Raw genomic sequence first — 57,671 nt, 5'->3', positions numbered from 1 at the left:
CTGGCCGACCAAGGCGCGGAAGTGATCAAGGTGGAACCGCCGGTTGGCGACAACCTGCGCAAGTACCCGTCCACGCTGGAGGCCGAGAGCCGCGCCTTCCTCGGTGTGAACCGCTCCAAGCGCGGCGTGGTGCTGGACCTGAAGGAAGCCGACCAGCGTGCGGTACTGATGCGCCTGGTGCGCGAGGCCGACGTACTGGTGCACAACTTCCGTCCCAGCGTTCCGGCCCGACTGGGCATCGATTTCGACAGCCTGAACAAGATCAACCCGCGCCTGGTGTACTGCGCGGTCACCGGTTACGGCGAGGACGGTCCGCTCAAGGACAAGGCCGGCTACGACCAGGTGCTGCAGACCATGACCGGCATGTGCGCGATGCAGGGCAAGCCCGGCGGCGCGCCGGAAATCCTGTACGGCTCGGTGGTCGACTACTACGCAGCCGCGCTGGTTGCGGCGGGTGTGTCCTCGGCATTGTTCGAACGTGAACGCAGCGGCGAAGGCCAGTACGTCGGCGTGTCGCTGCTGCGCAGTGCGCTGACCATGCAGTCGGCACGGATGATCTGGGCCGAAGGCGAGCCGGAAGGCGTGGGCCGCGACATGCGCTCGGGCGGTGTCACCGGCATCCATCCGACCGCGCAGGGCCATCTCTACATCTCGGCCAATACGCCGCGTTTCTGGCAAGCGCTGTGCGACAAGATCGGCCTGCCGGCAATGGGCAGCGAGCCGCGTTACGACACCGTGCGCAAGCGCGCCGAGCATTCCGACGAATTGCTGGCAAAGCTGCATGCAGCGCTGGCTGCACGCAGCGCGCTGGAGTGGGAAGCGCTGTTCGGCGAAGAAGTACCGTGCGCCGCTGCGCGCAAGGTCGAGGACATGTTCGAGCACCCGCAGGTGCTGGCCGAAGAGATGATCACCACGCTGCAGCATCCCTTGCTGGGCAGCTACCGCGGCATCACCCGTCCCATCGTGTTTGGTCGCACCCCCGGCCCGCAGCCATTCGCCGCGCCGACCTTCGACCAGGACACCACCGCAGTCATCGCCGCCGTCGATGCTGGCGACACCCCCGCCTGATCCGGAGCACATCATGAGCACTGCATCCAAGCTCGCGCAGCTGCGCGAACTGTCCGTCGTCGTCGCCGACACCGGTGACTACGACGCCATCAAGCGCCTGCGTCCGGTCGACTGCACCACCAACCCGACGCTGGTGAAGAAAGCCCTCGACCTGCCGGTCTACGCCGGCCTGATTGAGCGCGAGCTGCAGTGGGGCCGCGCCCAATCCGGCGACAAGCAGGCCGTTGCCAATGCCGTGGTCGATCGTTTGACCGTCGGCGTCGGCACGATGCTCGCCGAACTTGTGCCGGGCCGCGTTTCCACCGAAGTGGATGCCGACCAGGCGCACAACACCGAGGCCACGATTGCCAAGGCGCGCGAGTTCATCGCCATGTACGAAGCGGCCGGCGTGCCGCGCAGCAAGGTGCTGATCAAGATCGCCGCCACCTGGGCCGGCGTGCAGGCCGCACGCGTACTGCAGGCCGAAGGCATCGACTGCAACCTGACCCTGATCTTCAATCCGACCCAGGCCCTGGCCTGCTCGGAAGCCGCCTCCTTCCTGATTTCGCCGTTCGTCGGCCGCATCCTGGATTGGTACGTGGCCAACGGCCAGACCCCGGCCAGCATTGATGAAGACCCGGGCGTGGTGTTCGTGCGCGGCGTGTTTGCCGAGTTCAAGCGTCGCGGTTCCAGCACGGTAGTGATGGGCGCCTCGTTCCGCTCGACCGCGCAGATTGAAGCGCTGGCAGGCTGTGATCGTCTGACCATCTCGCCGGACCTGCTGGAAAAGCTGGATGCTGACTTCGGCGAGCTGCCGCGCAAGCTGGTGGCTGGTGCTGCTGAAGCGGTGAACGTCGCTGCGATTGATGAGGCGACGTTCGATGCGGATATGGCGGCTGATCCGATGGCGACCGAGAAGCTGGCTACTGGTATTGAGGCGTTTGCCAAGGATCTGCAGACACTGCGGCAGCGGATTGCGGATGAGTTGGGCGGCTGATAGCCAAAGCAGTGCCTGACCACTCCCTTCTCCCACCGGGAGAAGGTGGCCGAAGGCCGGATGAGGGTAAGTGCGAAGCCTGGCAATATCAGCCCACAAGAGGCTTCGCCCCTTACCCTCACCCCAGCCCCTCTCCCAGAGGGAGAGGGGCTTTCAGATCGCATGCTTTTTGCAGCTTTCAAAAGTTTTTCGACACCCGGCTCCCTCTCCCTCGTGCCGGGGTCACCGCAGCCGGCCCCCTGTGCCTGGTTGCGGCTTTTCTCCCTCAGCGCGAAATCATCTCGATGAAACGCGCGACCCGTGTGTACGGCGGCCGCAGCAGATCACTGCCGGCCCGGCGGGTCTGCCACAGCACCGGCAGACGCTTGCTCATCGCATCGAAGCCGGCCTTGCCGTGGTACGCACCCATGCCGCTTGCCCCAACACCGCCAAACGGCAGGCCGTTGATCGCGAAGTGCAGCAAGGTGTCGTTGACGGTGACACCACCGGCAATGGTCTGGCCAACGATCTTCTCCACCGTGGCCTTGTCATGGCTGAAGGGATACAAGGCCAGCGGCCGATCGCGACCATTGATGGTGGCGATGGCCTCGTCCAATGAGCGGTAGCTGCGGATTGGCAGGATAGGCCCGAAGATCTCGTCCTGCATCACCGTCGCGTCATCGCCCGGCTGCAGGATCAGGGTCGGTGGGAACAAACGCTCGCGCCGCGAACGCTCGGCATCGATATCGGCCAGCGGCAATACCTGCAGGCCACGCGCGCGCGCGTCATCCACATAGCCCTGCAAGCGTTGATACTGCGCCTCGTTGATGATGCGGCTGTAATCGGCAGCATCACTGAAGTCGCCGTAACGCAGCCGCACCTGCGCACGCAGCGCGGCAACCAAGGCATCAACCCGTGCTTCGTCGATCAACACATAATCCGGCGCGATGCAGGTCTGCCCGGCGTTGAACCACTTGCCGGTGGCCAAGCGTGCGGCTGCACCTCCCAACGGATAATCCGCTGCCACCAGCGCTGGTGATTTACCGCCAAGCTCCAGCGTCAGCGGGGTCAGATGCTGCGCAGCGGCCGCCATTACCTTGCGGCCAATCGCGGTGGAACCGGTGAATACCAGATGGTCGAACGGCAGGCCCGAGAATGCCGAGGCCACACTGGCATCACCCTGCAGCACCGCTACCCGATCGGCGGGGAATACCTCGGTCAACAAGGACTGCAGGAAGGCCGAACTGTTCGGCGTGTGCTCGGACGGTTTGAGCATGACGTGGTTGCCAGCAGCAATCGCGGTCGCCAATGGCACCAACGCAAGATTGACCGGGTAGTTCCATGGCGAGATCACCCCGACCACGCCCACCGGCACCGGTCGCACCTGCGCCCGCGCCGGCCAGAAGCGCCAACCGACACCAATCCGCTCCGGCTTCATCCAGCCGCGCAGGTGCGAAAGCAGATGGTCGATTTCGCCGGTGACGGTCATGCCGTCGGCGATCACCGATTCGTGTCTGGAGCGATGGCCGAAGTCAGCGGCAATCGCCTCGGTCATCTCCGGAATGCGCGCCTTGAACGCGGCGCGCAGGCGGCGCAGATCGTCGCGGCGCTGCGCGTAGTCTGGCTTGTGCTGCTGCCAGGCTGCACGCAGTTGCGTCAGCTGCTGCTGCAGATTATTTGAACCATCGGTCTGTGGATCCATGGTGCCTCCCCTAGATCAGCGGCCACTGTAAACCTGTGTGTGTTGAGGAGTGAAGGCTTGTTTGCGAAGCGGGCGTGATGTGCTGCGCAAAGCCGGAACGAAGGCGATGAAGCTCTACCCCTCCCCGGCCCTCCCCTGCGCGTTGCGCAAGGGAGGGAGCGAAGCACGTGACCTGTCAGCCCCCCGTGCACGCCGCTTTTGCCCCCTCCCTTTCGCGCAGCGAAGGGGGGTGAAGAAGGCCTGCTTGCGCGCCACTGGCGCGCGGCCTGATGAACGACCGAAGGCAGTGCCTTCGGGCCGGGCGGGCTGGGGAGGGGTGCTCTTCGCGGCTAGTTGCTCAGCGGGCATCATCCGGAAACCACCCCTGCGCTTGCCTGCCCCGCGCAGTGGGTGCTAGAAGAGATCATGCAGGTTCGGCCGGTCATAGCGCCGCAGATGAGCGCTGCGATCCACCAAGAGGGCATGCCGCACCATGCTGGGACGCGAACACGACATAGCAGTGAACCCCGACGCCTGCCCTGTGCAGGCCAAGCGTGGACTGCTGCAGGCACTGGACCTGCATTCGCTGTGGCGCGCCTGCGTGGATCTGATCAACCAACACCTGCCTTGCCACTCGTGCACCTTGATGTACGACATCAACGGCAGCTACCAACCACAGCGCAGCCTGCATTTCCTCGGGGCCAGTGCCGCCGACGATGCAAGGCCGCTACGTAGTCTCGACGTTGCCGCGCCCTATCTGCAGCGCAACCCGCGCGTCGACTGGTACACGCTGTCGCAGATCGCTTCCACCGACACGCAGGCCCGGCTGCGGCTACGCGCGCAGAATCCCGCGCCCGGCTGGAACGAATTCATCCACATGGCGTTCTGGCGCGGTGAAGGCCTGGAGGCGGTGTTGAGCATCCGCATGCAGGCCGGCCAGGAGCAGATCACCGACGCCCACCAGCAGTTCCTCGGTGAACTGCATCAGCTGATGGCCGCTGGCCTGCAGCGCGTGCGCTCGATGCGGCATGAACGTCGCAGCATCTATCAGGCGCTGCTCGACCGACAAAGCCAGGCCGACATCATCCTCGACCATGAGTTGCACCTGATCAGCCTGTCGCCTGCGGCGCAGCAGTTGTGCGCGGGTTGGCTGGACGAAACCGGCAAGCGCCTGCGCTTCCCCGACAGCGTGGCTTCGGCATTGCGCGGCTGGCTGCGCCAGGCGAACCAGGTCGGCGACGCTGAGCTTCCACGGGAAGCGCTGGACCTGCCCGCTGCACAGTTACGCATCAGTCTGCAGAATCGGCTGCAGGCAGACGGTCTCTATCCGATGTATCTGCTGCGACTGACGCCGCTGCAATCGACTACCGCAGCGATGCCGGTGATCACCCGGCCGATGTGGGCCAGGCTCTCGCCCACCGAAACCCGCGTCGCCGAGCTGGTCCTGGATGGCATGCGCAATGACGAGATCGCCAATCACCTGCGGCGCTCGCGCAAGACCATCGAGAGCCAGATCAGCGCGATCTACCGCAAGCTCGACGTTGGCCATCGTGCGCAGCTGGTGCGCCTGCTCAGCGTCGCCGGCTGAGCAGGCACAACAGCTCAAGGCACGAACAGGAAGTAGTCGTGCGCGGCACGCGCCAGCTGCGCGATGGCTGCATCGCGTTCCTCGTTGCTGGCGCGTGACTGCACGAATACAGTGACGATGGCATGGCCACGTCCACCCGGCAGCGTGATCACGCCAACATCGTTGATCACGTCACCCACCGTGCCGGTCTTGTGCGCCACCGGGGTGTCCTTCGGCAACATGCCACGCAGGCGTGCGCTGCCGGTGCGGGTGTCGAGCATGATGTCCTGCAGCAGCTTGGTCGAGCCTGGCTGCAGCACCTCGCCACGCCAGACCTTCTGCAGCAGGGTCGCCATCGCACGGGCGCTGCTGGTGTCGCGCGGATCCTCATTCCAGGCATTGGTGTGGCCGCGACGCAGTTCTTCGCTGCGTTCTTTTCGCGACAGCTCGGCGTAGGCCGCAGGACCCATCGGGTTGGCCTGCGAAGCAGCGTTGCTGCGGTAATTGGCCAGCAGCTCCCAGATGTAGCGGTCCACCCGCATGCCACTGATGCCCAGTGCCTGCATGCGCGCATTTACCGCGTTGGTGCCACCACCAAGACGGATCAGGATATCGGTGGCGTTGTTGTCGCTGACCGTGATCATCATGTGCAGCAGATCGCGCACGGTGATGGCCGAACCGGCGCTCAGGTGCAGGTCCATCGGTCCGCCCATTTCCGGGTAGACATCGCCTGCGCCCAGCGTCACTTGTTGCTGCAACGAGAGCTTGCCCTCGTCGACCAGTTTGAGGATGTGCACGGCGACCGGCACTTTCATCGTACTGGCCATCGGGAAGGCACGGTCGGCATCGAGATAGACAGTACGGCCGCTTTCCAGATGGACGATGGCTGCACCCAGTTGGCCGGGCAGTTGTGCGGCAAGTCGTTGTGCCTCGACCTGCAGACCTTGGCTGTTTGCAGGTTTGGTGGCTGCCGCTGCCGGCAGCAGCATGCATGCCAGCAGCGGTACCACGAACAGCGCGCGCAGGCGTGGGCGCGGTGGAGAACGACGGAGGTGGTGCTGGTACATATGGAGTCCTCTGCAAACGGAACACTGCCGCCCATCACTGAGCGGCAGTCATCATCCCTAGAAGCGCATGCGCGCGCCAAGCGTGAAGTAACGGCCCACCACATCGTAATAAGGCGAGCCGACCGCACCCAAGGGGGACTTCTTGTCGAACAGGTTGCTGATGTCGGCGTAGACCTCGACCTCGTTGTCGCCGGCCAGCGCGAAGCGCGCCTTGCCACCCAGGTCCCAGTACACATAGGACGGGATGTTGCCGTTGGTCAGCACCAGCTGGTTGTTGTAGACGCCACTGGAAATGTAGCGTGCGCGCGCCTGCGCACCGTAGCGGTCACCGCGCCAGCCGAAGGTCGCGTTCGCACGCCAGCGTGGCACACCGGAGCCGCCGGTCAGGCCCTGCGAGGTCACGTACTCGAAGGTGTTCTTGCCGTCGTAGGTGCTGAGGTTGTCGGTCCAGGTCGCCAGCACACGGGTGTGGAAATTGCCCGACATCGCCGGGAACAACTTTGCCGCCGGCAGGTTGTAGAGCAGGTCCAGGTCAACACCATTGGTGCGGTACTCGGCCAGGTTGACGTAGTTGGAGTTGATACGCTCGATTTCGCCTGTGCCATCACGCTGGATGCGCCCACACATGGCCTGGTTGCCGGCGATACAGCGCAGCACGGTTTCCTGTGCCGACACCTGGGTGATCACGTCCTTGATCTCGATGTCGAAGTAATCCAACGACATGATCAACCCCGGCACGCTGGCCGGCGCCCAGGTGAAGCCGGCGGTCAGGGTGTCGGCCTTCTCCGGGTCCAGCAACGGATTGCCACCACCAATCACCAGCGCGCTGATCGAGGTGCCGGTCAGCGGATCGCTGATGGTCGACCAGCCGGTGGTGCTGGTGGTGTACATCTCCGACAGATTGGCCGAGCGGATATCGCGCGAGCGGGTGAAGCGGCCGCGGAAGCCATCGAAGAATTCGTTGGTCATGCCGTACTTCCACGACCAGATCGCACCGGAGCTGTTGTAGTCGCTGAAGCGCGCCGCTGCATTGACCTGCAGGTCGCGCAGCACCGGCACATCACGCAGCAGCGGTGCGGCCACTTCGGCAAAGGCCTCACGGACCTGGAAGCTGCCGGCCATCGGCGAGGAGCTCCAGGTGCTGAACGACTTGGTCAGGTCCTGCGCACCCACTTTCTGATCGATCTGTTCCTTGCGCGCCTCCAGTCCTACTGCAACCGACACCTCACCCGCCGGCAACGAGAACGGTTCGCCGCGCAGGTCCAGCCCAGCTGCGTCGAGCTTGGTATTGGTCATGCGCTTGGGTGTGCCGGTGACATAGGCCGCCGCTTCCGCCGATGGCGCGCCATGGCCGATCAGGTTGATCGGCACGCAACCGGAGTTGGGATTGGTCAGGGTCACCCGGCATACCGGCTTGCCGCTGACCGGATCGATCACCGCATCCACCGCATCGCGGTAGTTGCTGGTCAGCAGGAAGCCCGGCGCGGCCAGATCGGACTGGTTGTCGCCGTGGCTGTAGTAGCCACTCCAGCGCCAGTTGTCACCGACCACGCCATCCAGCGCCACGGTGAACTGGGTGGTGCGGCGGTCGTAGTCGATATCGGGAAAGGCAAAGTCACTGTTGAAGCGCCCCAGGCCGAAGCTGGTTTCGCCCGCGGCCAGCAAGGCATCGCGCACCGCTGTGGGCAGGAAGGCGTTGTCGACGCTGATCTTCAGGCCGGTGCCACGGTTGTGGTCGCCGAACCAGGGGAAGCGGTTCCAACTGCGTGAGTGGCGCACGTCCATGGTCAGGCTGGTGTTGTCGGTGAGGTTCCACGACAGCCGGCCCAGCACGTTGTAGCGGCGCTGTGGCGTCATCAGTGAGCTGATGTCGTCATTGCTGGGGCTCTCGCCACCCTGGATCAGCGACGCACCGGTATAGCCCGGGAACGGACGCAGGCTGCCATCCGGATTGAAGGCCTGCCCGGCCAACACGCCGGTGGTGATCAAGCCGCCGATCGCAGCATTGCCGTAACCCACGTTGTCTTTCATCGTGAACGTGCCGTCGCCGTTGGACAGCTGCGCGGTGCGGCCCAGCCATGGACGCGATGACTTGGGAATGATGCCGTCGTTGTTCAATGCCTCACCGCCAATCACGATATGGCCCCGGCCTTGTGCGATCTCGAAGCCGGTAGCGGCCGAGACGTATTGCTTCTGGTTGTCCGAGCGCGAGGACACGCCGCCCTGCACATCGATCTTGGTGCCCACCAGCTGGCTGTCCAGCTGCACGTTGACCACACCGGCGACCGCGCCTGAACCCCAGGCAGCAGAAGCACCGCCGGTAACCACGTCCACCCCACTGATCAGGATCGAGGGAATGCTGGCCAGATCGTTGTCGCTGGAGAAGCGCCGCCCATCCAGCAGCACCAAGGTGCGGCTGACGCCAAGTCCGCGCAGGTCGACCGGCGCCCGCGCCGCATCCACGCCGGTGGTATGGGTCTGCGGTGACACCGTGCCACGGAACTGCGGCAGGTCGTTGAGCGCGGCAGCGATATTGGTGTGGGTGGAGAGCTGCAGGTCCTCCGGCGTCACCTTCACCGTCGGCGTCGGCGCGTTGAAGCCAGGCCGATCGATGCGCGAGCCGGATGCGGTGACGTTGACGCTACCGATATCCACCACCTTGTCGGTGGTCTGCTCAGGTTTGGCATCGGTCGATTGGGCGAAGGCGCTGGGCAGGCTGCCGGCGATGATCAGGGCGATGCCCGTGGACAACGTGGTTCTGGCGATACGGCACGGCATACGGTTCCTCGCAGAAGGCTGGAAGTGGAACTGCTGACCTGGCAATGCGGACTCTCCCCTCTCCGCATCTTAGGAAGCCACCTTCCCGCCCCGCATCAGGGAAAACCCCGATACCAACCGCTCAAACGACAACGGCCAGCACAGGGCTGGCCGTTGTTTCAAACGTTACCAATGCTTAGTGCGACGAAGCCTTGCTCGCACCAATGCCGGTCTCGGCACGGACTTCCTGTGCCGGGTAGGCAGCACGTTCGGCCTGTGCGTTCTTGCTCTTGTCGGTGATCGAGAAGAACCAGATGCTGACGAAGGCAATCGTCATCGAGAACAGTGCCGGGCTGGTGTACGGGAACGGCGCACTGCCGGCCGCATTGCCCAGCGTGTCCACCCATACCGACGGCGACAGCAGGGTCAGGATCAGCGACGAGGCCAGGCCCAGCGAACCACCAATCACCGCACCGCGGGTGGTGCAGTCCTTCCACAACAGCGACAGGATCAGCACCGGGAAGTTGGCCGATGCGGCGATGGCGAAGGCCAGCGACACCATGAAGGCCACGTTCTGCTTCTCGAACACGATACCCAGCAGCACCGCGATCACGCCCAATGCCAAGGTGGTGATACGCGAGACACGCAGCTCCGAGCCCGGCTCCGGGTTGCCCTTCTTGAACACCGTGGCGTACAGGTCATGCGACACCGCCGATGCACCGGACAGCGTCAGGCCGGCAACCACGGCCAGGATGGTGGCAAAGGCTACGGCCGAGATGAAGCCCATGAACATATTGCCGCCGACGGCCTTGCCGACCAGCACGGCCGCCATGTTCGGACCACCCTGGATGGTGCCGGTGACCGGGTCCGCATACTCTGGATTGGTCAACACCAGTGCGATCGCACCGAAGCCGATGATGAAGATCAGGATGTAGAAGTAGCCGATCCAGGTGGTTGCCCACAGCACCGACTTGCGTGCCTGCTTTGCATCGGGAACGGTGAAGAAGCGCATCAGGATGTGCGGCAGGCCGGCGGTACCGAACATCAGTGCCATGCCGAACGAGATTGCCGAGATCGGATCCTTGACGAAGCCACCAGGCCCCATTATCGCCAGGCCGGTGCTGGCCGCTTCCTCCGCACTCTTGCCGCCATTGGCCGCGATCTGGGTCTTGACCCGCACCGCCTCGGTGAACAGCGCCTCGAAGCTGAAGTTGAAGTGCCACATCACCATCACGGCCATGAAGGTCACGCCCGACAGCAACAGGCAGGCCTTGATGATCTGCACCCAGGTGGTTGCAGTCATGCCGCCGAACAGCACATAGACCATCATCAGTACGCCGACCAACGCCACTGCGATCCAGTAGTCCAGGCCGAACAGCAGCTTGATCAACGCACCGGCGCCAACCATCTGCGCGATCAGGTAGAACAGCACCACCACCAGCGTGCCCGATGCCGCGAACATGCGGATGGGCTTGGCCTGGAAGCGGTAGCCGGCGACGTCGGCGAAGGTGAAGCGACCGAGGTTACGCAGGCGCTCCGCCATCAGGAAGGTCAGGATCGGCCAACCAACGAGGAAGCCCAGCGCGTAGATCAGGCCGTCGTAACCATTGGTCATTACCGCAGCGGTGATGCCGAGGAAGGATGCCGCCGACATGTAGTCACCAGCGATGGCCAGGCCATTCTGGAAACCGGTGATGCCGCCACCGGCGGTGTAGAAGTCGGACGCCGACTTGGTGCGGCCAGCGGCCCACTTGGTGATGCCAAGCGTGAACACCACGAAGGTCGCGAACATGATGATCGCGGTCCAGTTGGTGGGCTGGCGCACGGTCTGGCCGATGTCGCCACCGGCGGCCATGGCCGCACCGCTGGCGATCAGCAGACCGAGCAAGGCGCCGGTTCGCAGGAAGGAGTGGTTCATTGCGCTTCCTCCACGATCTCATCGGTCAACTTGTCGAATTCCTTGTTGGCACGGCGCACGTAGAAGCCGGTGATCAGGATGGTGAACACCATCAATCCCAAGGCGATCGGAATGCCGACGGTGGTGATCTTGCCGGGGCCGATCGGCGTGGCCAGGAAGGCCTTGTCGAAGGCGATCAGGCCGATATAGCCGTAATACCCCAGCAGCATCAGGATGGTCAGGAACCAACCCAGCTTGTTGCGCGTGCTGCGCAGCCGTTGGTATTTCGGGTTGGAGGCGATCCGCTCTACACGGGGATCGACGGAAGCATTCATCGGAATTCTCCAGGCGTTGGGAATACGAACGCCACGGCATGCGGAGATGCCTTGACGGTCACATGAGTGCTCCCCGTGGGGGTAGGGAGATGGGGCGTACTACTTTTTCAGACGCGGTAGCGGCAGCACTGCGCCGCCGCTACCGGATGGGTCAGAAGCTGTACTTGGTGGTGAACTGCACGCGGCTGATATCGCCCTTCTTGCCGTTCTCGATCTCGCGCACGCCGTACATCAACTCGGCACCGACATCGACCTTGGGCATCGGCGTGTAGAAGATGTTGCCGCGGATCGACTGCACGCTCTTGGTCACCAGATCGCCAGTGATGGAGGCGTTGTTGTCGTAGTCGCTGCGTGCGTAGATCAGGTTGGTGCGCAGCTTCGGGGTGAAGGCATGGCGCCAGCCGACATACCCGGCAACCACGCCGGTCGGGTCGATCTCGTCGCGGATGGCGTCATAGCCGCCGTCGGCGGTGATGCCCAGGCCGATATAGCGCGAAATGCCTTCGCCGCCGGTCAGCTGGTAATGCAGGGTATCGGCATCGCCCATCAGCCACTTGCCGCCGAGGGTGACGCCGCCGCCGACCTTGCTGGCATCGGCACCGGTGGTCTGGTTGTCGAGCTTGAGTTGGCGCACCAGACCGGCCACGCCGAAGGTGCCCCAATCGCCCTTCCAACCGTAACGCACGGTCAGGTCGGGCATCGAGCCACGATCGGAGTTGGCAACCGCCGGCACGTTCCACTTGTTGGTGACCGGGTTGTAGGTGCCGGTAAGCGTGGTGGTTTCCGGGTTTTCCAGGGCAACACTCAGGCCGCCATTGGTGTAACGGATCTGCGCCTGGCGCACGAACACCACACCATCGGTGGGGCCAACGAAGTCAGCCGCTTCCGGGATCGAGGCGGCGTCCATGAAGTTGGACCAGGTCTGGCCGGCCAACCACTTGTTCCAATACATGTAGGCGTGACGCAGGGTGACGCCGTAGGTGTTGGTCGCGGTCTGGTTGCCCAGCGAATTGCCGAAGAAATCCATCTCGACCATCGCGCCGGCCTTGTCGCCGTTGTCGGCCACATGGTCCACGCCCAGGTTGAAGCGCGAGAACTTGGCATGGGCGTTGTAATCCACGTCCGATGCCTTGCCCGAACCACCGGCACCATGCACCGGGGTCTGGCCCGGCAGATACAGCGCGCGGCCGGTGGCATCGTCGGCCAGCTGGCCGTCACCGGTACGCGTGGCGAGGAAATCGGCCTTGATGAAGCCACCGACCTTGAAGGTGGTGCCCGGCGCGGCGCCCGGGGTGATGGTGGTCAGCTGAATTGGCTGCTTGCCTGCCGGCACCGCCGGCGCGGCAGCGCGCTCGGCCTGCGCAGTACGGACCTGCACCACTTCACTCTGGGTCTGGGCGATGGCGCCCTGCTGTTGCTGCTGGGTGGACAGCAGCAGCTGCACTTGGCGCTCAAGATCAGCAACGCGCGCTTCCAGTGCCTTCTCTTTTGCGGTCTCGGCGAAGGCCATGCCCGGCGCGACCAGCGCGACGAACAGGGCAGCGGCAAGTGGCCGGCGGGCCGTTTTCAACATGTTTCGATTCATCGGGACTGCCTCTCTCCAGGCTGGCGAACGGTCCGCGTCGATTGCACGGTCGCAGCCAGCGTGCGCGGCGATGGCAGCGGCCGGCTATTCGCCATTAGTCGTAAGCAGGCGTCTGTTCGACCATCGTCTAACAAAGGGGGCAGCGCGATGGGGGGCGGATGCGGCACACTTGGGGTGTCCCGGCCCTGTCCCACGACAGGGCTCATTCATTGGTTACAAGTGCAAAGGTGAGGGTTGCCATGACTGATGTATATCCCGTTGATTCCGCGTTCGCCGAGAAGGCACGGATCGACAAGAACACGTACCAACAGCTGTACCGCGAATCGATCGAAAACCCCGATGCGTTCTGGGCCAAGGCCGCCGAACGCCTGGACTGGTACAAGAAGCCGACCAAGATCAAGAACGTCAGCTACCAGCTCGACGATTTCCGCATCAAGTGGTTCGAGGACGGCGAACTCAACGTCAGCGTCAACTGCCTGGACCGGCAGCTGGCCACGCGCGGCGACAAGACCGCCATCCTGTTCGAGGCCGATGGCCCGGACAGCCCGGCGCAGAAAGTCACCTACCGCGAACTGCACCAGCGCGTCTGCCGCCTGGGCAATGCGCTGCGCAACCTCGGCATCAAGAAGGGTGACCGCGTCACCATCTACCTGCCGATGATCGTCGACGCCGCGGTGGCGATGCTGGCCTGCGCCCGCGTCGGTGCGATCCACTCGGTGGTGTTCGGTGGCTTTGCCGCCAACTCCATCGCCGACCGCGTCGGCGACTGCGCCAGCAAGCTGATCATCACCGCCGACGAAGGCCTGCGTGGTGGCAAGAAGGTGCCGCTGAAGGCCAACGTCGATGCCGCGCTGAAGCTGCCCGGCACCAATACCGTGGAAACCGTGCTGGTCGTGCGCCACACCGGCGGTGCGGTCGACATGCAGGCGCCGCGTGATCGCTGGTTCCACGATGTGGTGGACACCCAGCCGGCCGAGTGCGAACCCGAGCGCATGAACGCGGAAGATCCGCTGTTCATCCTCTACACCTCCGGCTCCACCGGCAAGCCCAAGGGCGTGCTGCACACCACCGGCGGTTACCTGCTGTACGCGGCCTACACCCATGAAGCGGTGTTCGACCTGCGCGAAGACGACATCTACTGGTGCACCGCCGATGTCGGCTGGGTCACCGGCCACAGCTACATCGTCTACGGCCCGCTGGCCAACGGCGCCACCTCGGTGATGTTCGAAGGTGTGCCGAACTACCCGAATACCTCGCGTTTCTGGGAAGTGATCGACAAGCACCAGGTCACCATCTTCTACACCGCGCCCACCGCCATCCGTGCGCTGATGCGCGACGGCGAAGAGCCGGTGAAGCGCACCTCACGCAAGAGCCTGCGCCTGCTCGGCAGCGTTGGTGAACCGATCAATCCGGAAGCCTGGCGCTGGTATTACGACGTGGTCGGCGATGCCCGTTGCCCGATCGTCGATACCTGGTGGCAGACCGAAACCGGCGGCATCCTGATCTCGCCGCTGCCGGGTGCAACCGACCTCAAGCCGGGCTCGGCAACGCTGCCGTTCTTCGGCGTGCAGCCGGCGCTGGTCAGTGCCGACGGCGAGCCGCTGGAAGGCGCCACCGAAGGCAACCTGATCATCCGCGATTCGTGGCCGGGCCAGATGCGTACCGTCTACGGTGACCACCAGCGTTTCATCGATACCTATTTCCGCACCTACCCGGGCAGCTACTTCACCGGTGACGGCTGCCGTCGTGATGAAGACGGCTATTACTGGATCACCGGTCGCGTCGATGACGTGATGAACGTGTCCGGTCACCGCATCGGCACGGCCGAGGTGGAAAGCGCACTGGTCTCGCACCCGAAGGTGGCCGAGGCCGCTGTGGTCGGCTTCCCGCACGACATCAAGGGCCAGGGCATCTATGCCTATGTCACCCTGATCGCCGGCGAAGCGCAGACCGACGAGCTGCTCAAGGAACTGATTACCTGGGTGCGCAAGGAGATCGGCCCAATCGCCGCGCCTGATCACCTGCAGTGGGCGCCGGGCCTGCCCAAGACCCGCTCGGGCAAGATCATGCGCCGCATCCTGCGCAAGATCGCCGAGAACGCGCCGGACCAGCTCGGTGACACCTCCACGCTGGCCGATCCGTCGGTGGTTGCATCGCTGGTGGAAGAGCGCAAGGTTCGCTAAGCGTTACAAACCCGGGGCACCACGGTGCCCCGGTTGTCGGTCCATGTGGAGGGCGTGGATCAGCGTCGCAGCCGGTATCCTGTTTCACCGGAAGGGCGTCACGCCCCTTACTTCAGCATTGGATCGCATATGCCTACCCTCCTCATTGCCGATGACCATCCGCTGTTCCGCGAAGCCCTCAAGGGCGCGGTGCAACGCGTCATTCCCGGCGTGCAGCTGATGGAGGCCGACAGCGTCGAAGCACTGTACGCACTGGCCGAACAACACCCCGATGCCGACCTGGTGCTGATGGACCTCAACATGCCCGGCGCGCAAGGCTTCAACGCGCTGGTGCACCTGCGTTCGCTGCATCCGCAGTTGCCCATCGTGGTCGTGTCCGCACGCGAAGAAGCCACGGTGATGCGCCGCGCCCTGGACCATGGCGCATTTGGCTTCATTCCCAAATCCGCCGATTCGGACACCATCGGCCATGCGCTGGGCACCATCCTCGATGGCGAGCGCTGGGCACCGGCCGAGGCGCACAACGTGCCGCCGACCCCGAATGAAGAACGCGAAGTCGGCCAGCGCCTGCGCGAGCTGACCCCGCAGCAGTTCCGCGTGCTGCAGATGCTGGGCGTGGGCCGGCTGAACAAGCAGATCGCCTATGACCTGGGCGTATCCGAGGCCACCATCAAGGCCCACGTCACCGCCATCCTGCGCAAACTCGGCGTCACCAACCGCACCCAGGCGGTGCTGATGGCCGGCAAACTGGCCATCGACGACGACGCCATCGTGCTACCGCCCGAAGAAGACTGAGCGGTAGCGGCAAAGCCGGTTTTTGTTTGTGGGAGCGGCGTAAGCCGCGAAGCCACTGAACCTGCAGATAGCGGGTGTGTGACTCTGCAAGCATTAGCCGAAAAGCCAGATTCCTGAATGGCGTTGTGTCCGCTAGCCCGGAACCCACCGGCTTCGCGGCTTACGCCGCTCCTACAAACGTCCCACAAACGACGCCGCCGGCTTGCTGCTACAATCCGCGCTCCTTTGGGGAGTAGCCTGCTTCCAGTAGTGGAAGCGCCCACATCAACATACTCGGCCAGTGCGCCGTGGTGTGGGCAGCCAGACCCGGTTGGCGAGACCAGCGGCATGCGTGCGCAACTACGGTTGGGCGCGGCGCATGCCGTTTGTGTCCGCCCGACCCGGTAATCCTGATGTCTCCCATTTCCATTGTTCTGATCGGCTTCGCCATGTCCACCGACGCCTTCGCTGCAGCGGTCGGCAAGGGGGCTGCCATGCGCAAGCCACGCCTGCTCGACGCCCTACGCGCGGGTTTGATCTTCGGCGTGATCGAGGCCATCACTCCCATCATCGGCTGGCTGCTGGGCCGCGCTGCTTCGCAGTACGTGCAGGCCTTCGATCATTGGATCGCGTTTGGTCTGCTTGGTCTGCTGGGTGCGCACATGATCATTGCCGGCCTGAAGCCAGACGATGAGAGCGCAGCCGACAACGACGGCGACGACTCAGGCGAACAGCACAAGAGTTTCTGGACCCTGGCTGCAACGGGTTTCGCGACCAGCATCGATGCGATGGCCATAGGCGTTGGCTTGGCGTTTCTTGATGTGCATATCGGCGTGGTCGCGCTGGTGATCGGCCTGTGCACCATGACCATGGTGACCATCGGCATCATGCTTGGCCGTGCCCTTGGTGCCCTGGTTGGCAAGCGCGCGGAGATCATCGGTGGCGTGATCCTGATCATCATCGGCTGCGCGATTCTGTATGAGCATCTGAGTGCGGCGAGCGCTGTTGTAGGAACGGTGTAAGCCGACACCGCCTGTAGAGCGCAGCCATGCTGCGCTGGGGGGGGCATAGCCGATAAGGCCTCAGCCGAGCATGGCTCGGCACTGCAGATCTAGCCCCTCTCCCGTTCACGGGAGAGGGGTTGGGGTGAGGGTAGCTTTTGACCTTGGCCGGTAAGGCCCCTGCCGAGCATGGCTCGGCACCACCCGTTGCCTGCTAGCGCCTGCGCGGGTCGTTCAATGCGGTCAGGAAGGCGCGCAGCGAGGCCGGCTTCACCGGTTTGGTCAGCACGCGGTAACCGCGTTCGCGGGCCATGCGCTTCAACTCATCACGGCCATCGGCGGTCAGCAACGCCCCCGGTAAGGGCCGACCAGCCGCTTCACGTAAGGCGAGCAAGGTATCCAATCCATCGAGCCTGTCATGCAGGTGGTAATCCACCAGCATCACATCGGGCTGCTCGCTCAACTTCTCCAGCGCCATGTCCACTGTGCTGGCGGCGATGACCTCCACCTTCCAGCGGCCCAGCAAGGCGCGCATGCCGTCGAGGATTTCCTGGTCGTTGTCCACGCACAACACGCGCAAGCCGGCCAGAGAGTCATCACCACCGAAGGCAGTCGGCTGACGCGGCGCCGGCAGCGGTACTGCCGGTGTTTCCACCCGCGGCAAGGTGATCGAGAACATGCTGCCGTGGCCGGGTTGGCTGCGCGCGTTCAAACCGTGGTCAAGCAGGCGCGAGATGCGCTGGCAGATCGACAAGCCCAGACCCAGACCCTGCTCGCCCCAGTCGAACGGCTGCTGGTAGCGATGGAACTCGTTGAAGATCTGCTGCATGTGGTGCTCGGGAATGCCCGGGCCGGTATCCCAGACCTGCAGCTCAACCTCTTCACCGCGCACGCGCAGCGCCAGCACGATACGGCCGCTGCGGGTATAGCGCAGGGCGTTGGCCATGAAATTCTGCAGCACGCGACGCAGCAGGCGTCGATCACTGCGCACCCAGGCAGTGCGTGCAAACACATGCAGGCGCAGGCCTCGCCCTGCCGCTACCGGCGTGTACTGTGCAGCGAGCTCGCGTACCAGCACGCTGGCATCGAACTCGCTGATGGTCGGGCGCAGGCCGCCTGCATCCAGTCGCGACACGTCCAACAGGCCATCCAGCAACTCTTCGGCCGCGCGCAGGGAAGCATCCACACGCTCGGCCAGATGCCGCTGCTCGTCGGTCTCATGCAGGCTATCGCGCAGTGCGGACGCAAACAGGCGCGCCGCATTCAAGGGCTGCAGCACGTCATGGCTGATCGCCGCAAGAAAGCGCGTCTTTGATTGTTGTGCAGCTTCGGCCGCCTGCGAGCGTTCGGTTACACGCTGTTCCAGTGTCTCGTTGGCTTCCAGCAGCGCCTGCTCGGCGTTCTTGAAGTCGGTGATGTCGTTGTAGCTGGTGACATAGCCGCCCCCGGGCAAGGCCTGGCCACGCAGCTCGATCACCTTGCCATCGGCGCCGGTGCGTTCGAACACGTGCGGTGAACCCGCGCGCATATAGCCGATACGACGATTGATCTGCACTTCGGTATCGCCCGAACCCAGCTCGCCGCGTTCTGCGTTGTAGCGGATCAGATCGGCAACCGGGCGGCCAACATAAAGCATCCCATCCGGATAACCGAACATCTGCTGGTAGCGCCGGTTCCATGCGGTCAAGCGCATCTCAGGATCAACCACACTGACGCCGGCGCTGATGTTCTCCAATGTGGTGGACAGAATCTCGCGGTTGAAGCGCAGCTCCTGCCCCGCTTCGTCCAGCACCGCCACCACTTCGCCCAGGTCCATGCCCGAGCCGCGCAGCAGGCTGGTCAGCAGCAGACGTGCCGAAGCAGCGCCGATGGAAGCTGCGAGCAGGCGCTCGGTGAACTGCACCCAGACACGGTCGGCAGCAGCGGCAGGCTGGAATTCACGCTCAAGCAATTGCGCCTGTTCACCAAACGAGCGCCGCGCGCGGTTGTCACCGATGACGCGTGTGGCCAAAGCCAGCAGGTCACGCACCTTGACGTGCGCCGGCCAATCACCGGCTACCACCGGACGCTTGGCGTAAGGATCCAGAAACGGCGCAGCGCGCAGGCGTTCGGCAACATCGGGACGCCAGCGCATCGACACCAACAACATGGTCACGGTATTGATCAGCAGCGACCAGAAGGTGCCGTGGGTCAGCGGGTCCCAACCGGTCAGGCCAAACAGCTGCTGCGGCCGCAGCCAGCCGATGCCGAACGGCCCCTGAGTCAGCAGGCTCGCATCCAGCCAGCCGCCATGGCTCAGCGCCGGCACCAGCAAGGTGTAGGCCCAGACCACAAAGCCAGCCAACATGCCGGTTTCCACACCGCGGCGGCTGGCGCCACGCCAATACAGGCCACCGAGCAGGCCCGGCGCGAACTGTGCCACTGCCGCGAACGCCATCAAACCGTAAGCGGCCAGCATGGTGTCGTCGTTGCTGCCGCGGTAATAGCCGTACGCGACCAAGGCCAGCAGCACGATCGCCATGCGCCGTATCCAAAGCACGCGCGAGGCGACATTGGCGGCCTCACGGTGATCGCCACTGCGACGCAGCAGCAGTGGCATCACCAGGTCGTTGCTGATCATCGTCGCCAGCGCGATCGAGGACACGATGACCATGCCGGTGGCCGCCGAGAAGCCGCCGATATAGGCGATCAAAGCCAGCGTGGTGTTGCCGGCAAACATCGGCAAAGCCAATACCAGGGTGTCGTCCGAGGCCAGGCCCGTGCCGAACATCGCCGCGCCGGCGGTGGCGATCGGTACGATCATCAGCGAGATCAACACCAGATAGCCGCCGAACATCCAGCGTGCGCTGCGCACATCGGCCGCATTGCCGCATTCAACCACCGCCACGTGGAACTGCCGTGGCAGGCAGATCAGCGCAAGAAAACTGAGCAGCGTCTGCGAGACGAAGCCCACCGGCGGCATGCCTTCAAACAAGGTGCGCGCTGACTGCACCACCGACTCGCCGCGGTCGGTCAGCCACACGTAGGCGAATACACCGATGGCGACCATGGCCAGCAGCTTGATCAGTGATTCGACGGCGATGGCCAGCATCATGCCGTAGTGGTGCTCGGTGGCATCAACCTGGCGGGTGCCGAACAGGATGGCGAACAAGGCCATCAACAGCGCCACATACAGCGCCGGATCGGTCAGCAAGCCCTTGCCGGCAGCGTCGCCGGTGAGCACCTGCAGGCTCATCGCCACGGCCTTGTACTGCAGCGCCAGATACGGCACCACGCCGATCAGCGCGATCAGTGCAACCAACGCCGCCAACCGCCGTGAGCGGCCAAAGCGCGAGGAAATGAAGTCGGCGATGGAAACCACGTTCTCGCTGCGGGCGATCAGCGCCAGCCGCTCGATGATCCGCCAGCCGAACATCAGCATCAGCAGCGGACCAAGATAAATAGGCAGGTAGCCGATGCCGTAGCGCACCGCCGAGCCAACTGCACCGTAGAAGGTCCAGGACGAGCAATAGACCGCCAGCGCCAGGCTGTAGACCACCGGCCGCAGCCAGGGGCGGTCCGGATACAGCGGGCGACGATCACCCCACCACGCCACGCCAAACAGCAGCGCGGCATAGCAGAGTGAGACCAGGAGCAGGATCCAGCTGGAGACCAAGGGTAGTTCCCATGCGACTTAGCCGGGCCAGTGTAGCCATTCCGTTGGGCTGGGGGTTCTGAGGCCACGTGCTGCGCTTTGCTCCCTCCCTTGTGCAAAGCACAGGGGAGGGTTGGGGAGGGGTGCCGTTCGCGGTAACGGTAGCTGCGCTCGCCGCTCGCCATGCCGAGTATGTTCTGAAGCGCAAAGCTTCGAGCTGTGCTCGCCTACCCCTCCCCAGCCCTCCCCTGCGCCTTGCGCAAGGGAGGGGGCCAACGGCAACAGCCCTCGGCGGCCCCGTCACTCGCCACCCCCAAACAAACAACGCCCCGGCATTGCCGGGGCGTTGTCGATCAACTCATCACGCTGAACTTACTGCGCCACCTCAAACCGCACTTCCACGCGGCGGTTCGGCAACAGGCATTCCAGCAAGGCGGCACGCGGCTTGACGCCGTCGCACTGCTGCACCTGCTGGGTGTCACCGCGGTACTCGTAGCGGATCTTGTCCGCCGGCACGCCACGACCAACCAGCAACTCACGCACAGTCTTGGCACGACGCTCGGACAGGGCCTGGTTGTAGTCGAAGCCATTGCCCTGCATGCGGTCGGCGTGGCCAACCAGGGTCACCCCGGCCAGTTCGCGCTTCTCGTTGCCGATGGTGGCCAGGGCACGGTCCACGCTCTCCAGCGAGTAGGTGCGGATGTCCTTGTAGCCGTCGCGGTCAAACTCGAACAGCACGTTGGCGATCAACGGGCCTGCCACCACCGGTGCGACCACCGGGCCGGCCGGGTCGACGCCGCACAGGCGCGCTGCGGTTTCGGCTTCGTTGACCAGGTCTTCGGCGATCTGGATGTAGGGCTTTGAGTGGCGCCACTGCTGCTGGTTGAACTCGTTGCCGGCGTGCACCAGCTCCACTTCACCACAGGCCACCTTCTGCGAGGCGCAGGCAAAACCCGGCGTGCCGTGGATGACCTTCAGCCGCTGCCACAGGTCGGCACGCAGGCACTTGGCGTCGTTGACCAGGGCGGTGTCGGTGGGGATCGGCGAGACGCCGTTCTCCATGTCCACGATCAGCTTCTCCGACTCGGTCAGCGCTTCCTGCGGGAAGGCGCTGCGGTCGTTGCGGGTGTATTCGTGGAAGGACACGTCCAGCCAGCACTGTGCCTTGGACAGGTGGTAGTCGCGGATCGGGCGACCACCATCGTTCAATGCCTGGATGCGGCCCTGGGTCGCTTCGTAGGACTGCAGGTCGGCATGGATGGCTTCATCGCTGATGCGCTTGGCCTGCGGGTTGAGCTGGGTCTGCTGGGCGCCGGCGGTGCCGGCTACAGCGAAGACGGCAACAGCCAGCAAGCTGCGCAGCGGACGGTACTTGGTTTGCATAACGGTCATGGTGTCGTCCTCAGCGGGCCGGGTCGCGGTAGCGAACCGGGTCCCGACGGAATAGGTCTTCGTCGAACTTGAAGCGCAGGCGCAGGAAGAAGCCCTGCTGCGTGTACTCGTAGCCATTGAGATCACTGTCGCCCTCAAAGCCGGTCCAGTTGTAACCGGCCGACAGCCACAGGTTCTGCCGCAGCAGGCGGCCCACTTCCGCGCCGTAGGCGAACTGATTGGCACCGTACTGGCCACGGAAGGTGGAGCCGAGCACGCCGATGTCCCAGTTCTCGGTGATGTCGTACACGACACGACCGGACACCAGCACCGCGTTGAAGCTGCTGTTGACGCGGCTGCCATCGCCATAGGCGAACTGGTCGCGCTGCCACTTGCCGGCAATACGACCGGTCAGCCACCACGGCCGCGACGGATGCCAGTCGGCGTGGGTGGAGACGATGTGCGCACGCGTGCGTACATCCTGGCTGGTGCCACTCACCACGTCGCCGTTGAGCAGGGTCAGGCCGCTTTCGTCACGCTCGAGCTTGTACTCGTAGCGCATCAAGGCGTTGATCCGGTTGCGGTCGGTGTCGCGGTAGGCCAGGCCGATCTGGAAGCGGTCCTGCAGCACGTCGCCACGTTCTTCGTAGTTGGTGGCCAACAGGTAGTTGCGGCCCAGCAGCGTCCAGTCACGGCTCAGCTTGCGTGCAACCATGAACTGCAGCAGCGAAGTCTTGAAGGCCTCGTTGCTGTCGGTGGTGCCCGGCACGTCCTCGGAGATGCGGTGCTCGGCACGGATGGCGCCGCGCCACAGCGGGTTGGCACTGTAATCCAGGGCCAATGCCAGACCGGTACTGTCACCTGTATCGCCAGCGACCACGTTGACGCGTTCGATCGAGCTGCTCAGGCGCAGGCCCTTGGCGATATCCCAGTTATTGCGGATACCCGAGGCGGCCTGCACATCACGGCCACTGATCGCATCACGCAGGCGGTATTCGGAGAACGCCTGGGTGTCGCGGATGTAGCTGCTGTCGATACCGAACACCAGCGCATCGGCCTCGCGGTCGGTGGTGGTGATGCCGTAGGCACTGGTCAGACCGGTCTGCTTTTCGTAGCGGCCGTAGATACGGCTGCGCTCGAACAACTGGTAGTCCATGCCGGCGGCAACACGGTTGCGGTCTTCGCCGCTGACGCTTTGTTCGTACTCGGCACCACCGCTGAACTTGTCGTTGAAGCGATAGCCCACGCCGACGCGGGCGCTGTCCGATTCCAGCTTGGTGCCTACCGGCAGGTCGCTGTTCATCGTGTCGCCATTGCTGCCGCTGTTGATCACCATCAGGCCGGTGGCCGGGTCCAGCGCCTGCTGGCCGTAGCCCAGTGCGCCGCCGCCCGAACCGGTGGCAAAGCCGCCGGTCAGGCCGGACAACTGGCCATAGCCGGTGCTCGACCACGGCGAGGTGATGCCGATGGTTTCGCGGATGCTGCGCAGGCCGAAGTCCAGGGTCAGGCGTTCGGTGGCGGCCACGCGCACGCCGGCACCGCCAGCATCGCGCTTGCCGCCATCCGGGTTGCGGTCTTCGCTGCGCAGGGCTTCAACGTACAACTCCAGGCGCGGGCCAACGGCATAGGACATGCGGCCGCTGTATTCACCACGGCCGCCGTACAGCGGCGAGGCCTGGTTGTTGAACTCCGGATCGGTACGCGCACCGAACAGGCGCGCGTCGAACTTGTCACCGTCGTGGGCGAACTCGACGCGCCATGCATCGCCTTCGACCTGGCCGGTAACGTCCTTCAAGCCCTGCGAGGTCACCTGGTTCAACGAGTTGGTGTTGACCTCGCTCTGGGTGCGGGCGAACTCGGCCACCAGCATGGTGTTCTGGCCGAAACGATAGCCCGCGTTGACGCTGCCCATCTTGAACTCGGCATACGGGTTCTGGTCTTCGACCGCCGACGCGCCAACTTCCAGCTTGTCGGTCAGCTTGTACTGGCCATCGGCGCCCACTACCCAGAACTTCTCGGTCTGCTGATCGAGTTCATAGGTGATGCGCAGCGAGACCGGATTCAGGTCGCTGTCGAACGAAGGCAGGAACTGGTTGAGCAGGATGCGTCCGGAGAAAGGCTCGAAGCTGTAATCCACCAGACGTGCAAGCGGTTTGACCGAAACAATGCGCGAAGGCTGGTTGCGGTCACGCACAATCATCTCGACGCGCTCGCTGCCTTCCAGCACCGCATTGTTGCGCAGTGCGTATGGGCCACTGCCCTGGCTGCGGAACTCCTCGATGATCTGCCGCAGCGAGTCTTCGATGGCGAACACATTGGTACGCACGCGCTCACTTTCGAAGTGCCAGCCCAGGCCGGTCGCGGTGCGGTTGTAGGTGCTCAGGCTGCGCTGCGGGATCGGACCGCTGCCGCCAACGCCGCTGCTGGTTGCCAGGGTGTCGCCAGTCTGGAAATCACCGTACAGCAGGTAGCTGCGTTTGTTGTCCACGCGCACATACAGGCGCTCGGCCGAGCGTGCATCAAAGCCACGCAGCGAGGAGTCGCCGTAGACCGGATAGAACTCTTCCGGCTGGATGTCGCGTAGCAGGCGGCCACGCACATCCTTGTCCGAGTCATAGGCGGCGGTGAGCAGGTACTCACCCTTGATCCGGCCCTTGACGAAGAACGCGGTGCGCGCCGAGGCACTGGCTTTGCCGTTGTTGAACTGCTTCTCCCAGCGACGGATATCGCGGTCGAACGCATCGTTGTGCTGCACCGGCGAGATCAGGCTGGCGTTGGACTTGTTGCGGAAATTCAACACGCCTTCGATCAGGCCGGTGGCGAGCATGTCGCGCATTTCCGGCAGGAAGCCGATCGTACCTTCGGCGGTTTCGCCGCCGGCAGTAATCCGCAGCAACACATCCTGCGGGTCATGCGGGGCGATCAGGTCGAACTCGGCAACGCCGTTTTCCACTTCCACCTGCACACCCGGCATCACCTTGTCGGCGTCGCTGGCACCCGGACCAAGCTCGTCGGTACGCGAGCCAGGCAGGCGGATGCGGCCGCCGCTGTTCTCGATGGTGACGAAGGATTTGCCGGCCAGCGGCTTGCCGTCGGCGCCGAGCAGATGCACGGTGATGTGCACCGGCGTCTGCCCATCGGCCGGTACGCCGTCACGGTCGACTTCCACCGACACGCGATCAACACCGGCGTTACGGCTGTAGTCGACTTCACCCGAACGCGCAGCCACGACTTCCGGCGGCGTATCGGTGGTGGTCAGCGAACGCGGATACAGCGTGCTGCTGTCACCGATCACTGGGGTGAAGCGGGTGCTGCTGCCCACGTTCTGGGCCATCAACGGCAGTGAAGCCGTTGCCAGCGCGCAGGCCAGCAGGCTCACGCGCGGCATCTTGCGCAGGGCGGCGCGGCTCATGGCTGCACCTCCTGCTGGGCCGCCGCGGACGGCGGGTTGGGTCGCGGTTGCACGATCGGCCTCTGGTTGGACGAATCCGTGGCCTGCTGCGGCGCACGGGCGGGCTTGCTGTCAAAACGCAGCTGCGACTGCCCGGTTTCGGTTTCCGGTGCGCGCACCTCTCCTTGGGTACGACGCGCCTTCACCTGCTCCAACAGCGGGTTGGCGCAGCTGCCCTCGACGAAGTCGGCGCGGTGCAACTCGCCGTTCTTCAGGTCCAGGAACAGGCTGTCGGCATCACCCAGGTTGCGGTTGCTGCTGGTGGTCAGACGTGCACCCACCGGCAAGGTGGACGGGTCCACCTTCAAGGTGTGGCTCTGCGGGGTCAGGCCACAGTAGCTGTACTTGCCCTCGGAATCGGAAATCATCCAGGTGCCGTTGGAGAAGTACATGCGTACGCCCGGAATACCCAGCTCTTCCTTGTCCTGCACGTGGTTGTTGTTGCAGTCCACGAAGATCTTGCCCAGCACACAGGCTTCCTCGGTGAACACGCCACCGGTGACGCGCACGCGGTATTCGGCACGGTTGGACGGAATCGAGCCCGGCACCGGCGTCATCGAGCCCGGATCGATACAGCCACCGCTGATCGAACAGCCATGTGCCTGCGCACGGTTGATGCCATCGCCCTGCTGCGCACCAACGCCAACACGCACGCGGTAGGTGAGCACCAATTGCTGGCCAACATTGATCGGGCCAAGGTTGAAGCCCAGACGCGGGCCCGGCTTGCCGAACGGATCTTCAACAGCGCGTCCACCCACACGGCCAGTGCCGTCGATGTAGGTGAAGCCACGCGGCAGCGTATCGACCACGTTCAAGGTGGCCATCGCACTGCCGGCGGTCTGCCGCACGGTGATGGTGTACTGCACGGTGTCACCGATCTCAGCGGTCTGGCGATCACCGGTCTTGGTGATGACCAGGCCGGTAGCCTCGGCCGTGTCCAGCGGGATGTGGTTGTGCACGATGCCGGCAGTTGCCGAACCTGCGAACAGGGTCAGCCAGTACTGGGTCGGCGTGCCCACTGCGCCGGTCGGTGCACCGGTCTGCGGCTGCACCAGGTGGCTGCTGCCCGCTGCACCCAGCGGCGACAGCGAACCCGTCTCCGCCGGGATCAGCGACGACACGAACTGGTAACCACCCGGCGGCGTGACCGTCAGCTGGAACTCGCAACGTGCCGGCGCGGCCGGACCAAACATGAACTGGTAATAGCCGTTGTTGCCAACTGTCATCGACACCGCATTGCCTTCCACGCGGTAACCACCGGCAACGGCATTGAGGATGGCGGTCTTCGGGTCATAGCCGGTGCACACGCCAACCGGCGCGAGGGTGACGATGGAACCCGGCACCGGATCACGGGTGACGGCGTCATAAACGACACCGGACGGATCCACCGGCAGACTCTGCTGCGGCAGATGCTGGCCGGCTTCAAGCACGACCTGCAGCTGGCTGGTGCCATTCTCACTGACACGGCAGGCGCTGACGCCGTCGTTGCCAATTGCACGCGGGCCGTCGCAGGCCACGCCCATGCCACCAGCGGTTTCCTGGTTCACCGGCCACGCCCACAACACGCCCGAACTCGGGTCGCGGAACTGGAGGTTCCACTTCACGCCCGGGATCACGTCAGCGAAGCGATAGCTGCCGTCCACCGCGGTGATGGTGGACTGCGAGATCACGCCGGTTACCGAATCCAGCAGCTCCACTATCCACGACTGAAGGCGGTGGTCGCCGCCATCGAGGAAGGTGTCCTCGCTACCGACATCGAACCACACGGTGCCGCCAACCGAGGACGAGAGCTGCACCTGGTTGGGCACGCGGCAGGCATTCTGACTGATGGCGGTATCGCACACCGGCAGCGTGCTGACGTCACCTTCAAAGGTGCTGCGCTCGGTGGTGGTCGGGGTACGGAACTCGTTTTCGCCGCCGCCTTCGATCAGCACCGCGTTGTTGACGGTGCCCGCCTTGGCCGCTTCAGCCGAGACATTGGCCTTGACGGTGATATCCGACAATGAGGTAGCACCAGCATTGACCACTTCCGAGCTACGGCACTCAAAGCGGGTATCGCCGACCGCGCCGGAACAGATCCAGCCGTTGCCAACCGGAACATCGGCCAGGCTCAGGCCCACCGGCAGACGATCCTTGACGATGTACTCGCCGAAGGACGGCTTCTGCCCGCCATTGCGCACGCGGATGGTGTAGGTCGCCACGTTGTTGACGGTGAACTTCACCGTGTTGGACGACTTGCTGACCAGCATGTCCGGCGAATCGCCGATCTCGCCGAAGTTGTTGTTGACGGAGACGCTGCCCGGCTTCAGCACGATGCCATCAATCACTGAAGGCACGGTTTCCTTGCCGGTCACCCTGGCCGTGGATTTCACCCCGTCAATCGTGCCCGCAGTGGTCCAGCCATTGAGCGTCTCGGCCGGCTGCGTGGGCTCGGTCACCACATAGGTGCCAGGACGCAGGTTCTCGAACACATAGTGACCGTTGGCATCGGTTGTGCCGGAGACATTGATCGCTTCACCAAGGTCATTGGTACCGCTCAGCACGACGGAGATGGCAACAAAGCCGCCTTCATCATTCTGCTTGATGCCGTCATCGTTGCTGTCGTTGTAGACGTAGCCGGCAATGCTGCCCGCCGGGATTTCACCGAAGTTGTTTTCGGTGGATATCTCGCTTACGCCCAACACGATGTCCTCGATGGACGACGGCAGATCGCGCACGCCAGTCGCCGCGCCACCCTTGCTGCCTTCCACGGTCTTGCCATTGAGCGTCTTCGCCGGCTGGTCAGGCTCGATCACCTTATAGGTGCCTGGCGGCAGGTCCAGGAATGCGTAGCTGCCATCGGATGCCGTCGTAACCGGCAACACCGTAATCGCCTGGCCGCTATTGTCCACGCCTTCCAACTGCACGCGCACGCCTGCCAGCCCATTCTCACCGGCTTCCTTGACGCCGCTGTCGTCCGTATCCAACCAGACCACGCCGGTGATACCGGAATTGCGCGGCAGTTCGCCAAACAGGTTGTTAACGGAAGCAGTACCCGGCATTGGCAGGGCGATGGCTGCAATCTTGCTCGGCAGCTCGGTCACCTGGCTCGCCGTGCCAAGGGTGGTACCGGCACCCTGCAACACACCTGCAGTGGTTTTGCCGTTGGCAGTGCCCGCCGGCTGGTTCGGCTCGGTAAGCACATAGGTGCCCGGACGCAGACCAGCAAACGCAAACGTGCCGCCGTTGACGGTGCTCACCGGCACCACATCGGTCACGGTGACGTTGTCACCCAGATCATTGACGCCGGTCAACTGGATGGTCACCCCGTCCAGGCCGGTTTCCGCAGCGCCGGCCATCGCGCCGTCGTCGTTGACGTCCAGATAGACAACACCGGATACCGATACCGGCAATATTTCGCCGAAGTTGTTCTCGATGGAACGTCCACCTGCCAGCAGCGTGATGTTGTTGATCGCCGACGGCACCGTCTTCTTGCCCGACGCAGTGCCCGCGGTGCTACCCGAGCTGACGGTGCCCGCGTTGGTGGCGTTGTTCAACGTGGCAACGCCGAGGTGCTGCGGCTGCTGCGGCTGGGTCACGCTGTAAACACCGGCGGGCAGATCGCGGAACATATAGGTTCCACCTGCAGTCAGCTGCGCCTGCACCAGCGCACCAAAGACATCGGTCGCGGCACCGTCGTTCAGCACGAGGCTGACGTTGTCCAGATTCGTATCCGAAGCGTCATAGATATCGTTGTTGGCGACATCCAGATACACCCGACCGCTGACATAGGCCGCAATCTCGCCGAAGTTCAGTTTTGTCAGGCCAGCAACCGGCACTGCCTGTGTAGTGATCGTGTTGGAACCCGCTTCAAGGCCGTTCTCCAGACCGGCAGGCTGCAGCGGCTGACGAATCTCATAAACCTCGCCTACCAGCACCTTGTCGGTGGTATCCGGGGTGAGGTTGTAATCGCGGAAATCGTAGTTGCCAGCGCTATCGGTTGTTGCTTCGGCGACCTTCGTACCCTTGTGGTAAAGCTCCAACTTGATGCCGGCCAAGCCACGATCGTCACCGTCGAAGATGCCGTTGCCAGTCTGCGCACCCGCAGTGGTCGGCAGGTTGCGGTCCAGGTACACCATGCCAGACAGCGCCGTGGCGCGGCCTTCACCGAAGTTGAACTGCGTGCCGTTGCCGTTCTTCAGCTGGATGCCTGCAATCTGCGATTGCTCCATGACGCCGCTGCCGTTTGCCACGGTGCTGGTCACGCATGTGGCGCAAGCCACACCGTTGATCAGCCCAGGGTTGATCGCGCTGGGCAGATCCTCATGGCCCGCTGGGCGCGGCTCACGCAACCCGTAAACAACACCCGGATGCAGCTCGGTGAACTGGTAGAAACCACCCGGACCGGTCTTGGTATCGGTAATCACGGCACCGGCCGCATCAAGCAGCTCCACCACCGCGTTCACGATGGCCTCATCACGTGCATCCATCTTGTCGTCGCGGAACAGATCGGCATAGACATAGCCGGACAAACTGACCGAACGTACCTTCGGGAAGTTGTAGTTGACCGCAATGGCACCCTTGCTACCAATGGTGCCACCGGCAACCGTCACACCAAGGCCCAGCTTCGCCACATAGAGCGAGTCGATCCCCGCCGAATAGGTATCCGGGTTGAACGTCGCCGCCTCATTGCCACCAGTTGGCGGTGCGACCAGGCCATTGGAATACCCGGTCACCTTCTTCTGGGTCACGGTGTAGCCGGCAGCATCCGAGGCCGGCAGGTTATCGAACTTGTACGCGCCCGAGCTGTTGGTCTGCGTGGTTTCGCTTACCGACTGACCCAAGTGGTTATTACCGGTCAGGGTCACCTGCACACTGCCGATGCCGGTTTCGCTGCTTTGGCGGATGCCATCGCTGCTGCCGCCCGCACCACCGTCATCGACAAACACATAGCCGGACAGCATGACCGCGGTGACGTCCAGCGGCACTTCGATGGTGTCGTTGCCCGGATTCCGGTCAATCTGCTCGGTGCTGATGGTTGCGCGGTTCTTCGACGGTGCAATCGGACCATTCGTGCCCTTGGGCAAGCTATCCCAACGCGCGGGCACCAGGATGCGAACCTGGCCCTTGGTGCCGGTCTCGTACGTCAGGTCGCCCACATCGCAGGTAATCTTCAGGCTGACCCGCGTGCAGTTGCCGCTGCCATTGGGCGTGGTGGTCATGCCGGTGACAGCCGGGCCGATCTTCTGCCAGGTGATAGGACCGGTAACCGTCACATCCTCCGGCAGGTCATCCACGATCCGCGTACCAGAGCCAGCGGCGGCCTTGCTACGGTCGAGCGACAGGCTCTGGCCGGAACCGTGGTTGGTGCCCGTCAGTACATACCAGAAGCTTTCCTTCAGGCCGACCACCGAGATTACATCCTGCAGCGCAACCGCCGGGTTGCTGTCTGGCAGGGTTTTGACCATGGTCTTGCTGATACCGACATCGGCCGCCATCAGGATGGTGGTGGTTTGCGGCTCTGCCAAGCCGTTGTTGCCTGGCTGTGGATCCGTCTCGGCGCCCTGCACCGACACCATGTTGCTTACCGAGTCACCACTGGCGTCGGGATTGGTGTCGTAGCGATAGCGCATGTAGATATACGAGCTGCTGCCGTTCTTGATGACACCGAGCTGATTGCTACCGGGGAAACCAGCGCCCGGCACGTCGCATTCCACGTCTATCGTGTTGGTGCCGGCGGTGTTACCCGTAACCGTCGCGCCACTGCTGCCAACGGTGCACAGCGTGCCGTTGTAGGGACCGAGATAATCCGACGAAGAGCCGATGAAGGTCACCGTCTTGTTGGCGGCAGGCTTGAACGCATCGGAAATGCGGACCTTGGTTGCCACCGACGGGCCACCGTTGGTGATGCTGATCTTGTAGGTGATCAGATTGCTGGCGAGGTTGTCGCCGTCATAGGCGATCGGATCACCCTTGTGGCTGTCAAAAACGTCCAGCTTGGTGACCGAGAGATCCGCCACGCCAGTATCCAATGGCAGCACCGCATCCTTGGTGTCGTTGCTCAGATCGGAGTTGTGGACGTAGCCGGTACCGCTATTGCCGCCGACAATGCCGAAGCCTGCGATATTGGAGATGCTGCGCGGCAGGCCGCTAGGCAAACCACCGTAGTTGGGACGGATCACGACCGTGAGGTCCTGCACCCGGCCAGCGTCCAGATCGATCGCCGGGCAGGTGATCGTTACCGTCAGGTCTCCGCCGGTCGGGTTGGAGTAGGACTGACCGCCTGCGCTGGGAACACTGGTCAGCCCGCTCTGAGCTACCACGTTGCCCAGGCAGCTGGATCCGTTGGCCAGTGCCGCAGATACCAGCACGAAGCCCGGCTCATTCCCAACCAGGGTAAAGGTATCGGTGAGGCTGATGCCCTCAACCCTGGAAGGACCATTGTTGCGGTACTGGATGTTGTATTCGGAATTGACGCCGACGGTACCCGTCGTAGCACTGGTAATACGCTTGCGCGTGGTCTCGATATCCGCGTATTGCTGCACGCTGACCCAATCGCGGCCGTAGTTGTCACTCCAGTCGGCCTCGGCAACCGCGCCAGCGACGGTTCCATCAATGCCCGCACCGGCCGTGTTGCAATGCCAGTGCGTTGCCGTCGGCGCGGTGCCCGGGCAGGCCGGGGTGTTGCCCTCGCTGTCGACCAGGAAGCCAGGCTTGCCCGCTGTGGTATGCGAGAGCTTCACGGTGACGGTGATGGACTCCGAGGTACCGAGAAGCTCCTCGCCAAAGCGACATACGACGCTGGCGCCCTGCATCGAACACTTGGACTGGTCCCAGCGCGCCGGCGAGGTGGTGAACTCCGCCTTGGTGCGACCGCTGGACCAGCCGGGGATGGGGTCGTTGATGACGATGCCGGCAGTCGCGGCACCGGTATTGGTGACCACGATCTCATAGCTCATTTCGGTATCGGTAACTTCCACCAGCCGGTCACCGTTGTTCGGCGCACGCGTGGTCTTGCTGACCTTCAGGTTCGCCGAGGTTGGGGACACGCCAATACCCAAACCGGCCGAGGCGCAGTTATTGCCCGGTACGTTGTCCTTGTTCACACCGCTATCGGTGATCGGATCCAGGTTGGCGCAGGCATTGTTGACCAATGCACCGTTGGCACCTGGGCCCGGAGCGCGGGCGATGGTGGTGATCTTGACGCTGCGTACGTCATTCAGGGCGATGGGATACTTGCCTGGCAGCAGTTGGCAGGTCACAACCTGCGGCACCGGCGGCGAATAGGACGTCGCCGTGCACGAAAAATCGCCACTGGTCCCCGTCGGGTCGAACTCTTCGCCGATAGCGAGCGTGTCGGTGACAACCGCATTGCCGTCGACTTCGGCCGGACCACGGTTGGTCACCGTGATGGTCGAGGTCATCTTGCCGCCAATCGGCACGATCACCTCGGCCAGATTGCCCAGCCCCTTGTCTACGGCTTCCTTTCTCTTTCCAAGCTCAAGATCGGCACCCGCAGCAAGCACGGAGACAACGGCGGTCCGGTCGTTGTTGCTCAGATCAGGATCAGGTGTCGTCGTTTCAACCGAGACCGGAGCTGAGTGATTGCCGCTGGCCGCCGGCGCATGGGTCTTGACCGTGATGGTCTCGCCCGCGCCGCCTGGCGGCAGCGCACCTGTACGGGTGCAGGTGAATTCATTGCTCGTATCAGGTGGTGTACAGGACCAGCCGGCCGGCTCCACAAATGAATCGAACGTGGTACCTGCCGGCAACTTGCCCTTGACGACCACGTTTTCGGCGGCAATGGGACCATGGTTATCGACCTTCAATACCAGGTCCAGTGCACCTTCCGACGCCACCGGGGAAGGACTCCAGGTTGCGGCGATGGCCACATCGGCGCCGGGGCCCACGTTGGTATCTACAGTGTCGCTGTTGTTGCTGGGATTGGTATCCGGCGTGCCGACCGACTCCACGCGCGCAGAGTTGGTGACGTTACCGGACTGCACGTTGGCCTTGGCCTTGAAGGTGAACACTGCGCTGGAAGTACCAGGACTGCTGGGCAGGGTTCCTGCATAGGTGGCAGTCTGCGTAGCTGCATCCCAGGTCCAGCCCGGCGTGGTCGAAACGAAGCTGTTGGCCACGTACTCGAAACCGACTGGCAGGTTGTCTATCACCTTGAAGTTGGTCGAGCTGGCGGGACCGTGGTTGTCGACCTTCAGCGTGTAAGTGACTATCCCGCCACCGATCACGGTCGCAACGTCGGCAGTCTTTGTCAGCCCCAGATCGGCGGAGTTGCCCAAAGTGACAGTGGCCGACTGCTTGTTGTTGTTCAGGGTCTGATCACCGTCGAAGAACGGATCGCGCGCGGTTGTCGAGGTGGACAGGTCCTTTACCGGCGTCGTAAGCGGCGGGAAGTTGCTTGCTACACCAACTGCACCGTAGATCACCGCGGCGCCAACCGGCATGCCTGCAGTGGCTACTTTCAATGTGATGTCAAAGGGTGCACCACCGGGGAGCCTCGGCAGGCTGCACTGGACGCGGGTCGTGGAGCCCGCCGCGTAGGCGCAATACGTCGGCATCTCATGAATGCTCATGGTGCCGGGCAGATCGAATACCGCACCCAGACCAACGCCATCAGTGGACGCGGTGTTGTTGATCTCGATCCGGTACACCGCAATGCCGCCTACGGGCACGTTGCTGCTGTCCACCGCGCCGGATGCGCTGCCGTCTGCGTTCAACCATGGCTCGGCTGCATCGAAGTTGGTGAACGCAATGTTGTAGGCCGCAGCCATCGGGGCAGCGCCCAGCAGCAGCAGGAGCGATGAGATGTGCAACACGCGTCGCAGCAGCCTGGAAAAAACGGCACCGGAACAGGTCGCGCGGGTCGACCCATGGCTGGAGGTGAGCTGATCAAGTTGGCTGTTCATTTGGCAAACCCTTGCAAACGCTGCGCGCACGGGCCGCCAGAACTGGCAGCCCGGAAAAATTCGTGTGGTCAGACAGTTCGCCCCAAAAACGAACTGCCAGGTCGGCACCGTGAGGTGCTTTTGATCGCCGCGATTCTTACGGCGCAAAAGCGCCTATTCAGTTCCGCTCAATGACGGAAACTCTCACTTGCTTTCGAAACAGGTCTGCATTCACGTCCATGACGCAGCTATCACATTGATTTCACGAAAGATTTACTTGTGCCCGAAGTCACAAATGTGAACGGGCGCATCTTCAAATAAGTGAATGCGAAATAAACGAAAAAGTGTGACTTAGACCGTCAGTCGGTAACCAGCACCCCGAACTGCGCGAACCGGGAGGGTACAGCCGGTGGCCGATTGCACGCGGTTGCGCAGACGGTGCACCAGCACTTCAATCCGGTGCGGATCAAAGCTCCAGGGCTGGTCGGTGAGAGCAGCAATAAGGCGTTCACGAGCGACTGTCTCAGCCGGGGAAGAGAACAGCAAAGTGAGAAATGCGCGTTCGGCCTCGGTCAGTGCCAGCACCTGCGCATTGGGCCCGCGCAGGTCCCAACCATCGGATTCCAGCGCCCAGCTACCGCTGTCGCCGCTGGCAGCAACGTTCTCCATCAACTGTGCCGCCTCGCCGGGCAGGCGCCGGCGCAAGCTATACAGCTTGGCCGCAAGGAATTCCGGTTCCGGCCGGTGCGGGAGGCAGGCGTCGGCACCGGCCCACAGGCCATCGGCAATCAACTGCGGGGTAAGCGGGTCGACCAGCAGGACCACGCCCAGATCATCACGACGGCGCAGGTGCTCGACGGTTTCGACCAGACCGGTGCGGACCTGGGTGGTATCAATCACCACGATGTCGCAGGGAACGATCACCAACTCGCGGTACAGCGCCTCGACGCTGTCCAGCGCCTGGATCTGGGCGCCGTAGGGCAACAATGGCTGCAACAGCTCAAGCTTGCCGACAATCCAGATACGCAGCGGCGCCAAGGCCATGGGATTGGCTGCGCCAACGGGCGCATAGTTCAGATCCGATGCCACACACTCTCCCTGTCGGGCTCCAGTAAACAGCCCACGTATAGCTGGGATTTTAGCTCAGCGTAATGTCAGTTACCGCTGAAACGGGATACACATAGTTTTATGAACGAAATGGGCGGCGCCTTCGCGCCGCCCACCCTGTGCCGCTTACTCGGCAGGAACACCCATTTCCTGCAGCAGCGCGGGTGCCGGGTACACCTTGGCCAGCAGCCAGCGCAGGTAGCGCATGTCCACGTGCACCGCGCGCTTGTAGCGCGGGTCGAACCACCAGCTGGCGCTGACCGACTCCCAGTTGGAATCGAAGTTCAGGCCGATCAGCTCGCCCTTGGCATTGAGCACCGGCGAGCCGGAGTTGCCGCCAGTGGTATCCAGGTTGGTCAGGAAGTTGACCGTCTGCGTCTTCAGGGCCGGATCGGCAGTGCTGCCGAAGTCGCCCTTGGCGATCGCCGCCAGCAGCGGCTTGGGCGCGTCGAACGGCACCGCGTTGGTGTTCTTCTCGACGATCCCGGCAACGGTAGTCACCGGCGCGTAGCTGACCGCATCACGCGGGTGCAGCGCCTCGACCTTGCCATAGCTGATACGCAGGGTGCTGTTGGCATCCGGGTACACCGCCCGGCCCTGGCTTGCACGCCAGGCAAACAAGGCCTGCATGTAGGACGGACGCAGACGCAGCTGCTCGCCTTCGCGCTCCTTGCTCTTGGCCTCGGCGGCGATCTGCGCCTGCACCAATACCGCGGCTGCCTGCATCAGCGGGTCTGCCGCTATCGCCTGGCCCTGCCGCGCGGTAGCGAAACGCGCCAGGCGCGCTTCCTCGGTGCCGAGCCCGGTGCCCTTGTAAAGCGCATCCAGACGCTGCGTCAGCTGTGCCGGTGTGCGGCCAAAAACCTCGTCGTAGCCGCGCTCGCGCTGGCCGTCGGGCAGCTGCTGGTAGCGCAGCATCAGCGCGCTGATCAACGCTTTCTCGGTCGCCGGATCGTAGCGGCGCTGCACCTGCTTGAGCACGCCTTCGATCAAGGCCTGGTCACGCTGCTGATAGCCACTCTCGCGCTGTGCGTCGGGCTTGGCTGATTCGATGCGCAGACGCTCAAGCAGCATTGCCGAACGCAGCAGCTGGGTCTGCCCGGTCAAGGTGCTGAGCAGGAACTCACTGGCACCTGCCTGCTGCCCCGCTGTCAGCGAGGCGAACAGCGCATCGATATCGGCCTTGTACTTGCCGTCGGCGCTGGCCAGCATCGCCTGCTCGTCCTGCTCTCGCTGCATCTTGGCATCGCTACGCAGCAAGCCCTCCAGCTCACCGGCAGCACGCTTGCGGTTGTTCTTCAACGACTGCAGCTGCGAGGCGTAGCGCGTACGCGCTTCCGCATTGCTCTTGCCTTCTGCTTCGATAACATCGATCAGCTGCTGGAATACATCAACACGCCGTGGCAGCACGGTGTCGATCTGGTTGGCGAACTCAGCGGCAGTACGCAGGCGATAGGTGGTACCCGGGTAACCGGCCAGCATCGCGTAATCGCCTTCCTTCGGACCATCCAACGCCATCTTCAAGTGCGCCGGCGGCTGGTAGGGCACATTGTCCTTGCTATACGGCGCGGGCTTGCCGTCCTTGCCCACATAGGCACGCAGCAGGGTGAAATCGCCGGTGTGGCGCGGCCACATGAAGTTGTCGATCTCGTCGCCGTAGTTGCCGATCGCGCGCGGCGGTGCGTAGACCAGACGGATGTCGGTCAGCTCCAGCTGGCGGATGCAATAGAAGTCGCTGCCGTAGTACATATTCGCTACAGAGCAGCGCACGCGGCCTTCGACCTCGCAGTCGGCAACGATGCGCTTGCGCGCGCTTTCCACTGCGTCGAAGTAGGCACGCCCGGTCTTGCCACGCGCATCCTTGAGCACCTCATCGGTGACCTTGTCGAAGCCTACCGTCACCAGCACCCGGTAGTCCGGATTGGCAGCTCGCTCATCGTCGCGGCCCTGGGCGATGAAGCCCTCGTCGATGATGTTGTGTTCCTTGCTGGCGTTGTACTGGATGACGCCATAGGCCACATGGTGATTGGTCAGCAGCAGACCTTCGTCGGAGACGAACGCGCCGGTACCCCCGCCGACGCGCACCACCGCGCTCAACGGCGGTGCGGTGACGTCTGCCAGTTGCTTCGGATCGCCCTTGAAACCGGCGTCCTTCAACGTCCTGGCCAACTCCGGCAGCTGCGTGGGCATCCACATGCCTTCGTTGGCGTGGGCAGCAGCGGCCAGGCTCATGCCCAGCGCCAGCGCGGCGGTAAGTGGTTTACGCGTCATCGGAACTCCAGCGGATTACAGAACAGCCGCCGACAGTAGCGGTGCCGGCGCATGCCAGCAACCTTGACACGTCTGAATGTGGTCCCCGGAACGCCGCTTGCCTACAATCCTCCAATCAATCAGGACAGGGCAGTCAAGGATGATCGTTGGTATAGATCTGGGCACCACACATTCATCGATCGGCATGCACAAGGCCGATGGCCCGGTGCTTTTCCCCAATCCGCATGGGCAACTGTTGACACCGTCGGTGGTGAGCGTGGCCGATGGTGCCGTGCTGGTTGGGCAGGCCGCACGCGACCGGCTGGTCAGCCACCCCGGCGAAAGCGTCGCCCATTTCAAGCGCTGGATGGGCACCGAACGCGAAACACGGCTGGGTACGCACCGCTTCCGTCCAGAGGAACTGTCGGCGTTGGTCCTGCGCTCATTGCTGGCCGATGCCGAGGCCGCACTCGGCCACAAGGTCGAAGAAGCCGTCATCAGCGTGCCCGCTTATTTTTCCGATGCGCAGCGCAAGGCCACCCGCGCCGCCGGCCAACTGGCCGGCATCCGCGTCGAACGCCTGATCAACGAACCCACCGCCGCCGCGCTGGCCTATGGCCTGCAGCAGCGCGACCAGGAAGGTCGCATCCTGGTGCTGGACCTGGGGGGCGGCACCTTCGATGTCTCGGTGTTGGAGCTGTTCGACGGCATCGTGGAAGTGCATGCCAGCGCCGGTGACAACTTCCTTGGTGGCGAGGATTTCCTGGAAGTGTTGGCGCGGGCATTCAAGCAGGACACCAAGCTGGATGCTGCCGCTGTAAGCGCAGCCGAATCAGCGCAGCTCACGCAGCGACTGGAGCAGCTCAAGCGCGACCTCAGCGGCAACGCGCAGGCCGGCCTGCAGATCACCCTGGGCGAACGCGAACTGCAGTGGAGCATTGAAGAATCGCGCTACGCGCAACTGTGCGAGTCATTGCTACAGCGGATGCGTGCGCCGATCGAACGCGCGATCCGTGATGCCCGGCTCAAGCCCGAGGCACTGGACGACATCATCCTGGTCGGCGGCGCCGCGCGCATGCCGATGGTCACCCGTTTGGCGACGCGCATGTTCGGGCGCCTGCCTTTGCGTCACATCAACCCTGATCAGGCGATCGCACTAGGCGCCGCCGTCGCGGCCAGCATGAAGGCTCGCGACAGCGCGCTGCGCGAGATCGTACTGACCGATGTCTGCCCGTACACGCTGGGAACCCAGGTATCGCGAATGGGTCCGGACGGCAAGGAACGTACGGGCTACTTCCATCCCATCATCCAGCGCAACAGCGTGGTGCCGGTAAGCCGCGAGGATACGTTCCACCCAGTATCCGCCGAACAGAAGTTTCTGCGCATCGATGTCTACCAGGGTGAAAGCCCCACCGTCGACAAGAACATCAAACTGGGCGAACTGCAGGTTCCGATCACCACACGCGGCGACGGGGACCGCTCGGTCACTACCCGCTTCACCTATGACATGGACGGTATTCTGCAGGTGGAAGTCACCGAGAACGCCACCGGCAAACGTCATGAGCTGGTGTTGGAACAGAACCCCGGCGTGCTGGCACCGGAACAGATCCGCGAACGACTGAAGGCGCTGGACACGTTGAAAGTACACCCGCGCGAGCAGCAGCCGAACCTTGCATTGATCGCACGGACCGAGCGTATGTACTCCGAATTTGTGGACCACCGCGAACAGTTGCAGGGCTGGCTGCTGCAGTTCCGCGAGGTCTTGGAGAGCCAGGATACGCAGCGGGTTGAGCGTGATCGCCGCGAACTGGACCGGGCGCTGGACCAACTTGAGGGCCTGCGGTGAACTGGGCATTGGAGGCGCTGGAGCTTGAGCCGGGAGCAGACGAGCGCGCTATCAAGCGTGCCTACGCGCGGCTGCTGCGTGATAACCGGCCCGACGAAAAGCCGGAGGATTTTCAGCGCTTGCATGAGGCCTACCAGACGGCGCTGCGGTGGCAACGCTTCCAGCAGAGTTTTGAACAGCAGGAGTTCGCACTGGAGCAATCCGCCGGAGCGGAACCACAGTCGGAACCTGCCGCTCCAAACTTGGTGCTGGTGCCTGAGCCACAGCGCTCCGACGCGCATGGGGAAGACGACCCTGCATTCGCAACGAACCCGCAATGGCCCCCATACACCGGACCGCTAACTCCGATGCAGACGCCGTCGTCTGGATCTCTTGGCGACAGCAGCACGCAGCAAACGGTGTCAAATTCTGATCCCGTCGCAATGATGTTGCCACCACAGATCGATCTGGAAGATCTGATCGCACGCATTATCGAAGCAGCACAAACGATGCCAGATACCGCGTTCAGTCACTGGTTGGATGAATGCCCGGAGTTATGGTCAATCAGCGCCAAGGCCGATGCAGGAGACGCGCTGCTGGATCAGCTTCATTCGCAGGAGCTATCCATCAGCGGCAGCAACTTCGACCTGATCGTGACGACCTTCCGTTGGGAGGAAATCGGCAGCCATGTCGATCCAGATGCCCTCGCTGGCATGCGCGGGGCCCTGCACGTGCGATGGATCATGCGTGCCGACAATGAATCGCAGCTGGCCTTGTTGCTGCGTACAGGCAACGATGGCCCGGTAACTTTGCCTGATGTACGGAAGTGCCGCGAGCTGCTGGTACGTCCATGGCACCGCTTGCAAGCCTTGTGCAGTGCCTGGAACCCGACTCAGGTACAGATGGTGCGGGCTACCCTGCAGCGTCTCAGTTGGCTCGATGGTCAACTTCCATCCCCTCCCCTGAATCGACGGCAGCTGCAGTTCTGGCGCGATGTCGCTGACGAAACCCGGCTCACCCTAGACCGTATGCTGCTGGGCTTGGTGCGCGGTGCGATGCTGTCGATTCTCTGGCTGGTGCTGCCGATGGCGGTTTATTCGGTAGCCGCCGCAGGCGATCTTTCCGCCGGCCGCGGCTGGCCGTCGCCTAGCAATCTGTTGCCACTGGCCATCATTGGCGTAATGGTCATGCTGCTATTGGGCATGGGCACGTTGCCATGGAAACTCGCATGGCGACAAATGGCGATCCCCTGCCTGGCCCTTGGCGGCATCGCCATCGACCAGGTCCACATCAACCTGCTAGGCGCCATCCTGGCCGGCAGTGCGCTGTGGATGGCTGTACGCGCGACGCTGCGCAATGCTCCGCAGTGGAATCGACTAGCTCCGATCTTGGGCGTGGGAGCATTCATCGCGCTGCCCTTCGTCACGACCGCTACGAGGATGACTTACGGTGAACTCGTCGGCGGGCTCGCCATGCTGCTCTACCTCTACAACCAGTGGCTGTCATGGCGCAGCAAAGCCCGGCAGGCCCCTTGCATGGAATGAATCCTGCGAGCACGGCGATGCCGCCAACGCTGGTGTCGAACATTGGTCCAACACGGGCCTCGGCTGCTACAGCTTCGCAAGAACGCTCAGCACAGGTTTTGTGCTGTTGTGGGAGCGGCGTAAGCCGCGAAGCCGGTGCGGCATGGTTTCGCGGCAAAGCAACGGCTTCGGTGCTGGCAATGCGCCAATGACTGCGGTGGGAGAGGTAGCTTCGCGGCTGACGCCGCTCCCACAACATCCCACAGCACCCATGCTGCTGCTCAGCGCTCCTTGCGCCAGTTCACCGAGCCGCGGTTTTCAACCGTGGACGATTCCACTTCGATATCGAAACCACGCCGCAGCAGGTACTTCAAGGTCAGTACCGAGCCGCTGCCGACCAGCGAGACGCCGTAGCCGATGTAGAGCTTGGGCGTGATGTACTTGCCCACGCCGATCACCGAGCCACCCAGCGCGCGTGATTGGCTTACGCCTGCATCATCGAGGCCAAGCTTGGCGCCCACCTGTGCGGCAAGCAGGCCGGTACCGGCCGACAATGCCGCCGAGGCCGCGTTGACCTGCTGTGCCTGGTCGCTGCTGGCCATGCTCAGGCTGCGCCCCAACACCAGATAGGCCAGCGATTCGGATTGCGACATCGCCGGGTCCGACCACACATCCACCCGCGGCTGCTGGGCACGGCCGGTGACGTGGATGCCGGCGGTGACATCACCGATCGCACGCTGTGCCTTGATGTTGATGCGCGGGTCGGAGACCACGCCGTAGTTCCACAGCAGCTGGCCGTCGGTGATGGTCAGGTCCTGACCATAGGCCTTGTAACGACCACTGACTTCCAGGCCACCGTTGGCGGTCATCTCGCGGCCCGGGCGTGCACGTACCTGCATCCGGCCGGTCAACGCGCCCTTCAATCCGAAGCCACTCATCTTGACCTTGTCGCCGAGGCTGACGGTCAGGTCCATGTCCAGCGGCGAGGACGGGCCTTCTTCCGGATCGACCGGGTCCAGCACCACGATGTCTTCCGATGCCGAAGTGCCGCGGTCCAGGCGCTCAAGATCCAGATCGGCCTCGGGCACATGCACGCTGCCGCGCAGCTCCATCGCGGTGCCGGCCAGGGTGAAGTCCAGATCCGGGTTGGCCACCACCCGCAGTTCGCTGGTATTGGCCAGCAGCACCTTGTCGCCATGGATATGCAGTTGCAAGGGCTGCGCATCGCCGAACCAGGACAGGCCACCGTCCACCTGCAGCGTGCCTTCACCACCGGTCTTGGTCGATGCGCTGATGCGCGCCGAGCCATCGGGCTGGGCGATGAAGCTGCCCTTGCCTTCGCTCAGGGTCAGGCCCAGCGCCGGGAATTCACCGGTGAAGTTGCTGAGCTTGGCCTCGCCACCCAGGGTCGGCTGCGAGCGCGTGCCGCGCAGGCTGACGTGGCCTTCGATCAGGCCTTGCGGGCGCACCAGATCAGGCGAGAACAACTCCAGCCAGTACAGCCGCGCGATGTTCATGTACAGCTCGCCGGTGAGCGCCGCATTGGGCTCCCAGCCGGTCTGCATCTTGGCATCGATGAAGCCGTCGCCCTTGAAGCCGACGCCGAGGTAGCCCTTGATGCTGTTGGGCAGCATGTCGACCTTCAACGAGAAGTTGTCGTAGCGCACCAGCTCGCCACGCGCGTTGTCACCGAGACGGATACCGCCCTCGGCCGAGGCCACCTTGAAGGCGCCCTCCCAGGCATTGCCGCGCGGGCGGATGTTGCCATCCAGGGTGAGTTCGCCGCGCAGGTACATGCGGCGGCCCTCGTTGGGCGGCAGCCACGGCTGCACCAGCGCAAGCGGCAGCGCATCACCGCGCAGTTGCAGACCCTCGCGCGGCCAGTTGGCGGCAATGCACAGGGCGCCACCGGTAGCCGAGCCCAGGCAGGCATCGGACAGGGTGAAGTTGCTGCCCTGTGCACTGAACGCGGCCGGCTGCCGCAGCTGCCATGGCGCGCCCTTGACCGGCGCAATGCGCAGCGAGGCAAGCTCGCCACGCCAGGCCTGACCCTGCTGACGCACGCTGCCGCTGACCGCGACCGCACCCAACTCGTTGCGGGTGTCGGCGTCCAGCTGCAGGTTCTGCACGCTGCCACGTGCGTTGATGTTGACCTGGTCCAGCAGCATGCCGACTTCGACCGCACTGCCGTGGATGGCCAGCGCGCCGTTGTTGCCCTGCCATGGCAGGCGGCCGTTGACGCTGATCTGCTGCGCCTTCCAGTCGTCCCATTGCAGGCCATTGCCGCGCAGGTCGGCGGTGATGTCCGGCTGGCTCGGCGTGCCGCGCAGCTGCAGCGTGCCGGCCAGGCTGCCGGTACCGCCGGGCAACAGGTCGGACAAGTGCAAGGGCTCCAGCCGCGCATCCACATCCAGCCGATCACCGACCTTGCCCTTGGCCTCGATCTGGCTGTCGCCCATCACCAGCCGTACATTGCCTTCGCCCTGCATTCCCTGCAGCGCAAGCTTGGCGCGCGCATCGACGCGGCGGCCGCGCAGCATGCCGTTGATCTGCGGCACGTCCAGCGTCGCCTCGAAGCGCATGTCGCTGCTACCGGCCACCGCCGGCAGCTGCTTGCCCTTGGAGGCCAGCGAGCCGGACAGGTTGCCTTCCCAGCCCGGCGCGAAATAACCGGGATCAAATTTGGACAGGCTTGCATCCACATCCCAGGCCAGGGTCGGTGCCCATGCCGCCGAGCCCTTCAGTTCCAGCGCGCCACCGGGCGTGGTCGCCTTGAGGTGTTCGATATGCGCCTGCTGGTCGTTGCCGCGCACATCGAAATCGAGATTGGCGTCCTGTGCTTCGCGCGCCACTTCGGCCTTGCCAACGGCGGCCCAGTTCTTCAGATTGCCAGCCACACCCAGCCGCGCTTCCTTCAAGTGCAAGGGCACCGGTGTGCTGTCCGGCGAACTGGGGTCCGGCTCAGGCGTGTAGGTCAGCTGGTTGGCCACCACTGCGAAGCGGAAGCCCGGATTCTGTGCATCGCTGAAATCGGCGGTGCCCTGCAGCCGCACGCTGCCGCCGAAAGCTTCGGCGACCAGCGGCGCAACCGTCAGCACCTGCTTGTCGATGGCGACATTGGACGGTGCCAGCACCAGCTCGTTCTCACCCTGACGTACCCGGCCCTGCAGCCGCGCCTGGCCGCCGCGACCACGCGCGGTGAAATCCAGCGCCAGCGGTGCCGGTGACTCGGTCAGGAACTGCGCAGGTACCACTTGGCCGATATCCAGCTGCTCACTGCGCGCGGCCACGTTCCACACCGGATCAGTGCGGCCATCCAGAATGAAACTGACATGCAGCGGCTTTGGCGCATAGCCGGCCACGGCAACTTCCATATGGGCAAGGTTGCCACGCGCGACCAGACCCAGCCGCGCGGCGGGCTGGCCCGGACGCGGCGGCATCAGCGCGCGCACGGTCAGGTCGGTGGCGTAGTCCTCGCGCGGCAGGTAGTGGCCGTCGATGCGGAAATCACCGAGATTGCTGTTGACCTTGATCTGGTTGGCGGTGAACTCACCATTGGCAGCTTCAAGCCCACCGCGGACCTTGCTGATATCGATGATCGGCTGCTGCAGCTGGGTGATACGCAGGCCATCGATGACGATGGTGTCGGCCTGCAAGGCCAGCGGCAATTCGATGGCGGGCAGCACATCCGGCCAGTTGGGCAACTCGAAGGGCTTGTCTTCCGACGGCCCCAGCTCCAACGAGGCATCGGTGATGCGCAAGGCATCCAGGCGCAGCTTGCGGCCAAGCAGCGGGCGGATATCCGGGTCCAGATAGGCCTTGCCGGCAGTGAAATGCAGCTCGTTGTAGCGGAAATCCAGGTCGTGCAGGATCAGCGGCCCGGCCAACGGGCCTTCGGCCTTGCTCCAGGTCAGCGATGAACCCGCTGGCAGGCGCGCCACCACTTGCGCCAGCAGCACCTCGCGGCCGGCCACGGTCTGCAGCAGCCAGTACAGCGCGAACAGGCCCAGCAATACCAGCACGGTGATGGTGATGCCGCTACGCACGGCCAGCTTGCGCAGCCGCGCCTTGCGCTTGGCACGCAGCTCGGCGATGCGCGCTTCGCGTTCTTCCGGGGTCACATCATCGGGCCGACGGCTCATAGGTCAGCCCCGATGTTGAGGTAGAGCTGGAACTGCGAATCGGGGCTGTTCAATCCGTGTGCGATATCGATACGCACCGGGCCTACCGGTGATTTCCAGCGCACGCCAAAGCCAACGCCGGTATGCAGATCGATATTGTTGTCGAAGGCGCTGCCGGTATCGACAAACACCGCACCACCCCAGGGACCGCCGCCGAAATAGTGCTCGTATTCGACCGAACCGATTGCCAGGTTCTTCGCGCCCAACGCGAACTTGTCCGGTGCAGGCGTGCGTGGACCGACTTCGCGGTAGGCGTAACCACGGATGGAGCGATCGCCACCGGCGAAGTAACGCAGGCTTGGCGGCATCGCGACCAGATCGCTGGTCCAGGTGGTGCCAGCCTGCCCGCGCAGGATCAATCGGTCGGCATCACCCAGCGGGATATACCAACGCACGGTGGCATCGGCCTGGACGAAACTGGTATCCGAACCGGCACCTTCGATGCCGCCACGCATCGTGGCGTTGCCACTGATGCCGCGGCGCGGGAAGCTTTTGTCGTCGACGTTGACGTAGTCAGCGGTGAGCTGCGGGTAGACCAGGGTCGAGTAGTTGTAGACCGCTGCGTTGAACTGGTTGCCGGAGCTGTAGCCCCAGCGCTCGCGCAGTGCATTCATCGAGACGATGGCGGTCAGGTTTTCGTTGATTTCACCGCTGCGGCTGGCAATCAGCTTGACGTTGCGCAGGTCGATGTAATCGGTCTGCTCGTCATAGGCGCTGACCGCATAGCTGTACCAACCATCCAGCCAACGGAAGCCGGGCACGCGGTAGCTGGTGATGAAACTCTTGCGTCGCTGCGCGTAGTCCAGCTGGGTGCTGAGCTTGTGCCCACGGCGATTGACGTAGCGGCGCTCGACACCACCGCGCACACCCGGGCCGCTCTCGCTGCCGTAGCTCAGACCGGCGGTGTAGATGGTGCGCTTGGCGCGGGTCAGCTTGACGTTGACCGGCACCTCGCCATTGTCATCGGCCTGCTCTGGATGCGGCTGGATGTCGATGACGCTGAAGTAATCGAGCTTGGTCAGCGACTCGCGCAGGCGATCGAGCTTGCCTTCGTGCCAATAGCTTCCCTGTTCCCAATAGACCAGCGGCTCGAACAGGCCCGGGCGGAAGTAATCCTGCTCGAAGTTGATCGGCCCCATGTTGTAGCGGCGGCCGCTGTCCCAGGTAAGGAAGATGTCGGCGGCGTTCTCGGCGCGGGTCACTTCCACCTTGCGCTGGGTGAAATCGGCGTCGAAGTAGCCGCGCTCGGCCAACCGCCGGGTGATGGTGATCTTGCTGGCCTCGTAACTGACCGAATCGAATACCTCGCCGGTCTTGGGGTGGAAGGCTTCAATGTCTTCCTGCAGGTATTTGTCGCGCGAGGCCGGGCCGGTGATGGCCAGATCCTCGGTGCGGACCTTGACCTGCTCGCCCTTGTCGACCTGGATCAGCACCTGCAGGGTATCGCCGGTGCGCGGCGCTTCCACGGTGATCTTCGGGTTGTAGAAGCCGAACGGCTCCAGCGCCGTACGGGTCTGCCGCTCCGCCTGCGACAGCAGGTATTCCAGCCTCGACTCCCCCTGCACCTTGCCGATCGCGTCGTAAACCGACAGCGAGGACTCGATGTTTTCGATGATCTCGGCATCGTCACCCTTGTCCAGACCCTTGATCTGGACCTTTTCGATGGTGCCGCGGGCATGGGCGAGGGGTGCTGCTGCCAGCGAAGCCAGGAACAGAAGGAGCGGGATAATTCGAGATAGCTGCATGCGCGCCAGCATACCGGTCTGAACATGACCAGCAAAATCACACGGCCGTCATCAAGCTGCCTACGGCAACGCCGAGCCGCGCTCGGCAGTGACTTTCCCAGAGATCCATCAGCTCCTGTGGGAGCGGCGTCAGCCGCGCAGCCCATAAACCATCAGATTGCGAGCATCCCGTTGATCCCGACATTGCCGGCTTCGCGGCTGACGCCGCTCCCACAAAAAACAGGGGCTGTATCGGCAATGCCCCTGGTCGAGCATGGATCGGCACTACATTGGATTTGTTCGCAGCCCGGCAACGCAATCTGCATCTCGCTACCGTGAGCCACCCGGTGGCCAAGCATGGTTCACCGCCACTCGCAGCCGCCGCGCTGTCCGGATCATCACGCCATCTTGACGGGTACAGTTAAATTATCGTGAAACACCCAGCCGCTCCGGTTCCTAGAACACGTGGTGATGCTGTCCCGGGTTAGTGCGCTGCCAGTAGGGAGCGGCCGGTTGACTGGGTCCAGGCACTTCCACAAGTCCAGGTACCCATGATGAAACGACAACTCCTCAGCGCAGCTGTATGCACCGCCATCGCCGCTTATTCGTCCCTCGCCTTCGCCCAGACCCAGAGCGAGGCAGACAAGAGAAACGTTGAAACCCTCGACAAGATCACCGTCACCGGCTCGCTGATCCCGCAGGTGCAGGTCGAGACAGCCACCCCCATCACCTCGATCACCGCCCAGGACATCCAGAAGCAGGGCTTCAAGGATGTCTACGAGGTCCTGCGCTCGCAGCCACTGGCGACCGGTGCGGTACAGGACAGCCAGTTCTCCGGCGGCTTCACCTCGGCGGCCAAACCCATCAGCCTGCTCGGCCTGGACCCGGGCTTCACCCTGGTGCTGATCGACGGCAGGCCGATGGCCGATTACCCGCTGCTCTATAACGGCCAGAGCAATTTCGTCGACCTCGCCAGTATTCCAACGTCGATGGTCGAGCGCATCGACATCGCCCCCGGCAACCAGTCCTCGATCTACGGCTCCAGCGCGATCGCCGGTGTGGTCAACATCATCCTGAAAAAGCAGCTTGACGGTACCGAGATGAGTTTCCGCATGGGCAGCTACGACGGCGGCGGCGGCGCAAACCAGCGCTTCCAGCTGACCAGCGGCCACAGCTGGGGCAAGCTCGACCTGACCGCCGGCCTGCAGCTGAGCAACCAGGACCCGATCTACGGCTTCAACCGCAAGGACTTCGACTCAACCAACGACAGCCCGAACGCCGCTGCGCACTATGGCAGCCGCACCTTCGTGCACAACCGCAGCAACGGCGCCTACATCGATCCGGGCGCGGCGGCCTGTGCGCCGCTGGCGGGCCTGTTCGGCGGCACTACGATCTATGACACCCGCCCAGGCCGCGGCAACTATTGCGGCAGCCGCTATGAGCCGGGCTATTCGACCATCCTCAACAAGGAACGCAGCGCCTCGGGCTACGCCAACCTCAATTTTGCGCTCAACGACAGCACCGACCTCTACGCCACATTGCTGATGAACCGCACCAAGAACGAGAGCAACTCCGGCTCCCGTTTCTGGCAACCGTCGTTGGATACCAGCGGCTACATCTTCAACGGTCTCACCGGCGATCTGGAAAGCTACCAGCGCATCTTCTCGCCGGAGGAAACCGGTGACCTCAACTTCAACAACGAGCGCCAGACCGCCGACTCCTACAACGTCGCGCTTGGCATCAAGGGCGCGGTGGGCCAGTCGAACTGGGACTACAACGCCTATTACGCCCGCTCCGAATACCACATCGACAGCCGCCAGTGGTGGCCGTTGAAGGACAAGATGGAAGACTTCTTCCGCGAGCACTTCCTCGGCCCGCAGCTGGGTGATTACTACGGCTATCCGATCTACGAACCCAACGATGCAGGCTTCTACCAGGCACTGACGCCGGAGCAGTACCGCAGCTTCCAGGGCGAGATCCGCACCAAGTCCAAGACCTGGACGCAGAACGTCAACCTGCAGTTCACCAATACCTCGCTGTTTACCCTGCCCGCTGGCGACGTTGGCTTTGCCGGCGTACTGCAGGCCGGCCAGCAATCGTGGAGCAACCCCACCGATACGCGCGTGGTTACCGACCAGTTCTGGGGCCTGAGTGGCACCCAGGGCAAGGGCAAGCGCGACAACTGGGCCGCAGCGGTGGAACTGCGCGTGCCGATCTTCAGCAAGCTCACCGCCAGCCTGTCCGGACGCTACGACGACTACAAGAACGATGGCGGCGGCAGTGATTCACGCGCCACCTGGAAAGCCGCGTTGGAATTCCGGCCGATCGACTCGCTGTTGTTCCGCGCCAACTACGCCACTGCATTCAAATCGCCGGACATGGCCTATGTGTTTGCCGGCGACAGCGGCTTCTATACCTTCGTCCCTGACTACTACCGCTGTGCCACTGAACAACCTGGCGTTCCGATCAGCCAGTGCACCCTCAACGACGAACAGGTGCGTGGCTCCCGCTCCGGCAATGGCGACCTGAAGTCGATCACCGCCAAGTCCTGGGGCGGTGGTGTGGTCTGGTCACCCAACAGCAGCTTCACGGTCAGCGCCGACTACTACCGGATCAAGATCGACAACAAGGTCGCCGATCTCGATCTGGACCTGCTGTTGCGCAATGAATCGGCGTGCCGCCAGGGCCAGCTGGATGCCAACTCCCCGACCTGCGTCGATGCCCTGCAACGCATTGGCCGCGCCGGTGCAAATGCACCACAGCCCAACCAGATCAATACGGTGGCGGTAAACCCGATCAATGTCGCCAAGGAGGATGTCAGCGGCATCACCGCCAACCTGGACTATCGCTGGGCCACCGACAGCTGGGGCAATTTCATGGCCGGTGCGCGCTACAACGTCACCCTCAAGCACGAGAGCCAGCAGTATCCGGAAGACCCGGTGATCGACCTGCTGCGCAATCCCTACTACTCGTCCGAGTTCAAGAACATCTTCAGCGGCACCCTGGGCTGGCAGATGGGCGACTGGACCACGACGTTGTATGGCATCCGCTACGGGCGTACGCCGAACTTCGCCGCCCAGGACACCACCCAAGGCTATGCAGCCAACAATGCCGGCAGGGTCAAGGCCTGGACCACCTTCAACCTGACCGTGGACTACGCGGTAACCGATGATGTCTCACTGAGCGTCACCGCCAACAACCTCACCGGCGAGCGGCCACCGCGTGACCGGACCTACACCACGTATCCGTACTACAACGTCTTCAACTACAACGGCTATGGCCGTTCGTACATGCTGGAGATGAACTGGCGCTTTGGCCGCAGCCAGTAACCACAACCGACAGGTAGTGAGACAGGAGCGGCCAAGGCCGCTCCTGTTCTATCTGCGGCCCTGCAAACGCTCACGCAGTGGTGCGAGCTCAGTTGCATAGCGTTGCCATTCGTCGATACTGCGGGCGTGCACCGGCTCGCGCACCTGCACGCTGCTCAGGGTGGCAGTCGCGGCCGCATTGCGGGTCAGGTCACTGCCGCCGCTTTCCACTTCCAGTCCACAACGCTGCAGCACCTGCGCCAAGGCCGCATCGGGGTCGCGCACCATCGCTTCGTAATCGATCTCCAGCACGCGCCCGGGCAGATGCTGCTGCCAGGCCTGCATCAGCTGCGTATGCGCCGCGTGGTGCGTGGCCAGAGCATCCAGATCGTAGCTGTAACCATAGGAGTCGCCGAACATGGCGCGGTAGTTGGAGAAGCACACTGCCATGGGATCGCGCCTGACGTAGACGATCACCGCCTTGGGGAGTGCACGGGCGATGGGGCCTGCCAGCAAATAATTCGGTGGCAGCTTGTCGATGAAGCGGCGTTGCCCATCCAGCCGCCAACGCGTCTGCCGCAGATAGCCGTTGCCGACGGCAGCGTAGTCCAGCGCTGGCAGTGCCTGCAGCAATGCAGGGTCAAGCAGCGCACGGCCGGCCTGGTCGGCGCCCCAGCGCAGCTGCTGGGCGAAATCGCCAAGTTCGCCGGCAGACGCTATCTGCGAATGATTGCCGAGCATGCGCTCAAGCACCGTGGTGCCCGAACGCGGCATGCCAATGATGAAGATGGGCTGTGCGCCATCCTCTTCATCGGCTGCTTCTACGGGTGCGAAGGTCCCCGCTGCTGCCAGCCGGGCCATCGCCTCATGCTGTGCGTGATCGGCAAGACGATCGTGGCGCAAGCGTCGCCACATCGTGGCATTGCCTTGCCGCAGCGCATCCCATGCCGCAGGGAAATCGCCCAGGTCTTCCAGTTCCTTGTAGAGCGCGAACCACAGTGCTGCGAGGTCTTCGCTGTCCGTTGCCGTTGCCTGCAGCTGCCTGCGCAGGCCGTCGACATGATTGTCGTCCGCACGCCAGCGGCGCAGGCGTGCACGCGTCAGCGCAGCTCGCCCGTGGCCGGGATTCAGCTGCAGGCAATGCATCAGCGCCCGCTCGGCCGCTTCCAGCTCACCATTGAACTGCAACTGCACGCCAAGAAAATAATAGAAATCTGGACTGTCGAAGCCCACTGCCGCCGCACGCCGCATCAGTTGCAGGGCGTCGGCATGCAATCCAAGTGATTGCAGCACGTGGGCCAGGGCCGCCAGCGTAGGGCTGTCGCTGCACCGGGCCACGCAGGCATTGCGCATCAACCGCGCCACGCCTTCGCTGTCGCCTACCCGCAACAAGGCCTGGGCGACGCGCAGCAACAGCGCCGGCTCGCGGTAGTCCAGGCTGGCAGCCTGTTGCAGTTGTTGCACAGCCTCGCGCAGCCGGCCCTGCGCCAATACGGTGCCGGCCAGCATCACCCGCGCATGGGCATGCGCGGGCTGCTGATCCACCACGGCACGCAGCTGCCGCTGTGCCTCCGGAATGTCACGCCGGGCCAGAGCGGCCTGTGCGGACTGCCAGGAGGCGCCGGTGTCCATGCCTCAGCTGGACAGGTGTTCGATCGCGGCGACGCTGCCGAGGCGGTCACCCAGCGTGCGCAGCAGCGCCAAGCGGTTGCCACGCAGGGCCAGGTCATCGGCATTCACCATCACCGCGTCGAAGAACGCGTCCACCTGCGGACGCAGGCGCGCCAGGCGGCCGAGCACGGCCACATAGTCCTTGTGCGCGAGCGCGGTGCCGGTGTCGTCGATGGCGGCGGTGACGGCTTCGGCCAGTTCACTCTCGGCCGGCTCACGCAGCAGCGCCGGGTCGATCATGCCCGGGATGACACCGTCAGCCTTGCGCAGGATGTTGCGGATACGCTTGTTGGCTGCAGCCAACGCCTCGGCTTCCGGCAGCTGGGCAAAGGTGCCGATGGCATCGATGCGGCGGTCGAAGTCGTACAGCGAGGCCACGCGCAGCTCGGCAACAGCGTTGAAGTGGGTGGCCGGCACGCCCTTGTCGGTGTAATAGCCCTTCAGGCGGTCGATGATGAAGTCGTACAGCTCGCCTGCATCGGCCTGCACCTTGCGCTCAGCCAGACCAGCATTCGCCGATGCCAGCAACGCCGGCAGATCCAGGTCGAAGCCCGACTCGATGATGCTGCGGGCCAGACCCAGCGCATTGCGACGCAGCGCGAACGGGTCCTTGTTGCCGGTCGGCTTCAAACCAGCAGCAAAACCACCAGCTAACGTGTCCAGACGCTCGGCGATCGCCAGCACCTTGCCCAGCGGCGACAGTGCGATGTCATCGGCAGCAAAACGCGGCTGGTAGCTCTCGTCGATGGCCAGCGCCACCGACGGCGATTCGCCACCGGCAACCGCGTAGTGGCGACCGGCAATGCCCTGCAGTTCCGGGAATTCATTGACCATGCGCGACTGCAGGTCGTTCTTGGCCAGCTCGGCAGCACGCTTGGCCTGCACCGGGTCGGCACCCACCTGCGGCGCGATGATCTGCGCCAATGCGCTGACGCGCTGCACCTTGTCGGCGACGCTGCCCAGCTTGGCCTGGTAGGTGACGGTCTTCAGGCCGTCGCCCATGCCCACCAAACCCTGCTTGAGGTCTTCATCGAAGAAGAACTTGGCATCGGAGAAGCGCGGGCGGATCACGCGCTCGTAGCCCTTGGAAACCTCGGCCACGTCCTTGGATTCGATATTGGCGATGCCGATGAATTTCTCGGTCAGCTTGCCGCCGCCGTCGAGCACCGGGAAGAACTTCTGGTTGATCTCCATGGTCTCGATCAACGCTTCCTGCGGCACGGCCAGGAATTCGCGCTCGAAACTGCACAGCACCGCCGCCGGCCATTCGACCAGGTTGACCACCTGTTCCAGGTTGTCGTCGGTGATGCGCGCCACGCCACCAGCCTGTGCGGCTGCGGCATTGACCTCGGCGACGATGCGCTCGCGGCGCGCGTCGGCATCGACCAGCACGTTGGCGGCCTTCAGCGATTCAACGTAGTCGGCCGGGTTGCTCAGCCACACCTGCTTGTCGGCCATGAAACGGTGGCCACGGCTGAAGCGGTCGGACGTCAGGCCCAGCAGCTCGGCCGGCACGATGTCGTTGCCGTGCAGCAGCACCAGCCAATGCACCGGGCGGGCGAAGGCGTATTCGTGGCTGCCCCAGCGCATCGGCTTGGGGATCGGCATGGCGGCGATGGCTTCGCGCAGGATCTCCGGCAGCAGGCTGGCGGTCAGTGCGCCCGGGGTCACCGAACGCAGCACGAAACGCTCGCCCTTGGCGTCGGTGGTGCGCTCCAGCGCGGTCCAGTCGATGCCGGCCTTGGCGGCAAAACCCTGCAGCGCCTTGGTCGGCTCGCCATTGGCATCCAGCGCGATGTTCAGATACGGGCCGAACACTTCCGAGTGCTGCTCTGGCTGTTCGATTTCCACGCCCGGCAACAACACGGCCAGACGACGCGGGGTCGACAGCGGCTTGGCATCGCCACGCTCAAAGGCCACGCCACGCTTGGCCAGGCCATCAATCACGCCATCAAAGAAGGCCTGCGCCAGGCCCGGCAGCGCCTTGACCGGCAGCTCTTCCACGCCCAGTTCGATCAGCAGTGGTTGCATGCTCATGCCTGCACCTCCTTCGCTGCGACCGCTTCGAGGCGCTTGGCCTCATACAGCTTGGCCACCGCCTGGGCCAGCGCGCGCACGCGCAGGATGTAACGCTGGCGCTCGGTCACCGAGATGGCGCGGCGCGCGTCGAGCAGGTTGAACGAATGCGAGGCCTTGCAGACCTGTTCATAGGCCGGGAGCGGCAGGCCGGCTTCCACCAGCTTCTGCGCTTCCTTCTCGCAGGCGTCGAAGCGATGGAACATTTCTTCCACGTCGGCGTACTCGAAGTTGTAGGTGCTCTGCTCCACCTCGTTCTGCAGGTAGACATCGCCATAGGTGACCGGGGTGCCGTCCGGGCCGTAGGTCCAGATCAGGTCGTAGACGTTGTCGCAGTTCTGCAGGTACATGCAGAGCCGCTCCAGGCCATAGGTGATTTCGCCCAGCACCGGCTTGCACTCCAGGCCACCGGCCTGCTGGAAGTAGGTGAACTGGGTGACTTCCATGCCGTTGAGCCAGATTTCCCAGCCCAGGCCCCAGGCGCCCAGGGTCGGCGATTCCCAGTTGTCCTCGACGAAGCGCAGGTCGTGCACCAGCGGGTCGATGCCCAGCGCCTTGAGCGAATCCAGGTACAGCTGCTGGATGTTGTCCGGGCTCGGCTTCATCGCCACCTGGTACTGGTAGTAGCGCTGCAGGCGGTTGGGGTTCTCGCCGTAGCGGCCATCGGTGGGACGGCGCGAGGGCTGTACGTAGGCGGCATTCCAGCTTTCCGGGCCGATCGAGCGCAGGAAAGTGGCCGGGTGGAAGGTGCCGGCACCGACCTCCAGGTCCAGCGGCTGGATCAAGACACAGCCCTGTTTCGCCCAGAAATCATTGAGGGTCTGGATCAGTCCCTGGAAGGTAATCGAAACGGGGGGAGTCGCGGACATGCTGCCTGAGCCGTACGTAAGGGGTGCGTTAGTATAGCGACCGACCGCGCGATGGCCGCGCCAGCAAGGGGTTTGGGGTGGAAAACGCTGCTGTGGAAGGGATTCAGGCACCGTCACCGCAGGTGGCTATCGCCCCGGGAAGGCTGCAGTTTTCCAACGTCGCCAGCGCCCTGCTGGCCGACGGGCTGGTGGCCGCGCACGACCAGGAGCGGATCCGTTTCTCTGCCCAGGGCGCGCGCAACGCCAGCGAAGTGCACCCGCTGGTGCTGCTGGCCAACCTGAAACTGGCTGCCACAAGCGGGACTGGCGAACTGGGGCTGGAGCGCCTGACCGAATGGCTGGCCGCACGCACCCAGACCCGCTACCTGCGCATCGACCCGACCCGCGTGGACGTGGCCGGTGCCACCGCCGTGGTCTCCCATGCCTATGCGCGCCGTCACCGCATCCTGCCGCTGGGTCTGGACAGCGAACGCGTGCTGGTGGCCACCAGCGAGCCGATGGCACGCGACTGGATACCCGACCTGCAGCACCTGACCCGCCGCCGCATCGACATGGTGCTGGTCAATCCGCTGGACCTGCACCGGTATTCGATGGAGTTCTTCGGCGTCACCCGCTCGGTGCGCGGCGCCCGCAGCGACGCCCGCGACAACAGCAACGGCGTCACCCCGCCCAGTTTCGAGCAACTGGTTGAGCTGGGCAGCGCCGGTGACGTCAACGCTGACGACCACCATGTGGTCAGCATCGTCGACTGGTTGCTGCAGTACGCCTACGAGCAGCGCGCCAGCGACATCCACATGGAACCGCGCCGCGACAAGGGCCGGGTGCGCTTCCGCATCGACGGCGTGCTGCACAAGGTGTTCGAACTGCCGCCGTCGGTGATGACCGCGGTGATCAGCCGGGTCAAGGTGCTGGGCCGCATGGATCTGGCCGAGCGCCGGCGCCCGCAGGACGGTCGTATCAAGACCCGTTCGCCGGGCGGACGCGAAGTGGAAATGCGTCTTTCGACCATGCCCACCGCGTTCGGCGAGAAGTGCGTAATGCGCATCTTCGACCCGGACTCGGCGTTCAAGAGCATCGAGCAGCTGGGCTTCAGCCCGGAAGAAGCCGCCGGCTGGAACGAGCTGGTGGCGCGGCCGCACGGCATCGTGCTGGTCACCGGCCCCACCGGCTCCGGCAAGACCACCACCCTGTATTCCACGCTCAAGCGCCTGGCCACGCCGGACGTGAACGTGTGCACGGTGGAAGATCCGATCGAAATGATCGCGCCCGAGTTCAACCAGATGCAGGTGCAGGCCAATATCGACCTGGACTTCGCCTCCGGCGTGCGCACCCTGCTGCGACAGGACCCGGACATCATCATGATCGGCGAAATCCGCGATCTGGAAACCGCACAGATGGCGGTGCAGGCCTCGCTGACCGGCCACCTGGTGCTGTCCACCCTGCACACCAACGACGCGCCCTCGGCGATCACCCGCCTGCTTGATCTGGGCGTGCCGCATTACCTGATCGCCTCCACCGTCAACGGCGTGCTGGCGCAGCGACTGGTGCGTACCCTGTGCCCGCACTGCAAGGCGCCGGACACCTTGGATGACAACGATTGGGCACCACTACGTCATGCCCATGAAGCATTACCAGATGTGGTCACGGCATATGCGCCGGTCGGTTGCCTGGAGTGCCGGCGCACCGGTTACATGGGCCGGATCGGCCTGTATGAGCTGCTGCCACTGGGTTCACGGCTGCGCGCCCTGATCACCCGCGACATGGATCTGGCCGGATTCAGCAAAGCCGCGGCCGCCGACGGACTGCGCACCCTGCGCCGCACCGGGCTTGAAAAGGTGGCCGCAGGGCTGACTACAATCGAGGAAGTCCTGTCAGTACTGCCGCCACCGGAATGAAGTCCCAGCCGTTCTTGATCGTTGAAACCGGGCAGCCGTTCCCGACCCTGCGCCGCTACGGCCGCTTCCCACACTGGATCCGCGTGGCCGCCGGCTTGGAAGAGGCCGACACCGTCGTGGTGAACGTCGAGCACGGCGAGCAGTTGCCGGCGCGTGGCGATTTTGCCGCCACCATCGTCACCGGTTCGGCAGCCTTCGTCACCGACCGCGCCGACTGGAGCGAGCGCAGCGCCGACTGGCTGCGCGACGCCGCCCACGCCGGCATGCCGCTGCTCGGCATCTGCTACGGCCACCAGCTGTTGGCGCATGCCTTGGGCGGGGAAGTGGCCTACAACCCGGCCGGGCGCGAGTCCGGCACCATCCAGCTGGAGCTGGAAGCCCCGGCCTCGGCCGATCCGCTATTCGCCGGCCTGCCGGCCAGTTTCCCGGCCCACGCCACCCACCTGCAGACGGTATTGCGCGCGCCCGAAGGCGCCACCGTGCTGGCGCGCTCGGTGCAGGACAACTGCCACGCCTTCCGCTGGGGCGAGCAGGCCTGGGGTCTGCAGTTCCATCCCGAGTTCGCCACCCACCATATGCGCGGCTACGTCCGCGCCCGCGCCGACTGCATCGCCCGTCATGGCGGCTGCGCCCGCAGCGTCGCCCGCGAGGTAAGCGCCGCGCCGCTGGCCCGCCAACTGCTGCGGCGCTTCGTGCGGCATGTGCGCCGCGAGACGCATTGAACCTGCGGTTGTCTTGTGGGAACGGCGTCAGCCGCGAAGCCGGCAATGCTGCAATGGCGGGCATATCCGCAATCTGAAGATTCAAGGGCTTCGCGGCTGACCCCGCTCCCACAAAGGCCGAAGGGCCAGCCCCAAGTAGTGCCGAGCCATGCTCGGCAGAAGCTTTCCCGGCAATCCAACCCGTAGTGGGGGGGGGGGGGGGGGGGGGGGGGGGGGCGGGGGGGGGCGGGGGGGGGGAGCGGGGGGGGGGGCGGGCACGCCCGCCGCCCCCCCACACGACAGCGAGCAAAGCCCGAGACGAACAACCCC

The 57,671-nt window shown here is 64.0% G+C and carries 28 protein-coding genes and 1 riboswitch (1 of these 29 running past the window's edge); of the genes, 11 read left to right on the top strand and 17 right to left on the bottom strand.

Annotated elements, in window-relative coordinates; translation table 11 throughout:
• Positions 1 to 1,068, top strand: partial view of a CaiB/BaiF CoA transferase family protein gene (locus ACVOLL_RS10075; protein ID WP_481512787.1) — the 3' portion only. It extends 126 nt beyond the left edge of the window; 1,068 of the gene's 1,194 nt are visible here — the last part of the coding sequence; its start codon lies beyond the left edge, outside the window; it ends in the stop codon at positions 1,066 to 1,068.
• Positions 1,069 to 1,081: 13 nt separating this feature from the next.
• Positions 1,082 to 2,044, top strand: coding sequence for a transaldolase (locus ACVOLL_RS10070; RefSeq protein WP_481512786.1), 963 nt, complete (start codon positions 1,082 to 1,084; stop codon positions 2,042 to 2,044).
• Positions 2,045 to 2,309: 265 nt separating this feature from the next.
• Here ACVOLL_RS10070 and ACVOLL_RS10065 read toward each other — a convergent pair whose 3' ends face one another.
• Positions 2,310 to 3,725, bottom strand: a complete 1,416-nt coding sequence (locus ACVOLL_RS10065) for a coniferyl aldehyde dehydrogenase (RefSeq protein WP_481512785.1) — start codon at positions 3,723 to 3,725, stop codon at positions 2,310 to 2,312.
• Between the two features lie 472 nt (positions 3,726 to 4,197).
• On the opposite strand from ACVOLL_RS10065, the gene ACVOLL_RS10060 reads away from it, so the two are divergent.
• Complete coding sequence (locus tag ACVOLL_RS10060; RefSeq protein WP_481512784.1) at positions 4,198 to 5,292, top strand: helix-turn-helix transcriptional regulator; 1,095 nt, start codon at positions 4,198 to 4,200, stop codon at positions 5,290 to 5,292.
• 14 nt (positions 5,293 to 5,306) lie between these two features.
• On the opposite strand, the gene bla is transcribed toward ACVOLL_RS10060, so the two are convergent.
• The 5 genes from bla to ACVOLL_RS10035 all read right to left on the bottom strand — a co-directional run bounded on the left by bla (position 5,307) and on the right by ACVOLL_RS10035 (position 12,912).
• The gene (gene bla / locus ACVOLL_RS10055; RefSeq protein WP_481512783.1) at positions 5,307 to 6,338 is read right to left on the bottom strand and encodes a class A beta-lactamase; all 1,032 of its coding nucleotides are present in this window, start codon (positions 6,336 to 6,338) and stop codon (positions 5,307 to 5,309) included.
• A gap of 57 nt (positions 6,339 to 6,395) precedes the next feature.
• The gene (locus tag ACVOLL_RS10050) at positions 6,396 to 9,116 is read right to left on the bottom strand and encodes a TonB-dependent receptor domain-containing protein (RefSeq protein WP_481512782.1); all 2,721 of its coding nucleotides are present in this window, start codon (positions 9,114 to 9,116) and stop codon (positions 6,396 to 6,398) included.
• A gap of 175 nt (positions 9,117 to 9,291) precedes the next feature.
• Positions 9,292 to 11,013 carry a cation acetate symporter gene (locus tag ACVOLL_RS10045; RefSeq protein ID WP_481512781.1) on the bottom strand — a complete coding sequence of 574 codons (1,722 nt, stop codon included), beginning with the start codon at positions 11,011 to 11,013 and terminating at the stop codon, positions 9,292 to 9,294.
• The gene (locus ACVOLL_RS10040) at positions 11,010 to 11,327 is read right to left on the bottom strand and encodes a DUF485 domain-containing protein (RefSeq protein WP_481512780.1); all 318 of its coding nucleotides are present in this window, start codon (positions 11,325 to 11,327) and stop codon (positions 11,010 to 11,012) included. Before ACVOLL_RS10040 ends, ACVOLL_RS10045 begins: the two co-directional genes overlap by 4 nt.
• A gap of 151 nt (positions 11,328 to 11,478) precedes the next feature.
• Complete coding sequence (locus ACVOLL_RS10035) at positions 11,479 to 12,912, bottom strand: DcaP family trimeric outer membrane transporter (protein WP_481512779.1); 1,434 nt, start codon at positions 12,910 to 12,912, stop codon at positions 11,479 to 11,481.
• 239 nt (positions 12,913 to 13,151) lie between these two features.
• Here ACVOLL_RS10035 and acs point away from each other — a divergent pair, with 239 nt between their 5' ends.
• From acs to ACVOLL_RS10020, 3 genes are all read left to right on the top strand, one after another.
• Positions 13,152 to 15,095, top strand: coding sequence for an acetate--CoA ligase (gene acs / locus ACVOLL_RS10030; protein ID WP_481512778.1), 1,944 nt, complete (start codon positions 13,152 to 13,154; stop codon positions 15,093 to 15,095).
• A 129-nt stretch (positions 15,096 to 15,224) separates the two neighbouring features.
• Complete coding sequence (locus tag ACVOLL_RS10025; protein WP_057629262.1) at positions 15,225 to 15,890, top strand: response regulator transcription factor; 666 nt, start codon at positions 15,225 to 15,227, stop codon at positions 15,888 to 15,890.
• A gap of 222 nt (positions 15,891 to 16,112) precedes the next feature.
• A riboswitch (yybP-ykoY riboswitch) is annotated at positions 16,113 to 16,273 on the top strand.
• Between the two features lie 9 nt (positions 16,274 to 16,282).
• Positions 16,283 to 16,891 (top strand): manganese efflux pump MntP, encoded by a 609-nt coding sequence (locus tag ACVOLL_RS10020; protein WP_481512777.1) that lies wholly within the window; start codon positions 16,283 to 16,285, stop codon positions 16,889 to 16,891.
• A gap of 193 nt (positions 16,892 to 17,084) precedes the next feature.
• On the opposite strand, the gene ACVOLL_RS10015 is transcribed toward ACVOLL_RS10020, so the two are convergent.
• From ACVOLL_RS10015 to ACVOLL_RS09990, 6 genes are all read right to left on the bottom strand, one after another.
• Positions 17,085 to 20,525: a hybrid sensor histidine kinase/response regulator gene (locus ACVOLL_RS10015; RefSeq protein WP_481512776.1), complete on the bottom strand. Its 3,441-nt coding sequence runs from the start codon at positions 20,523 to 20,525 to the stop codon at positions 17,085 to 17,087.
• Positions 20,526 to 20,876: 351 nt separating this feature from the next.
• The gene (locus ACVOLL_RS10010; protein ID WP_481512775.1) at positions 20,877 to 21,896 is read right to left on the bottom strand and encodes an OmpA family protein; all 1,020 of its coding nucleotides are present in this window, start codon (positions 21,894 to 21,896) and stop codon (positions 20,877 to 20,879) included.
• Positions 21,897 to 21,906: 10 nt separating this feature from the next.
• A complete protein-coding gene (locus ACVOLL_RS10005; RefSeq protein WP_481512774.1) occupies positions 21,907 to 25,287 on the bottom strand; it encodes an Ig-like domain-containing protein in 3,381 nt (1,126 codons plus the stop codon).
• Positions 25,284 to 34,232, bottom strand: a complete 8,949-nt coding sequence (locus tag ACVOLL_RS10000; protein ID WP_481512773.1) for an SdrD B-like domain-containing protein — start codon at positions 34,230 to 34,232, stop codon at positions 25,284 to 25,286. The genes ACVOLL_RS10005 and ACVOLL_RS10000 overlap by 4 nt, the downstream gene beginning before the upstream one ends.
• Positions 34,233 to 34,562: 330 nt before the next feature.
• Positions 34,563 to 35,300, bottom strand: coding sequence for a winged helix-turn-helix domain-containing protein (locus ACVOLL_RS09995; RefSeq protein ID WP_481512772.1), 738 nt, complete (start codon positions 35,298 to 35,300; stop codon positions 34,563 to 34,565).
• A 144-nt stretch (positions 35,301 to 35,444) separates the two neighbouring features.
• The gene (locus tag ACVOLL_RS09990) at positions 35,445 to 37,589 is read right to left on the bottom strand and encodes a S46 family peptidase (RefSeq protein WP_481512771.1); all 2,145 of its coding nucleotides are present in this window, start codon (positions 37,587 to 37,589) and stop codon (positions 35,445 to 35,447) included.
• A gap of 139 nt (positions 37,590 to 37,728) precedes the next feature.
• On the opposite strand from ACVOLL_RS09990, the gene ACVOLL_RS09985 reads away from it, so the two are divergent.
• Both ACVOLL_RS09985 and ACVOLL_RS09980 read left to right on the top strand, forming a co-directional pair.
• Positions 37,729 to 39,414, top strand: a complete 1,686-nt coding sequence (locus ACVOLL_RS09985) for an Hsp70 family protein (protein WP_481512770.1) — start codon at positions 37,729 to 37,731, stop codon at positions 39,412 to 39,414.
• Positions 39,411 to 40,937 carry a J domain-containing protein gene (locus ACVOLL_RS09980; protein WP_481512769.1) on the top strand — a complete coding sequence of 509 codons (1,527 nt, stop codon included), beginning with the start codon at positions 39,411 to 39,413 and terminating at the stop codon, positions 40,935 to 40,937. The genes ACVOLL_RS09985 and ACVOLL_RS09980 overlap by 4 nt, the downstream gene beginning before the upstream one ends.
• 260 nt (positions 40,938 to 41,197) lie before the next feature.
• Here the strand turns inward: ACVOLL_RS09980 and ACVOLL_RS09975 are convergent, their stop codons facing one another.
• Together ACVOLL_RS09975 and ACVOLL_RS09970 are read right to left on the bottom strand one after the other, a co-directional pair.
• Positions 41,198 to 45,058: a translocation/assembly module TamB domain-containing protein gene (locus ACVOLL_RS09975; protein ID WP_481512768.1), complete on the bottom strand. Its 3,861-nt coding sequence runs from the start codon at positions 45,056 to 45,058 to the stop codon at positions 41,198 to 41,200.
• Entirely contained in the window at positions 45,055 to 46,854 is a 1,800-nt protein-coding gene (locus ACVOLL_RS09970; protein WP_481512767.1) for an autotransporter assembly complex protein TamA, read from the bottom strand. The genes ACVOLL_RS09975 and ACVOLL_RS09970 overlap by 4 nt, the downstream gene beginning before the upstream one ends.
• A 521-nt stretch (positions 46,855 to 47,375) precedes the next feature.
• Between ACVOLL_RS09970 and ACVOLL_RS09965 the strand changes: the two genes are divergently transcribed.
• Entirely contained in the window at positions 47,376 to 50,150 is a 2,775-nt protein-coding gene (locus tag ACVOLL_RS09965; RefSeq protein ID WP_481512766.1) for a TonB-dependent receptor, read from the top strand.
• Between the two features lie 48 nt (positions 50,151 to 50,198).
• Here the strand turns inward: ACVOLL_RS09965 and ACVOLL_RS09960 are convergent, their stop codons facing one another.
• The 3 genes from ACVOLL_RS09960 to glyQ are packed head-to-tail and all read right to left on the bottom strand — an operon-like array spanning position 50,199 to position 54,745.
• Positions 50,199 to 51,761, bottom strand: a complete 1,563-nt coding sequence (locus ACVOLL_RS09960) for a tetratricopeptide repeat-containing sulfotransferase family protein (protein ID WP_481512765.1) — start codon at positions 51,759 to 51,761, stop codon at positions 50,199 to 50,201.
• A gap of 3 nt (positions 51,762 to 51,764) precedes the next feature.
• Positions 51,765 to 53,837, bottom strand: coding sequence for a glycine--tRNA ligase subunit beta (gene glyS, locus ACVOLL_RS09955; protein WP_481512764.1), 2,073 nt, complete (start codon positions 53,835 to 53,837; stop codon positions 51,765 to 51,767).
• Positions 53,834 to 54,745 carry a glycine--tRNA ligase subunit alpha gene (gene glyQ / locus ACVOLL_RS09950; RefSeq protein ID WP_481512763.1) on the bottom strand — a complete coding sequence of 304 codons (912 nt, stop codon included), beginning with the start codon at positions 54,743 to 54,745 and terminating at the stop codon, positions 53,834 to 53,836. Before glyQ ends, glyS begins: the two co-directional genes overlap by 4 nt.
• Positions 54,746 to 54,837: 92 nt before the next feature.
• On the opposite strand from glyQ, the gene ACVOLL_RS09945 reads away from it, so the two are divergent.
• Together ACVOLL_RS09945 and ACVOLL_RS09940 are read left to right on the top strand one after the other, a co-directional pair.
• Positions 54,838 to 56,640 carry a GspE/PulE family protein gene (locus tag ACVOLL_RS09945; protein ID WP_481512762.1) on the top strand — a complete coding sequence of 601 codons (1,803 nt, stop codon included), beginning with the start codon at positions 54,838 to 54,840 and terminating at the stop codon, positions 56,638 to 56,640.
• Entirely contained in the window at positions 56,637 to 57,362 is a 726-nt protein-coding gene (locus ACVOLL_RS09940; protein ID WP_481509489.1) for a glutamine amidotransferase, read from the top strand. The genes ACVOLL_RS09945 and ACVOLL_RS09940 overlap by 4 nt, the downstream gene beginning before the upstream one ends.
• The last annotated feature ends 309 nt before the right edge of the window (positions 57,363 to 57,671 follow it).

This window comes from Stenotrophomonas sp. STEN035 (genome assembly GCF_056759935.1).
The sequence above is the reverse complement of the archived record's forward strand: the minus strand, read 5'-3'. Positions and strand labels throughout refer to the sequence as shown.

Coding starts and splice junctions, on each gene's coding strand:
- ACVOLL_RS10005 (WP_481512774.1), bottom strand. CDS start 25,287: ATGAGCCGCGCCGCCCTGCGCAAGATGCCGCGCGTGAGCCTGCTGGCC.
- ACVOLL_RS10050 (WP_481512782.1), bottom strand. CDS start 9,116: ATGCCGTGCCGTATCGCCAGAACCACGTTGTCCACGGGCATCGCCCTG.
- ACVOLL_RS10060 (WP_481512784.1), top strand. CDS start 4,198: ATGCTGGGACGCGAACACGACATAGCAGTGAACCCCGACGCCTGCCCT.
- ACVOLL_RS10040 (WP_481512780.1), bottom strand. CDS start 11,327: ATGAATGCTTCCGTCGATCCCCGTGTAGAGCGGATCGCCTCCAACCCG.
- glyS (WP_481512764.1), bottom strand. CDS start 53,837: ATGAGCATGCAACCACTGCTGATCGAACTGGGCGTGGAAGAGCTGCCG.
- ACVOLL_RS10070 (WP_481512786.1), top strand. CDS start 1,082: ATGAGCACTGCATCCAAGCTCGCGCAGCTGCGCGAACTGTCCGTCGTC.
- ACVOLL_RS10020 (WP_481512777.1), top strand. CDS start 16,283: ATGTCTCCCATTTCCATTGTTCTGATCGGCTTCGCCATGTCCACCGAC.
- ACVOLL_RS09990 (WP_481512771.1), bottom strand. CDS start 37,589: ATGACGCGTAAACCACTTACCGCCGCGCTGGCGCTGGGCATGAGCCTG.
- ACVOLL_RS09965 (WP_481512766.1), top strand. CDS start 47,376: ATGAAACGACAACTCCTCAGCGCAGCTGTATGCACCGCCATCGCCGCT.
- acs (WP_481512778.1), top strand. CDS start 13,152: ATGACTGATGTATATCCCGTTGATTCCGCGTTCGCCGAGAAGGCACGG.
- ACVOLL_RS09940 (WP_481509489.1), top strand. CDS start 56,637: ATGAAGTCCCAGCCGTTCTTGATCGTTGAAACCGGGCAGCCGTTCCCG.
- glyQ (WP_481512763.1), bottom strand. CDS start 54,745: ATGTCCGCGACTCCCCCCGTTTCGATTACCTTCCAGGGACTGATCCAG.
- ACVOLL_RS10065 (WP_481512785.1), bottom strand. CDS start 3,725: ATGGATCCACAGACCGATGGTTCAAATAATCTGCAGCAGCAGCTGACG.
- ACVOLL_RS10045 (WP_481512781.1), bottom strand. CDS start 11,013: ATGAACCACTCCTTCCTGCGAACCGGCGCCTTGCTCGGTCTGCTGATC.
- bla (WP_481512783.1), bottom strand. CDS start 6,338: ATGTACCAGCACCACCTCCGTCGTTCTCCACCGCGCCCACGCCTGCGC.
- ACVOLL_RS09970 (WP_481512767.1), bottom strand. CDS start 46,854: ATGCTGGCGCGCATGCAGCTATCTCGAATTATCCCGCTCCTTCTGTTC.
- ACVOLL_RS10010 (WP_481512775.1), bottom strand. CDS start 21,896: ATGACCGTTATGCAAACCAAGTACCGTCCGCTGCGCAGCTTGCTGGCT.
- ACVOLL_RS10035 (WP_481512779.1), bottom strand. CDS start 12,912: ATGAATCGAAACATGTTGAAAACGGCCCGCCGGCCACTTGCCGCTGCC.
- ACVOLL_RS10025 (WP_057629262.1), top strand. CDS start 15,225: ATGCCTACCCTCCTCATTGCCGATGACCATCCGCTGTTCCGCGAAGCC.
- ACVOLL_RS10000 (WP_481512773.1), bottom strand. CDS start 34,232: ATGAACAGCCAACTTGATCAGCTCACCTCCAGCCATGGGTCGACCCGC.
- ACVOLL_RS09985 (WP_481512770.1), top strand. CDS start 37,729: ATGATCGTTGGTATAGATCTGGGCACCACACATTCATCGATCGGCATG.
- ACVOLL_RS09975 (WP_481512768.1), bottom strand. CDS start 45,058: ATGAGCCGTCGGCCCGATGATGTGACCCCGGAAGAACGCGAAGCGCGC.
- ACVOLL_RS09960 (WP_481512765.1), bottom strand. CDS start 51,761: ATGGACACCGGCGCCTCCTGGCAGTCCGCACAGGCCGCTCTGGCCCGG.